The organism is Spiroplasma endosymbiont of Labia minor (genome assembly GCF_964019845.1).
Classification (GTDB): domain Bacteria; phylum Bacillota_I; class Bacilli_A; order Mycoplasmatales; family Mycoplasmataceae.
In genome coordinates this window covers 865073-922743 of record NZ_OZ026465.1, presented here as the reverse complement: position 1 = coordinate 922743, position 57671 = coordinate 865073, and the positions used below count along the sequence as shown (strand labels likewise).

General features: G+C 25.7%; 56 protein-coding genes and 3 tRNA genes (2 of these 59 running past the window's edge). 55 read left to right on the top strand and 4 right to left on the bottom strand.

Annotation, left to right across the window (positions count from 1 at the left end; translation table 4 throughout):
- Nucleotides 1-147, top strand: the end of a protein-coding gene (locus AACK85_RS04695) for a hypothetical protein (protein WP_338969698.1). 1842 nt of this gene lie to the left of the window's left edge; the window shows 147 of its 1989 coding nt (coding positions 1843-1989); the start codon falls outside the window, past its left edge; its stop codon occupies nucleotides 145-147.
- Between the two features lie 109 nt (nucleotides 148-256).
- On the top strand, nucleotides 257-616 hold the full coding sequence (locus AACK85_RS04690; RefSeq protein WP_338969696.1) for a lipoprotein: 360 nt from the start codon (nucleotides 257-259) through the stop codon (nucleotides 614-616).
- A gap of 207 nt (nucleotides 617-823) precedes the next feature.
- Here AACK85_RS04690 and AACK85_RS04685 read toward each other — a convergent pair.
- A tRNA-His gene (locus AACK85_RS04685) sits at nucleotides 824-899 on the bottom strand.
- 185 nt (nucleotides 900-1084) lie between these two features.
- On the opposite strand from AACK85_RS04685, the gene rplK reads away from it, so the two are divergent.
- The 40 genes from rplK to AACK85_RS04485 all read left to right on the top strand — a co-directional run bounded on the left by rplK (nucleotide 1085) and on the right by AACK85_RS04485 (nucleotide 42491).
- Entirely contained in the window at nucleotides 1085-1510 is a 426-nt protein-coding gene (rplK, locus tag AACK85_RS04680; protein ID WP_338969694.1) for a 50S ribosomal protein L11, read from the top strand.
- Entirely contained in the window at nucleotides 1510-2196 is a 687-nt protein-coding gene (gene rplA, locus AACK85_RS04675; protein WP_338969692.1) for a 50S ribosomal protein L1, read from the top strand. Before rplK ends, rplA begins: the two co-directional genes overlap by 1 nt.
- Nucleotides 2197-2365: 169 nt before the next feature.
- The gene (locus AACK85_RS04670; RefSeq protein ID WP_338969690.1) at nucleotides 2366-3727 is read left to right on the top strand and encodes a formate/nitrite transporter family protein; all 1362 of its coding nucleotides are present in this window, start codon (nucleotides 2366-2368) and stop codon (nucleotides 3725-3727) included.
- A 165-nt stretch (nucleotides 3728-3892) separates the two neighbouring features.
- Entirely contained in the window at nucleotides 3893-5128 is a 1236-nt protein-coding gene (locus tag AACK85_RS04665) for an ATP-binding cassette domain-containing protein (RefSeq protein ID WP_338969688.1), read from the top strand.
- A complete protein-coding gene (locus AACK85_RS04660; protein ID WP_338969686.1) occupies nucleotides 5115-6140 on the top strand; it encodes a hypothetical protein in 1026 nt (341 codons plus the stop codon). The genes AACK85_RS04665 and AACK85_RS04660 overlap by 14 nt, the downstream gene beginning before the upstream one ends.
- 1 nt (nucleotide 6141) lies before the next feature.
- Nucleotides 6142-7149, top strand: a complete 1008-nt coding sequence (locus AACK85_RS04655; RefSeq protein ID WP_338969684.1) for a hypothetical protein — start codon at nucleotides 6142-6144, stop codon at nucleotides 7147-7149.
- Nucleotides 7150-7181: 32 nt separating this feature from the next.
- Complete coding sequence (locus AACK85_RS04650) at nucleotides 7182-7976, top strand: Cof-type HAD-IIB family hydrolase (RefSeq protein ID WP_338969682.1); 795 nt, start codon at nucleotides 7182-7184, stop codon at nucleotides 7974-7976.
- Between the two features lie 91 nt (nucleotides 7977-8067).
- Nucleotides 8068-8343 (top strand): 50S ribosomal protein L31, encoded by a 276-nt coding sequence (gene rpmE, locus AACK85_RS04645; RefSeq protein ID WP_422397527.1) that lies wholly within the window; start codon nucleotides 8068-8070, stop codon nucleotides 8341-8343.
- 122 nt (nucleotides 8344-8465) lie between these two features.
- Nucleotides 8466-10343 carry a hypothetical protein gene (locus tag AACK85_RS04640; RefSeq protein WP_338969680.1) on the top strand — a complete coding sequence of 626 codons (1878 nt, stop codon included), beginning with the start codon at nucleotides 8466-8468 and terminating at the stop codon, nucleotides 10341-10343.
- A 19-nt stretch (nucleotides 10344-10362) separates the two neighbouring features.
- The gene (locus tag AACK85_RS04635; RefSeq protein ID WP_338969678.1) at nucleotides 10363-11316 is read left to right on the top strand and encodes a bifunctional oligoribonuclease/PAP phosphatase NrnA; all 954 of its coding nucleotides are present in this window, start codon (nucleotides 10363-10365) and stop codon (nucleotides 11314-11316) included.
- Nucleotides 11316-11918 carry a thymidine kinase gene (locus AACK85_RS04630; protein WP_338969676.1) on the top strand — a complete coding sequence of 201 codons (603 nt, stop codon included), beginning with the start codon at nucleotides 11316-11318 and terminating at the stop codon, nucleotides 11916-11918. Before AACK85_RS04635 ends, AACK85_RS04630 begins: the two co-directional genes overlap by 1 nt.
- A 101-nt stretch (nucleotides 11919-12019) precedes the next feature.
- Nucleotides 12020-13102 (top strand): peptide chain release factor 1, encoded by a 1083-nt coding sequence (gene prfA / locus AACK85_RS04625; RefSeq protein WP_338969674.1) that lies wholly within the window; start codon nucleotides 12020-12022, stop codon nucleotides 13100-13102.
- A 28-nt stretch (nucleotides 13103-13130) separates the two neighbouring features.
- On the top strand, nucleotides 13131-14006 hold the full coding sequence (gene prmC, locus AACK85_RS04620; RefSeq protein WP_338969672.1) for a peptide chain release factor N(5)-glutamine methyltransferase: 876 nt from the start codon (nucleotides 13131-13133) through the stop codon (nucleotides 14004-14006).
- A gap of 111 nt (nucleotides 14007-14117) precedes the next feature.
- Nucleotides 14118-14633 (top strand): L-threonylcarbamoyladenylate synthase, encoded by a 516-nt coding sequence (locus tag AACK85_RS04615; protein WP_338969670.1) that lies wholly within the window; start codon nucleotides 14118-14120, stop codon nucleotides 14631-14633.
- 111 nt (nucleotides 14634-14744) lie between these two features.
- Nucleotides 14745-16133 carry a hypothetical protein gene (locus tag AACK85_RS04610; RefSeq protein WP_338969668.1) on the top strand — a complete coding sequence of 463 codons (1389 nt, stop codon included), beginning with the start codon at nucleotides 14745-14747 and terminating at the stop codon, nucleotides 16131-16133.
- A 41-nt stretch (nucleotides 16134-16174) separates the two neighbouring features.
- Nucleotides 16175-16777, top strand: coding sequence for a hypothetical protein (locus tag AACK85_RS04605; RefSeq protein ID WP_338969667.1), 603 nt, complete (start codon nucleotides 16175-16177; stop codon nucleotides 16775-16777).
- Entirely contained in the window at nucleotides 16740-18542 is a 1803-nt protein-coding gene (locus AACK85_RS04600; RefSeq protein WP_338969665.1) for a hypothetical protein, read from the top strand. The genes AACK85_RS04605 and AACK85_RS04600 overlap by 38 nt, the downstream gene beginning before the upstream one ends.
- Nucleotides 18543-18626: 84 nt before the next feature.
- Complete coding sequence (locus tag AACK85_RS04595; protein WP_338969664.1) at nucleotides 18627-18815, top strand: hypothetical protein; 189 nt, start codon at nucleotides 18627-18629, stop codon at nucleotides 18813-18815.
- A 96-nt stretch (nucleotides 18816-18911) separates the two neighbouring features.
- Nucleotides 18912-19325, top strand: coding sequence for a 30S ribosomal protein S12 (rpsL, locus tag AACK85_RS04590; protein ID WP_338969663.1), 414 nt, complete (start codon nucleotides 18912-18914; stop codon nucleotides 19323-19325).
- Nucleotides 19326-19395: 70 nt separating this feature from the next.
- Nucleotides 19396-19863, top strand: coding sequence for a 30S ribosomal protein S7 (gene rpsG / locus AACK85_RS04585; RefSeq protein WP_338969661.1), 468 nt, complete (start codon nucleotides 19396-19398; stop codon nucleotides 19861-19863).
- Between the two features lie 51 nt (nucleotides 19864-19914).
- Nucleotides 19915-21990, top strand: a complete 2076-nt coding sequence (fusA, locus tag AACK85_RS04580; RefSeq protein WP_338969659.1) for an elongation factor G — start codon at nucleotides 19915-19917, stop codon at nucleotides 21988-21990.
- A gap of 424 nt (nucleotides 21991-22414) precedes the next feature.
- On the top strand, nucleotides 22415-24727 hold the full coding sequence (locus AACK85_RS04575) for a M60 family metallopeptidase (RefSeq protein ID WP_338969657.1): 2313 nt from the start codon (nucleotides 22415-22417) through the stop codon (nucleotides 24725-24727).
- 505 nt (nucleotides 24728-25232) lie between these two features.
- Nucleotides 25233-25454, top strand: coding sequence for a hypothetical protein (locus tag AACK85_RS04570; protein ID WP_338969655.1), 222 nt, complete (start codon nucleotides 25233-25235; stop codon nucleotides 25452-25454).
- A 239-nt stretch (nucleotides 25455-25693) separates the two neighbouring features.
- On the top strand, nucleotides 25694-26881 hold the full coding sequence (gene tuf / locus AACK85_RS04565) for an elongation factor Tu (protein ID WP_338969653.1): 1188 nt from the start codon (nucleotides 25694-25696) through the stop codon (nucleotides 26879-26881).
- A gap of 82 nt (nucleotides 26882-26963) precedes the next feature.
- Entirely contained in the window at nucleotides 26964-30215 is a 3252-nt protein-coding gene (locus AACK85_RS04560; protein WP_338969652.1) for a hypothetical protein, read from the top strand.
- Nucleotides 30216-30437: 222 nt separating this feature from the next.
- Complete coding sequence (locus tag AACK85_RS04555; protein ID WP_338969650.1) at nucleotides 30438-30623, top strand: hypothetical protein; 186 nt, start codon at nucleotides 30438-30440, stop codon at nucleotides 30621-30623.
- A gap of 271 nt (nucleotides 30624-30894) precedes the next feature.
- On the top strand, nucleotides 30895-31116 hold the full coding sequence (locus tag AACK85_RS04550; protein WP_338969648.1) for a hypothetical protein: 222 nt from the start codon (nucleotides 30895-30897) through the stop codon (nucleotides 31114-31116).
- Between the two features lie 23 nt (nucleotides 31117-31139).
- A complete protein-coding gene (locus tag AACK85_RS04545) occupies nucleotides 31140-31406 on the top strand; it encodes a hypothetical protein (protein ID WP_338969646.1) in 267 nt (88 codons plus the stop codon).
- A gap of 147 nt (nucleotides 31407-31553) precedes the next feature.
- Nucleotides 31554-31706 carry a hypothetical protein gene (locus AACK85_RS04540; protein ID WP_338969644.1) on the top strand — a complete coding sequence of 51 codons (153 nt, stop codon included), beginning with the start codon at nucleotides 31554-31556 and terminating at the stop codon, nucleotides 31704-31706.
- A 208-nt stretch (nucleotides 31707-31914) separates the two neighbouring features.
- A complete protein-coding gene (locus AACK85_RS04535; protein ID WP_338969641.1) occupies nucleotides 31915-32196 on the top strand; it encodes a hypothetical protein in 282 nt (93 codons plus the stop codon).
- Nucleotides 32197-32634: 438 nt separating this feature from the next.
- Nucleotides 32635-32880, top strand: a complete 246-nt coding sequence (locus AACK85_RS04530; RefSeq protein ID WP_338969639.1) for a hypothetical protein — start codon at nucleotides 32635-32637, stop codon at nucleotides 32878-32880.
- A gap of 455 nt (nucleotides 32881-33335) precedes the next feature.
- Complete coding sequence (locus AACK85_RS04525; protein WP_338969637.1) at nucleotides 33336-33503, top strand: hypothetical protein; 168 nt, start codon at nucleotides 33336-33338, stop codon at nucleotides 33501-33503.
- Nucleotides 33504-33590: 87 nt separating this feature from the next.
- Nucleotides 33591-34292 (top strand): ATP-binding cassette domain-containing protein, encoded by a 702-nt coding sequence (locus AACK85_RS04520; RefSeq protein ID WP_338969635.1) that lies wholly within the window; start codon nucleotides 33591-33593, stop codon nucleotides 34290-34292.
- 166 nt (nucleotides 34293-34458) lie between these two features.
- On the top strand, nucleotides 34459-35325 hold the full coding sequence (locus AACK85_RS04515; RefSeq protein WP_338969633.1) for a hypothetical protein: 867 nt from the start codon (nucleotides 34459-34461) through the stop codon (nucleotides 35323-35325).
- 15 nt (nucleotides 35326-35340) lie between these two features.
- Nucleotides 35341-35931, top strand: a complete 591-nt coding sequence (locus AACK85_RS04510) for a lipoprotein (protein WP_338969631.1) — start codon at nucleotides 35341-35343, stop codon at nucleotides 35929-35931.
- 62 nt (nucleotides 35932-35993) lie between these two features.
- Complete coding sequence (gene pfkA / locus AACK85_RS04505; protein WP_338969629.1) at nucleotides 35994-36968, top strand: 6-phosphofructokinase; 975 nt, start codon at nucleotides 35994-35996, stop codon at nucleotides 36966-36968.
- Between the two features lie 108 nt (nucleotides 36969-37076).
- Nucleotides 37077-38513, top strand: coding sequence for a pyruvate kinase (gene pyk / locus AACK85_RS04500; protein WP_338969627.1), 1437 nt, complete (start codon nucleotides 37077-37079; stop codon nucleotides 38511-38513).
- Between the two features lie 396 nt (nucleotides 38514-38909).
- Nucleotides 38910-40802 (top strand): threonine--tRNA ligase, encoded by a 1893-nt coding sequence (thrS, locus tag AACK85_RS04495; RefSeq protein WP_338969625.1) that lies wholly within the window; start codon nucleotides 38910-38912, stop codon nucleotides 40800-40802.
- Between the two features lie 110 nt (nucleotides 40803-40912).
- Nucleotides 40913-42184, top strand: coding sequence for a formate/nitrite transporter family protein (locus AACK85_RS04490; protein ID WP_338969623.1), 1272 nt, complete (start codon nucleotides 40913-40915; stop codon nucleotides 42182-42184).
- 58 nt (nucleotides 42185-42242) lie between these two features.
- Nucleotides 42243-42491 (top strand): hypothetical protein, encoded by a 249-nt coding sequence (locus tag AACK85_RS04485; protein ID WP_338969621.1) that lies wholly within the window; start codon nucleotides 42243-42245, stop codon nucleotides 42489-42491.
- Here AACK85_RS04485 and AACK85_RS04480 read toward each other — a convergent pair.
- Entirely contained in the window at nucleotides 42488-43618 is a 1131-nt protein-coding gene (locus AACK85_RS04480; RefSeq protein WP_338969620.1) for a hypothetical protein, read from the bottom strand. The two genes, AACK85_RS04485 and AACK85_RS04480, sit on opposite strands and share 4 nt — an antisense overlap.
- Before the next feature lie 246 nt (nucleotides 43619-43864).
- Here AACK85_RS04480 and AACK85_RS04475 point away from each other — a divergent pair, with 246 nt between their 5' ends.
- The 7 genes from AACK85_RS04475 (at nucleotide 43865) to pepT (ending at nucleotide 50482) form a co-directional block, all read left to right on the top strand.
- Complete coding sequence (locus AACK85_RS04475) at nucleotides 43865-46681, top strand: 2-oxo acid dehydrogenase subunit E2 (RefSeq protein WP_338969618.1); 2817 nt, start codon at nucleotides 43865-43867, stop codon at nucleotides 46679-46681.
- A 131-nt stretch (nucleotides 46682-46812) separates the two neighbouring features.
- Nucleotides 46813-48159, top strand: a complete 1347-nt coding sequence (locus AACK85_RS04470; RefSeq protein ID WP_338969617.1) for a hypothetical protein — start codon at nucleotides 46813-46815, stop codon at nucleotides 48157-48159.
- Complete coding sequence (locus tag AACK85_RS04465; protein ID WP_338969615.1) at nucleotides 48146-48559, top strand: hypothetical protein; 414 nt, start codon at nucleotides 48146-48148, stop codon at nucleotides 48557-48559. The genes AACK85_RS04470 and AACK85_RS04465 overlap by 14 nt, the downstream gene beginning before the upstream one ends.
- Before the next feature lie 59 nt (nucleotides 48560-48618).
- Nucleotides 48619-48840, top strand: a complete 222-nt coding sequence (locus AACK85_RS04460) for an acyl carrier protein (RefSeq protein ID WP_338969613.1) — start codon at nucleotides 48619-48621, stop codon at nucleotides 48838-48840.
- A 124-nt stretch (nucleotides 48841-48964) separates the two neighbouring features.
- Nucleotides 48965-49040 (top strand) — tRNA-Trp (locus AACK85_RS04455).
- 36 nt (nucleotides 49041-49076) lie between these two features.
- Nucleotides 49077-49152 (top strand) — tRNA-Trp (locus AACK85_RS04450).
- A gap of 91 nt (nucleotides 49153-49243) precedes the next feature.
- Nucleotides 49244-50482: a peptidase T gene (pepT, locus tag AACK85_RS04445; RefSeq protein WP_338969611.1), complete on the top strand. Its 1239-nt coding sequence runs from the start codon at nucleotides 49244-49246 to the stop codon at nucleotides 50480-50482.
- An 86-nt stretch (nucleotides 50483-50568) separates the two neighbouring features.
- Here the strand turns inward: pepT and AACK85_RS04440 are convergent, their stop codons facing one another.
- Together AACK85_RS04440 and AACK85_RS04435 are read right to left on the bottom strand one after the other, a co-directional pair.
- Nucleotides 50569-51426, bottom strand: a complete 858-nt coding sequence (locus AACK85_RS04440) for a DegV family protein (RefSeq protein ID WP_338969610.1) — start codon at nucleotides 51424-51426, stop codon at nucleotides 50569-50571.
- Nucleotides 51427-51432: 6 nt separating this feature from the next.
- The gene (locus AACK85_RS04435; protein WP_338969609.1) at nucleotides 51433-52266 is read right to left on the bottom strand and encodes a DegV family protein; all 834 of its coding nucleotides are present in this window, start codon (nucleotides 52264-52266) and stop codon (nucleotides 51433-51435) included.
- 135 nt (nucleotides 52267-52401) lie between these two features.
- Between AACK85_RS04435 and ytpR the strand changes: the two genes are divergently transcribed.
- The 6 genes from ytpR to tyrS form a co-directional block, all read left to right on the top strand.
- Nucleotides 52402-53016, top strand: coding sequence for a YtpR family tRNA-binding protein (ytpR, locus tag AACK85_RS04430; RefSeq protein WP_338969608.1), 615 nt, complete (start codon nucleotides 52402-52404; stop codon nucleotides 53014-53016).
- On the top strand, nucleotides 53000-54058 hold the full coding sequence (locus tag AACK85_RS04425; RefSeq protein ID WP_338969606.1) for a nicotinate phosphoribosyltransferase: 1059 nt from the start codon (nucleotides 53000-53002) through the stop codon (nucleotides 54056-54058). Before ytpR ends, AACK85_RS04425 begins: the two co-directional genes overlap by 17 nt.
- Nucleotides 54059-54088: 30 nt before the next feature.
- Complete coding sequence (locus AACK85_RS04420) at nucleotides 54089-56101, top strand: hypothetical protein (RefSeq protein ID WP_338969604.1); 2013 nt, start codon at nucleotides 54089-54091, stop codon at nucleotides 56099-56101.
- Between the two features lie 77 nt (nucleotides 56102-56178).
- Entirely contained in the window at nucleotides 56179-56532 is a 354-nt protein-coding gene (locus AACK85_RS04415; RefSeq protein WP_338969603.1) for a hypothetical protein, read from the top strand.
- Nucleotides 56533-56537: 5 nt separating this feature from the next.
- Nucleotides 56538-57134, top strand: a complete 597-nt coding sequence (locus AACK85_RS04410; RefSeq protein ID WP_338969601.1) for a YtxH domain-containing protein — start codon at nucleotides 56538-56540, stop codon at nucleotides 57132-57134.
- Between the two features lie 5 nt (nucleotides 57135-57139).
- Nucleotides 57140-57671 carry the beginning of a tyrosine--tRNA ligase gene (tyrS, locus tag AACK85_RS04405; RefSeq protein ID WP_338969599.1) on the top strand. The gene runs 719 nt beyond the window's last position, so the window shows 532 of its 1251 coding nt (coding positions 1-532); its start codon is at nucleotides 57140-57142; its stop codon lies beyond the right edge, outside the window.

Genomic DNA, 57671 nt, shown 5'->3' with positions numbered 1-57671 from the left:
GATCCAATTAGACATGCGGGTGTTCAAATTCAAAATGTTGAAGGCCAATTTAGTGATGACTCAGAAAAAAAATCAGATATGAAAAATAGATTAAAAGAAATTAAAAATAGAATGAAACAAAACAAAAAACAAAATAATGAAGAATAATTTTTGTAAATTTATTTTTAATGTTTTTTATAGTAAGACAATTATCTAAATAATTTCAATAATGTTATAATTCACCTATGCATTTTTAAAAAATAAGGAGAGTGATATTATGAAAAAATTATTAAGTTTATTTGGGGTTATTGGTTTTATTATTCCATCAGGAATTACATTAGTTTCTTGTAGTGATAATAACACAGGTGAATCAAATGATATAAACTTGTATGCTGGAGATATTATGGAAGTTAATATAAAAATTGATGAACAAGATAGCGTTTTATATAAAATTCTTAATTTTGATAGAATTAAAGATTTTTTGCCATTCAGATTTACTAGTGAAAGTGAAAATGTCAATATAAGTTTTAATGAAAAAGCAGAAACAATTCAATTGTCAGTTGTTGATGACACTGTGAAGCTAGAACCTACAAAAATTTTTATTGCAGAAATGTGGATATTTGCTTACATGAAATAGACATACATATTTTTTGATGAATATTTTTATTTTTTTGTTCAATTAATCTTTTACTGTTTATTTTTACTGATAAAAATGGTATTATATTAGTGAGTGTGTACCTTTTGGTTTAATTTGCATTTTTGCAAGCAACTCAGCAAAGCGTCGTTGGGCGCTTTTTTTGTCGAAAATAAAAGGTGTTCAAATGAACACCGTTTGTTTTTAAAATGGGGCGTATAATGGGAATCGAACCCACGCATGCTAGGACCACAACCTAGAGTGTTAACCACTTCACCATATACGCCATATTTTTGCACTTATTAAAATAATAAGACATAATTTATTATAACAAAACATAAATAAAAATTGTTTTATTTTTATTTTTTTTGATATACTCATAGAGGCTGATTTTTATTGTGGCAGATAAGTATTTATATAATTACTTATCGTTTGAACCACAGCGAGAACAATTACTAGGAGGTGTTGCCCGTGGCTAAAAGAATCACACGTATTGCAAAGTTAGAATTTATGGCTATGCAAGCTAAACCGGGAGCTGAATTGGCGTCGTTAGGAATTAACATGCCTCAGTTTACACAACAATTTAATGATGCCACCAAAGATCGTGCTGGAACTGTAGTTCCTGTTGTGATCACAGCATACGATGATAAATCGTTTGATTTTGTATTAAAAACTACACCAGCAGCTTTTTTATTGAAAAAAGCTGCCGGAATTGAAAAGGGTGCTAAAAAAACTGGGTCTGAAACAGTTGCAACCATTTCTGAAGATAAAATAAGAGAAATTGCAGAATATAAAATGGAAGATTTAAATGCAAATACTATAGAAGCTGCAATGCGTATAATTGAAGGAACTGCAAAAAATATGGGAATCAAAGTAACAAATGGAGGCAAAGAGTAATGCCAAAATTTGGGAAGAAATATAAAACTGCTGCTTCTAAAATTGATCGCAAAACTGCTCATCCAGCATTAAATGCATTAAATCTTGCAAAAGAATCATCAGTAACTAAATTTGATTCTACAGTTGAAATTGCGTTTAATTTAAATGTTGATCCAAGACATGCAGATCAACAAATTCGCGGGGCGCTTGTTTTACCTGCCGGAACAGGCAAAAAACAAAAAGTTCTGGTTTTAACTAAAATTAAAGCCGCAGATGCTAAAACTGCTGGTGCAGACTTTGTTGGAGATACAGATATTATTAATAAAATTCAAAAAGAAAATTGATTTGATTTTGATGTCATCGTAGCTACACCAGAAATGATGGCTGAACTAGGTAAAATTGGTAAAATTTTGGGACCTAAAGGATTAATGCCAAACCCTAAAACAGGAACAGTGACAACAGATGTTGTAAAAGCATTAGAAGAAATCAAAAAAGGTAAAATTGAATACAAAACTGATAAAGAAGGAAATGTACATGCAATTTTAGGTAAAGCTTCATTTGCGGTTGAAAAATTACATGAAAATTATTTGGCTATTTTAGATGCAATTAAAAAAGCTAAACCTCAAGCTGTTAAAGGAGCGTATATTAAAAATATTGCTATTTCAACAACAATGGGGCCAGGAATTAAAGTATTAATAGAAAACTAAAATTTAAAAAAACACCATTATTGGTGTTTTTATTAATTCATAATTGAAAATATGTTTATTTTGTTTTATAATTTATTTGCTGAAAAAAAATTGTATAAAATTATTAGTTTTTTAATAAATACTAATTATTGCTTAAAATTTTTAGAAATGAAAAATGGAGATATTGGTTATGTCAAATAAAGATCATGTTGAAATAAATGAACAGAGAGATAAGTTCAAAAAAAATCATAGGGATATTATTTCTTGAAATTCAAAGCAAAAAATCAAAATTTTAGATAAACGTATAGAAGATTTAAAACAATATGACTATTCATCGTTGAACGAAAAATCTCATTCATTTGGTGAAGAAGCTTTTACTAATGTTTTTATTGTAGCTTCTGAAAAAGCATTATCTAGACCGATGAAAGCACTAATAGGTGGTTTTTTGGGTGGGTTCTTTGTTGCGATTGGTTATATTGCTTGTATATATGCGCTAAGAGGAATAACAAATTCCGGAATAAAATCCATAATTTTTGGGGCTGTTTTCCCAATAGCAATTTTATTAATAACTTTTATTGGTGGAGGTTTATTTACTTCAAATGCGATAGGTTTTTTGCCTGTTTCATTAGGTAATGTTCCAGCTGGAAGTTATATGCGTTCATTATTTTTAGTTTTGATAGGTAATTTTTTAGGAACGTTTGTAGGAGCTTCAATTATTTTTATAGCTGAATTATTGCCATCTTATGAAACATATTTTTCAAGTGTTGGAAGTTACACAGATACATATGGTGGAGTTGTTATAAATTTATTTGCTCATAAAGCAGCTGAATTTGGAATGATGGTCGATGGCAATATGGTTAATGCGACGCCAATGGTATTTTTTAAAATTTTTATGTCTAATCTTGCATCCGGGATATTTTGTAATATTTTAGTTGCAGCAACATTATGATTTACATTTGCAACAAAAAATGCTGCTGCTGTTATTCTGCTATTGTGTATAGACATTTTTGCATTTGCTATTTCAGGATTTGCACATGTTGTCGCAAATGGATTTATATTTTTTATGGGTATGTTAATGAGTGGCATGACAGTTAATACGGGAACTGGTACGTTAGAAATAACATCTTTAGCAGTATTTTATTTCTTAATTGCTAATTTATTACCTGCTATGATTGGAAATTTATTTGGTGGCGGAGTTATGCTTCCATTTATGGCTTATGGAATGTATGGTAGACGTGTTCGTTTAACATCTAAAAAAATGAAATTAGAATTTTATGTTTCAATACGTGAAGAAATAATAAAACACGAGGAATATTACAAAGAACTTACAGATAGTAGCAAAGAAAAAGATCCAGTAAAATTGGCAAAAATGCAAATTGAAAAAGCAAAAACAGATTTCAAAGAATCAAAGGATCTTTCAAAATCATGAAAAACATCAGCCGTTCAACATTTACGTGCTTCTAGAGCTGAATATAAATTAGTAATTAAACAGTCTAGACAAGATAAAAAATACATAAAAATTGAAAAAAAATCTAAATCAAATAAAAAATAAAACCTGCAAAATATATTTGTAGGTTTTATTTTTTATTTTTTAAAATTATTTTAATTTTTTAAATAGGGAGTATAATAAAAAATGAATTTTTGTTGAAATAATATCTTTATTATAAACAAGATATTTTTTTAGAATTTTTAAATAAATAGTAGGAGAAAATATCATATGGTTCAAAGTAATTATCTTGTGAGATTGAAGGATATAAGCAAAATTTTTAGTGCGTCAAATTTTGTTATGTTAAATCTAAATTTAAATATAAAAGAACATGAAATTATTGCACTTATAGGGCCAAATGGTGGTGGGAAAACATTATTATCTAATATAATTGCCGGAAGAGTTGAAAAATCATCCGGAACTTTGACATATAATTTTAATGTTGATGATCCAAGAATGGCAATTGGTGTTTCATCATCTGATCAAACATGACCTAATGGATTCTATGTAAAAGATGTTGTTAAATTATATGTATCTATGTATGACGTTCAAGATAAATTATGACTATCAAAAATAGAGACAATTTTTCAGGTTCGACAAATTGTAGATTTACCTTGTTCTAAATTATCGCTTATTCAAAGACAACTTTTTAGTTTATTTTTATCTTTAATTCATAAACCTCAAGTTTTGATTGTATCAGAGATATCTTCAAATTGAGGTTATGAGCTTAGAAATATGGTAGCTGACTTTATAAAAAATTATTCAAATTCAGGATCTCGATGTGTAATTATTGTAAATCCGGAAATGACTATAATGAGAAATATTGCTACTAGAGTTATTTATTTAAAGTCTGGAAAAATTATGGAAGATGATTTACATGAAGATATTTCTAAAAATTATGAAAATTATGAATATTATATAAATGCTTTGGCTACCAAATACGAAAAGAAAATAAAGTCAAAATTAGATATAAAAATTGAAAAAATTATTAATGATTTTTCTAATAATTTTAATTCCTTTAAAAAAGAAGTTTTTTCTTATGAAAATGTAAAACAATTATCAAAACATGCCATAAAAAGATTAAAACAAATAATGTATTGTTCATTAGTTTTAAAAGAACAATTGATTTTATTTGGTTATAATCCAACAGATAAAAGTACATTACAAACTGTTGTAAAATTTACAAAAGAATTAATTCATAATTTAAATAATTTACATTTAAGTGTTTCAAGAAAGAATCTAATTTTAGTTAATATAGATAAAAATCTAAATAAATATAAAAAATATGTAATTAATAATTTTTATGAGGGAATTGTTTCTAAAAAGCAAAATAAGCAATCAATAATTTCAATTAAATCTTATTTGAGAGAAAAAAGATTATTATCAAAGTGAAAAAAAATTTTAATAAAAGAACAAATATCATTGTATCATTCTATTTCTGAGGCTGAAAAAAATGAAATTGCGTAATCGAAATATAACAGCCATATTAAGAATGTATGTTTTATTGTTTAAAAATTATTTTTCATCTGCGATGAATATTACTGTAGGAATTATTTTGACTTCAATAATTTTAGTCACATGATTATTTTTTAAAACTTCAGAATATGCAGTGATTGATCCGTATATTTTAGCATCTTGTTTAGCCATTAATGTATTGAGAAATTCGCAACATATTTTATCTGTAACAATTACTGGTTGAAAAACAAAAAAATTGTTTCACAATCTTTCAAATGCACCGATCTCAAGAGGAGTTATTTTCTTTTCGATTTTATCGTTTAATTATGTTTTAACTTTTTTAATTTCATTACAATTATTTGGATTGGGAATGTTATTTTCTTCACAAAGAGAAATTTTATCAGGTGTAAATTGAGGTTATTTTATCTTGGGTTATGTTATGTTAACTATTATGGCAACAACTTTATGTATGGCAATAATTTTTACATGCTCTGCAGAATTATCAAACACAATTAATTGTGCATCATATTTTATTTGTATGTATTTATTGGGACTTGGAATTCCTTGAAATCAAATTGCACAAATTCATTTTCTAAATTTTATTTTATATTTAATACCACATCGATACTTCATAAATATAATGCAAGCAGCCTGAATAAATGACACGAAATTTACAAACTTTCAAGGTGATGGCATAATTTTCAAATCTATTTCATATAATGGAAATATAATTATCCCTATTGTTGTGGGGATAATATTTATTGTTATTTTTGCAATTTATTCTATTATAAAAATAAGAATCTTTACACAACTTTCACATACTGTTGTTTCAAATAATTATCAATTAACAATGAGAAATAATATTTATATGATTAAAAATGCACAATCATATGGTGAGTTAAAAAAAATAGTTGATAATCTTAAGCTACTTAATAATGAAAATGATAATAATTATCAACTCATTGAAAAACATAAGAAATTTAGAAATAAAAGAGAAAAACATGAAAGGAAATTAAGAAAATAATATGCAAAAGACATTATCTCAAAGAATAAAACTTAATTTTAGAGTTATTGGTATTTTATACAAAATATATTTGAAAAATTTTTTTACAGATTCAATGAATGTGTTTTTAGGTATTATTGTAGCTGCATATACCATTATATGTTGAGCGTTATTTAAAACTGGTGATCCATATATAATAGTTTCTGGACTTGCAATTACAATCATTCGAGATGGAATGTATACTTTTATTCGTTCTATTATTGTTTTTAAAAATACTCAATATCTACAAAACATGAGAAATATACAAAAAAATAATAGTATATTGATTTTTTCATTGACCTCTTTTAATTTTCTCTTTTGTCTTTTGCTTGTCATTGTTTTTTGAGGAATAGGTTTAATTATTTTACCAGAAGGTATTTTATATTTTACAATAATAAATTGACCAGCATTATTATCAGGTTTCTTTTTGTGTTGGGTTTTATCTTTTTTAATTGCAATTACATTATATTTGTATATTAAGAATAATTTTTTAATGCAAACAATTGGATTATTTATTTATTTTTTATCTATGTATTTTTTAGGTCTTGCATTTCCATATCATGTCATATTAACTTTTGAATGGGCAGATATTTTTACCTATTTTTTGCCTCATAGAGCGATTATTAATTTTATACAAGCTGCATATGTAAATGCAATGAGTTTCCATTATGTTTTCACAGCAATAGATAATTCCGGTTGAACTATTGATTTTGGGTGAGGCAATCACTGGTGACTTGCAATAATTGCCACTTTAGCTTGAATTTTATTTTTTAGTATCTTAATTTTTATTAAGCAACATAAACAATTTTCTGCATTTTTTATCTATTATAAAGGTTACTCTTCATTAAATTCTGAACAAAAGGAGCAAATCATGCGTTTATCAATGTCGACTTCAATGGATAACTTAAAAAATAATTGTAGTAAAGAAATTAAAAATAAGTATATGAGAAATAAAAATTTTAAAAAAGATTCTATTAATAATGAAGAATAAATATATTATTATAGTGTAAAGGAAATAAATATATGAAGTGATGATTTTCAGATTATGATGGTACGATTAACATTAACCATGACGAAAATATTGATATCAAAGATTTGAATTTTATAAATAAATGAATAAAAGATGAGAATGAATTTATAATAGCATCAGGACGAATGTTTAATGAAACAAAAAAAAATTTACAAAGATCAAAATTATCATATAAATACATAATTTCCGCAAACGGGGCTTCTATATATGACTCAAACGATCAATTGATTTACGAAAAGTCAATTGAAATGAAAGACCGACAAAGAATTTTAGATGTGGTTTCAAAGTATAAAAATAAATTTGCTTTGGCAATTTGTGTTGGAGATAAAAGAATTTCTTGACACAATGCAAAAATACCAACATTAGATGCAATTCCAATGTTTAAAGAATATATACCAAGATTAAATCAAGATGAAATAATCAAAAAATTAATGCTTAATGAACCACGAGTTAATTTAGTTTATTTATATGGTGAAGAACAAATATTACTGAATTTTTTATCAGAAATTAGAAAATTATTACCAGAATTAACTATTTTAAGAACTCATAATAATGTCGTTGAAATAATGCATAATGATGTTTCTAAAGGTAAAGCAGTTAAATGATTTGTTAATAATTACGATATAACACCAGATGATGTTTTTGTGTCTGGCGATGGCGAAAATGATATAGAAATGCTCGCAACTTTTTCTAATTCCTTTGCAATGAAAGTTTCACAACCGGGTGTTCATGAAGCTGCAAATTCAATTATTAATCACGTATATGAAATAGAGAACTATTTAAAATAGTATTAAATACAATAGATTTTTTAATACTTTTTGTGTTAATATAAATGACGGACAATATAAATAGCTATTGTTAGGAAAGGGAGGTTTTAAAATGCCAAGACAAGAAATACATCCACAATATTTTGACGCAAAATTTGTTTGCACAACTTGCAATAATGAATTTATATGCGGTACAACAAAAGGTGAAGAAGTTAGAATTGATACTTGTTCTAATTGTCATCCATTTTATACTGGAACACAAACATTTGCAAACGCAGCTGGTCGTGTTGAAAGATTTAATTCAAAATTCAATAAAAAAGATCAAACTAATGCTAAAGCAAAAGCTGATTCTGACAAACAAAAAGCTTTGAATGATAAATCAAAATAATTTTAGCTATAAATTAAAATATTTAATTCTGGAAAATCGTTAGAATGATTTTCCATTTTTTATTTACATTAAAAAATCTAAGTTATAATAAATTTAAATGTCATAGAAAAAGGAGTTTTAAAATGAGTATAAAATTAAACAAAGCAACCTTTTTGAACAAAAAATTAAAATTGCAGGAAGTGACATTTAAAGTAGATAAATCAGAAATTTCAAATGTAGTAATAAATGATAAGATAAAATTTAAACAATTCAAAAATATTTTGCTAGGTAAATATCCATTAGAGCAATCCAATTTCTATTTAAATAATTATGAAGTGGCAAGTAAGCGAATGATAAATCAAACTTTGGCAGTTATAGGTAAATCCAATTTTTTAAGCTCTCTATTTCCGATTAGAATTTCGTTATTTTTCAATTTATTATTTAATTTAGATTTTATAAAACAAGCTAAAACGGCAATTTATTCTGCAAAATATGATTATTTATCGTACAAAACAACTAATAATAACAAAACAGATATTGAAATGCGAAATGCTGTGTATGGAAAAGTACAAAGTTTTATTGATTCATCTGTTAATATTGAAAGAAAATGATTAGATGAATTTTCGTTTCTTATGAATAAATTTATTGATGATCAAACAAATAAACATTATAAAAATTTTAAACCATATTTAAGCAAACTTATTAATGAATATTCAAAATTAAAAGAAGATACTAGAAATTCATCGCTTATGGTTACATATTTGCAATCATTAAGGGATAAAGTTTTTTCTTTTATTGAATTAAGATTTACCTGTACATGTGAATATAATGCAAAGCATTCAAATGATCAAGAAATTAAAAAATTAGCAAAATTTTTGAATTTTAATCAACACATTTTTTTAATTAGAAAACATTTAAAATTGATAGATATAGAAGTAAATCAATTAAAAAGAAAAATTGCTCAAAAAAGAATTATTTTGAAATTAATGAAAAGAGCTGTTTATTCAAAAGTCACTTCATTATATGATGTTAATGATAATAAAAATAGAAAAGAAATTTGGAAAGAATTTTTAAAAGAGGATGAATGAAAAAAACTCAAAGATGATCAATATTTTGAATTTAGAAAAAAACAAGAAAATATGTTTTTCAGAATTTTGCCAGATGAAGCTAATATAATTAGAGGAAAAATTATAGAAATAATGCATGCGTATCATAATAAAGTTTTTTCAAATCAACTTGAAAATAAAGATTTAAATGAATATAAAAAAACCAAATTAGAATTAAAAAAAAGAAAAACTTCATTATTTAAATATGCAAATACATACATTCAAAATATTTTTGAATCTTTAGATATTCATGTTAATTGATTTACTACAAAAACTAAATTTTCCGGAATAGATCATATTTATTTGAAATTAATTAATTCATTGAACAAAAATAAAAATAACATAGTTTTTGAAAATATAATATCTAACCTGTCATTATCAGATTATGATAATTTTTTAAACTCCCTGAATTTAGTTTTTAGTTTTTTCCCAAATACATCAATAGTTTTTCTATCAAAAAAAATATCAAATGCTACTAATTTAAAAAACAATTTATATCTAGATAATCAAGATAAAATTGAGTCAACAGATTTCGAAAAATTAATTGAAATAAATTATGAAAAATATTTAAAAGATTATTTTATGACATTTAATAGACTTTCATATAAACAAATAGATGATAATAATATTTTGACTGCATTTGGTAAAATGAATGTGAAATTACAAAAAATTAATAATGAGGGAACATATTTTCTAAATCCATTTAAAATTTTTTTAGATAAAAAAAATTTAGGTAAAAATTTTGTAGAAGTTAATGTTCAAATTAAAAAAGATAAAGTTTTCAAAGATAATAATATGCGTTTTGGATTAGCAAAAAATGGCTCTAAATTTATTTTTTATTCGTCAGATAATTTAAAATTGGAAAGTAAACAGTTATTATATATACAAGAAGAATCAATTATTGATAATATTTAATAGAGAGAGATTAAAAGATATGATATTAAATGAACAAGTTGAATTAGAAATTAAAGATGCAAAGTATATTATAATTGCAAAACATCAATCACCGGATTGAGATGCATTTGGCTCTTCATTGGGGTTGTATCATTTAATTAAAGATAATTTTCCAAATAAAGAAATTTTTTTAGTAGGTGAACCAGATGAATATAATCTAGATTTATGAAGCAAAAATTTGGATATAAATATTGTGAAAGAATCACTTCTTATTACAGTTGATACAGCAAATATTGAAAGAGTTGACTTTGACCAAAAAAAATATGTAAGTAAAATTATCAAAATAGATCATCACATTGTTTACGAAAATAATTTTGGTAATTATAATTTGGTTTTGGAAAATACGATTGCATGTTGTGAAGTAATAACACTTTTTGCTTTAGATAGGAAATGAAAAATATCTCAAATTGCTGCAAGGAATTTGTATAAAGGTTTAATAACTGATTCAAATAGATTTATGTATGAAGGAACTTCATCATCTACTTTTTTTGTAGCAGCAACTCTAAAAGAAACGGGAATTAATATTCAAGAGATATATTCTGAATTGTATATGAGAAGTTTCCAATGCGCAAAATGAAATGCTCATGTTTTACTGAATTCTATTTTGAGTAATGGAATTATATATTATGTTGCAACAAATGATGAACATCTTGAATGAGTTAATGATGATTTAAAATTTGAACAATGAAAGTCTGTTGTGGATGTTTTTAATAATATAAAAGAAGTTAAAATATGAATGCTTATTTATCCAAAAGATGATGGTACATTTGGTGTTTCTTTAAGATCAAATAAATATTCAATTGTCGAAGTTGCCAATAAATTTAATGGCGGCGGTCATAGATTAGCATCGGGTGCAAAAATAAAAAACTTAGATGAAATACCTGCCATATTAAATGAATTGCATAAAATAATTAATGAAGGAGAAAGAAAATAATGATTCCAAAAGTTAATTATCAACAATTTGGTTGAATTGAATTAATTACAGGATGTATGTTTGCAGGAAAAACTGAAGAATTTATTAAGCGTTTGAAAAGACATCATTTTGCAAAACGTCAAATTGTTGTATTTAAAACCATAATTGATAATAGATATTCGGATGAAGAAATATTTTCGCATTCTGGAATGAGTATTAAAGCTCATGTAGTTCAAACATCAGATGATGTAAAAAGAGTAATTGAAGAATATCAACAAAAATCTATTGAGATAGATGTTGTGGGAATAGATGAAGTTCAATTTTTTGATAAAGGTCTTGTTTCTATTTGTCAAAATTTGGCAGATCAAGGCATGATTGTAATTACAACTGGTTTAGATAAAGATTATCGCAATGAGCCATTTCAAAATGTGGATGAATTATTAATTTATGCCGAAAAAGTGGATAAATTGCAAGCGGTATGTCGTGTTTGTGGGCAAGATGCAAATAGGACACAAAGAATTGTTAATGGGAAGCCAGCCAAAAAAGATGAACCATTAATTATTGTTTCTGGAGAAGAACAATATGAAGCAAGGTGTCGTTTTCACTATCAAAAACCTATGTAATAATTATTAAGTATTTTAAAATTCAATGTTAATTATGTTAAAATTTCTCATATATTAGCTATTTAAAATTTAGTATAAATTTGTGAAAGAGAATTGATAATATGAATATAAAAACAAGAGAAGCGTTAGAGGCGATGCAAACTAGATTTGAACAAATCAACACTGAATTGCAAAAAGAAACTGTAATTAAAGATATCAAACAATTAATGGAATTAAGTAAAGAACATTCAAATTTAGAAGATGCAGTAAATAAATATAATGAATATAAAATTTTTGAACAACAAGTAAGTGATGCAAAAGAGATATTGGAAACTGAAAAAGCAAAAGATATGTTAGATTTAGCAAAAGCAGAATTAGACGAAGCTACAAATCAATTATTAATTTTAGAAGAACAAATTAATTTTATTTTAATGCCAAAAGATCCAAATGATGACAAAAACGTAATTGTTGAAATTCGTGGTGCAGCCGGTGGTGATGAAGCAAATATTTTTGCTGGTGATTTGTTTAGAATGTATATGCGTTATGCAGAAAGACAAAAGTGGAAAATAGAAATATTAGAAGCGACTCCAGCAGAATTTGGAGGATACACAAACTTATCATTTACAATTAGAGGTGATAAGGTTTATTCAAAATTGAAATTTGAATCTGGATCACATCGAGTACAACGTGTACCTAAAACTGAATCAAAAGGACGTATACAAACTTCAACAGCTACTGTTGCTGTACTTCCGGAGGTATCCGATGTTGAAGTAGATATTAAACAATCTGATTTGAGAATAGATACATATAGATCATCTGGAGCTGGTGGTCAGCATGTAAATACAACAGATTCTGCAGTGAGAATTACACATTTGCCAACAGGTATAGTTGCAGCATCACAAGATGGAAGATCTCAACATGATAATAAAGATTTAGCAATGACAATGTTAAGAGCAAAAATATATGAATCAGAATTAGAAAAACAACAATCAGAAACAACTTCAATGAGAAAAAATGCAGTTGGTACTGGTGCACGATCTGAAAAAATTAGAACATATAATTATCCACAAAACAGAGTCACAGATCATCGTGTTAATTTAACTTTAAATAAATTGGATCAAGTTATGGATGGAGCGATTGATGAAATAATAATAGCATTAATAAATGAAGAACAAAGAGAATTAGTTTCACAACATTTAGAATAAAGTTAATTGGAAAGAATGTTTATAGCCTATGAATATTTCAGAAGCATTAGATAATGCTAGAAAAACAATAATCAAAAAAAAGAAAAAATTAATATGAAGAGATATTTTTGAAATTTTATCAGAAGTAACTAAATTAGAAATAAATAAAATTCATTTATATTCCGATGAATTTTTATTATCAATTGATGAAGTAAAAAAATTTAATGAAATGATTAAAAGTTATTGTAACAATGTACCGCTATCGTATATTATTAAACGTCGCTCTTTTTTTGGTATAAATTTTTATGTAGATGAAAGAGTTTTAATTCCACGTTTTGAGACTGAAATACTTGTTTCAAATGTACTTGAATTTATAAATTTATTTAAGAATAAATATCCAAATGATAGAATAAAACTTTTTGATATATGTACAGGTTCTGGCGTTATTGGTCTTTCAATTAAAAAAAATATTTCTGATATCGATCTATATCTTTCTGACATATCTGTCGATGCTTTAGAGGTTGCAAAAATAAATTCGAATCTTTTATCTATTTATGGTTTATTTATTTATCAAGGAAATTTCATTGATCCTTTTTTAAAAAATAATTTAAGAGCAAATATAATTACAATAAATCCGCCATATATTTCTCATGCAGATAAAAATTTATCTAACGATGTTTTTTTAAATGAGCCGCGCGTATCTTTATTTGCAGAAGATGATGGGTTATTTTTCTACAAAAATTTATTACAAAATTATACAAGAATTGTTGATATTGATAAATATTTTTATATTATTATTGAATTTGGTTTTCAACAAAAAAAAGAAATTGAAAAATTATGTTCTCAATATATCAAAAATAATAGCTACAAATTTATAAAAGATTATTCAAATAATTGAAGATTCTTAATTTTGACAAATTTTTAATTTAAAACTACTTCATTTATAAATCAAGTAGTTTTATTTTTAATTAAGCAATAATTTAAATTCAGATTTGAATGTGATAAACTAATTTCGAAATATTGCGAGGTGTTTTGTATGAAAATGATGACACAAGAACAAATAAATATTGCAATAAAACAGTTAAAAAATAATGAATTAATAATATTACCGACAGATACTATATATGGTATATCTGCAATTTTTACAGATAAAAATAAAATAAAAATAAACAATTTAAAAAAAAGTGATTTAAATAAGCCATTAATAATTTTAGTTTCTTCTTTAATAGATGCAAAAAAAATAATAGATTTGAACGATTTGATTATTGATAAATTAACTTCATCAAAACCAACCACTGTTATTGCAAAAGCAAAACATACATCTGAAAATATTGGTATAAGAATTGTAAATAGAAATGATATAAAAAAAATCATAAAAGAGGTTGGACCAATTTTTTCAACATCTGTAAATGTTTCTGGAAATCATTTTTTATTTGAAGAAATTGATTTAAATAATTTTTCAAGTGAAATAAAAAATGTATTTTGAGTAGGAAATTTAGACAGAAACCCATCGCAAATTTATGAAATAATTACTAATTCTAAAAAAAGATAAATATATTATAATACACAATTGAAAATAGCATTGCAATAGTAAATTGAAAAAAACTGATATTTTATGATATAATTATAGTGTTAAATTGGTATAAAAAGGGGCGATTAGATTATGAATTTAAATCCTTATGAGCGTATAAAAAAAGAACGTGAAGATAAAAATCGAGCTAAACGTCAAGAAGAATTATCAAAACAAATTTTTAATAATTTTGATTATTCAAATAACAACATAAATAGTAATGTTAATTTAACGAGAAATCCACAAATTAATCAAACATCAACATCAATACCAATAAATCAAGTTTCAAATATTTCTCAATCACCAAATTTTATTAAAAATATTAAAAGCGGTGAATCTGTATTGCAATTTTTTGGTATTTTTGGAGATTATAAAGTTGTTAAAAATATGATTGCAACTATATTAAATCAAATGAGGGATGTTAATACTATTGTAATTAAGATAAAAAGAGTATTTTTATATTCAACGCCGTATTTATTTTTTTTAAAACAAATAATAAATTCTTTACCAATTGTTTCTTTAGAAGACAAAAGAGTTTTATGAGCAAGGGTTTCAATATTCTTATCTGTAACAGAATATGGTAAATCAGAGAGCGACTACATGTACAAATTATCTGAGTCATTAAATTTCGATGATCCAATAATTATGATAAGAAATGAATTTAAAGATATCTTTAATGCGTATTCAATAAAAGCACCAATTTGCATAATTCTGGATGATTTTAGAGGAATAAACTACGAAGAAACAACTAAAATAATAAATTTAACAACGTCCTTATTTTCAACGATAACAAATATGAAATTTATTATAGATATGAATATTCCAACAATACAATCTTATTTTAATATAAATGGTGGTTCATATGATAATTGACTGTCTTTGTTTGATGAAGTGTTGAATGATTCGAATATTTTAAAAAAAATGGAAAATACTCAAGTAACAACATCAAAAATACCTGATTTTTTGGAACCTAATAAATTCAATTCTGCTAATTTATCGAGCAATTTGACTGATAAATTAAATACCAATTTAGATAATTTACAAACTTACAAATCAACTGCTACAGATTATAATTCAGATAACTTTGATTTTTCACATTTCGATCCCGAGGGTATGAAAAATTGAAATGAGGCAACTGATGATAATACTGTAAGAATTACGTGAGCAAAACCAACGAATCAAAATTCACAAATACAATCACAGCAATTTAATAATAATTATGAAAATGGTACTGAAAATTCGAATTATACAGACAGTATTTATAGACAAACTAATAGTTTTTCTGGCTCGAAACCTTCCCAAATGTCAAATTTTGAAGATAAAATTTCAACGGATAATTTCAATAATAATTATCAAATGAATGATGGTTTTTTACCAGAACAACTCAAAGGAAGAAAAATTTTAATAAACCAACAAAGACAAAATAATAACATTAATGATAATTATTTGTCTGTACCAAATAGTTGGTCAAATATGAAATAAGTTTTATATACAAAATAATAAAATGATTAGGAGGATTTATTATGTTTATGACTTTAGCAATTATTTCTTGAATTTTAATTTTAATAGGTGGTTTAATTCAAGCGTTTTTTGGAGTATGTGGTCTGTTACCTGAAATAGCCCAATACGTGCCAAAACAAATTACCGATTTTATGAATACTCAATATTTAGGATCTGCCGATTTAAATAATAGTGTAGTCAATGGTGATCCTATTATAGCATCGTATATTGTGCCTATTTTATTACTTGTGTTTAGTGTAATAGTTATAATATTAGCTATTATTGAATTTTCAAGACTAAGAAAACGTCAAAAAATTTCGAAACCATTAGTAAAATTAATTCTAGTTGCAATAATTGTAGCTTCATTGATTTATGGTTTAGGAGAAGTTTTAATTTTAGCAATATTCTGTTTGATTGCATTGGTATTGTTAGAAGTAATTTTGTTTGATACAGAAGCATTAAACAATTATGCAGAAGAAAGAAATTTAATTACCATTTATCGAGAAGAACGCAAATTTGAACGTGAAATTTCTAAAGAAGGAAAAGTACGTTGAGGACGTGGAACAGGGTTTACAAATAGTAAAAAATATGCCGGACCAAAATGGGAAAGCAAACACAAATGATAGTTTAACTTCATTTCCTGTTGAAAATGAAGTAATAGATTTACATAACGAGAGAAAATACCCATTTAATGATGTTGTAGGTATCGAAAAGGGTAGAGGTGTAGATTTCTTAGAAAATTTAGATATATCTAGTGATATGACAGACATAAATCAAGTTGAAACTAGAGGTATCAAAGCAGACAATATTTCATATAATCAATTGGAACAGGAAATTGAAAACTATCAGAATAAATTAAAAGAGGAAGAAGCCCTTTCCGCACAAAATTCATCATTAAATGAAAATATTAACGATTTTAATGAAAATACAGAAGAATCAATTAATTTTATTGATAATCCAGCAAATGTTCACAATAAACATTTTGCAAAAATTTATAAAGAATATTTGAAAAAATCAAATAAATTGAAAATTATGTATTCCAATTTAGCAGCTAAGTTAAGAAATGGAGAGTTATCAGAATATAACGCTCTAAAACAGCAAAATCAATATAACGATTTAGCTAGTAAGATAAATTCTTTAGCTGTTGTTTTGAGATTGTCTAGAAAATTTTTATGGAGTTATATTGATGTAACATCAGCATTAGAAGATCCATCTGCAAACATTTTATTAAAAACATTTGCTAGAAAACAAAATAAATTTAAAGAAGTAGGTAATTTACTTTCTAGTAATTTTGTAAATGAAGATTTCGAAGATTTAGAAACAAATCATTTTAATGTGTCGGAACCGTTAATTTTAAATGAAGATGATGAAAATAATACAGAAACAATCAATCCGGTTGAAGCTTTATTAATACAACCAACTAACGGTGAAGTATTGCCAAAACAATCAATAGAAATTGATGATAGCAATATAACTAATCAAAATGAAATTAATATAGAAAAAGTCCCTCCTAAAAATCAAAACGAAAATAAAACAATTAGTTCAGTAACTTCAAATCAAAATTTTGATCGAATGAATTCTTTTTTGAATGCAGCAAATAAAAATACTGCAGATTTAAATAATAATTTAAATCAAAATGAAGTAAATTTAAATCAAATTAAAACAGACGTTAATCAAAACGTACAACCAAGTGTCGCTTCAAATTTATCTGCAAATCATCAATTTACACAAAAAATAGATGAACCAATAAATTTAAATGAGAATAAAATTAATTTAGACTTAGATAATTATGCATCAGAAGATACTGTAGATTATCAAACAAATACAATAGATATTTCAAACCAAAATGTAGATGAAATAGATGGTGATGATGTTGATAATCAATTTATAACTCAAGATAATAGTGAAATACCAGAAAATTATATTAATAAACAATCGTTGAATAAAAATAATGTTCAACAACAAAACACACTTAACAATAGTAATTTAGAAGATAAATTTAAAACTAGTGAATCAAAAGTGTTTTTTGATAATGTAGAAAATAGAATAAAAAACTTAGAAAATACATTGACAAAATTAACTGTGGCCTCTAATCAAATTAATACTAATCGTCTAACATTATTGCAAGATGACATATATTCTATTTACAATCAATTAAATAACATAACTACAAATATTAATGAAAATGAATTTATGTCAGCAACGGCAAACTATAATCTTGCAAGTGGTCATGCAGCAGCTTTATCATCTAGATATGCTTATAATATTGGAGATAGAAAACTAAATTCCATATTAGCAAAAACACAAAAAAGAAGTCTAAAACATATTCATGGTAAACAATTATTGTCAGATGGAACAGTTATCTGTCCATATTGTGGTGCCAAAGTCTAGAATTTTATTCAATTTAAACCTATCTAATTACTAGAAAAATCACAATAAAAATGTTATGCTAGTAGAAATGTTAGGAGTTTTAAAATGACAAAAGAAGAATATAAAGTAAAAGTTACTGAACTTAAAAATGATGTTAAAAAAGCAGAACAAAAAGTTAAAAAAATCAAAGATGATATTTCAACAAAATATACTGAATTAGGTCTTGCAAAAACAAGACTAAAAGAGCAAAAACAAGAAATGAAACTTTTTTTAAAAACAACTAAACCCGAATAAGGGTTTTTTATTTTAAAATATTATTTTAATAAAAAATGTGTATAATTATATTTGTGTAATTGCGATACACACGGAAAAGTGGAAAGGAGAAATTTTATGCCAACAATAAATCAATTAGTGAGAAAACCAAGAAAAGCAAAAACTTGAAAAACTAAAGCTCCCGCTTTAAACAGGGGAGTAAACAGTTTATTAAAAAAGGTTATTAAAGTTACAGCACCTCAAAAACGTGGAGTATGTACTCGTGTTGCCACTATGACACCTAAAAAACCAAACTCGGCTTTACGTAAATATGCTCGTGTACGTTTAACAAATGGTATGGAAGTTACAGCATACATTCCGGGAGAAGGACACAACTTACAAGAACATAGTGTTGTTCTAATTCGTGGTGGACGTGTTAAAGATTTACCTGGAGTTCGTTATCATATTATTAGAGGAACTCTAGATACTACCGGAGTTAATAAACGTGCACAAGGACGTTCACGTTACGGAACAAAAAGACCTAAAAATTAGTTAATAATTTCGTGATATCGCATTTTACAACATTTAATAAAAATTTTGAATTGAAAGGAGTTGAATTACTATGCGTAAACACCAAGCTGAAAAAAGAGATGTTTTACCAGATCCAGTATATTCATCTAAATTAGTAACTCGCGCAGTTAATAAAATTATGTTAGATGGAAAAAGAGGGACTGCGCAATCTATCTTATATGGTGCTTTTAAGAAAATAGAAGCAAAAACAAATACATCACCAATTGAAATATTTGATAAAGCAATTGAAAACATTAAACCTTATTTAGAATTAAAAGTTCGTCGTATTGGAGGAGCAAATTATCAAGTTCCAATTGAAGTATCTCAAGATAGAAAAGTTACTTTAGCATTACGTTGATTAATTAATTATGCAAGATTAAGAAATGAAAAAGAAATGGTAGATCGTTTAGCTAATGAAATTATAGATGCTTCAAATAATACTGGAGGATCTATTAAAAAACGTGAGGATACTCATAAAATGGCTGAAGCAAACAAAGCATTTGCACATTATCGTTTTTAATTAATAAAAATAAGTATATTAAATTACTTAAAATGTTTATAGGAGAAAATTATGCCAAGAGAATATAGTCTTGAAAAAACAAGAAACTTTGGTATCATGGCGCATATAGATGCTGGTAAAACTACTACTACAGAACGCATTTTGTTTCATACAGGAAAAATACATAAAATAGGTGAAACTCACGAAGGTGAATCACAAATGGATTGAATGGCACAAGAGCAAGAACGTGGTATTACTATTACATCTGCTGCAACGACTGCGTTTTGAAAAGATCATCGTTTTAATATTATTGATACTCCAGGTCACGTAGATTTTACAATTGAAGTTGAACGTTCATTAAGAGTTTTAGATGGTGCTGTTGCGGTACTTGATGGACAATCTGGTGTTGAACCACAAACAGAAACTGTTTGAAGACAAGCAACAACATATAGAGTTCCTCGCGTTGTTTTTGTAAATAAAATGGATAAAACAGGGGCCGATTTTATTTATTCTGTTAAATCAATTGGAGATAGATTGGGCGCAAATGCAGCACCAATACAATTACCAATTGGTGCAGAGGACCAATTTGATGGAATTATTGATTTAGTTGAAATGAAAGCCTACCATTTTGATGGTAAAGCAGAAGAAATTGCAACAGAAATTGAAATCCCTTCAGATTTAAAAGAACAAGCTGAAAAACTTCGTCTTGAATTGATAGAAAAAGCTGTCGAATATGATGAAGAATTATTATTAAAATTTTTGGATGGAGGAGAAATTACAATTCCTGAATTGAAAAAAGCAATTCGAGAAGGTGTGCTTTCAGCTGAATTTTTTCCAGTGTTAGCTGGTTCAGCGTTTAAAAACAAAGGGGTAAAATTATTATTAGATGCCGTTATTGATTATTTACCAAATCCATTGGATATTCCATCAATTAAAGGTATTTTACCAAATGGTAGTGAATCAGAGAGACATGCATCAGATTCAGAACCATTTTCTGCACTTGCTTTTAAAATAATGACAGATCCATTTGTAGGAAAATTGACATTTTTCCGTGTTTATTCAGGTGCTTTAAGTAAAGGCAGTTATATATATAACGCTACAAAAGACAAGAAAGAACGAATTGGTCGTATTTTAAGAATGCATGCTAATAATCGTGAAGAAATTGAAGATGTTTATGCAGGAGATATTGCTGCTGGAATTGGATTAAAAGATACAACTACTGGTGATACTTTATGTGATGAAAAATCACCAATAATTTTAGAATCAATTCATGTTCCAGAACCAGTTATTCATTTAGCTTTAGAACCTAAAACAAAAGCGGATCAAGAAAAAATGTCTTTAGCTTTAAATAAATTGGCAGAAGAAGATCCAACATTTAGAACTTATACAGATGAAGAAACTGGTCAAACCATTATTGCGGGTATGGGAGAATTACATTTAGATATTTTAGTTGATCGTATGAAACGTGAATTTAAAGTTGAAACAAATGTTGGAGCACCACAGGTCTCTTATCGTGAAACAATTCGTGAAGCTACTAAAGCTGAAGGAAAATATGTTAAACAATCTGGTGGACGTGGACAATATGGACACGTTGTTATTGAATTCCAACCAAATACAGATAAAGGGTTTGAATGAGTTGATAAAATCGTCGGTGGTAAAATTTCTAAAGAATACATTAATGCAGCACGTGTTGGTTTAGAAAATGCGTTGCAAAATGGTGTATTAGCTGGATATCAAATGATAGATGTTAAAGCAACTATTGTTGATGGTTCATATCATGAAGTTGATTCCAATGAAATGGCATATAAAATTGCTGCGTCACTTGCTCTAAAAGAAGGTGCAAAACGAATGAAACCAGTGATTTTAGAACCGATTATGTCAGTTGAAGTAACTGTCCCAGATGAATATTATGGAGATGTTATGGGAAACATTTCATCAAAACGTGGTTTAATAGAAGGCTCTGAACAACGCGGCAATGCACAAACTGTTAAATCAAAAGTTCCATTATCTGAAATGTTTGGTTATGCAACAGAGTTACGTTCATTTACTCAAGGACGTGGAAACTATACAATGATTTTTAGTCATTATGCAGAAGCACCAAAATCAATTGCAGAAGAAATTATTAAAAAATCAGGCAAAGGTCAATAATGTAAAAAAGTAAGTATCAATCTTAAATATCTTTTTACAAGTATACAAAATGTTTTATTTTAAATTAAACAGTATTTTCAATGAAAATACTGTTTTTTACTTTTAATTTAAAATATATAAACGAAAGTGAGTATTTGTTTTTAGAACTATTTGATTGTAATTATAATGACTAATATAATCATCAACCAAGATTTTAAGTTTATTAAAATTATTTTGTTTTAAAATCGCTGAACTCTAACTTTGTTTTTAAAAGGAAGTTCTTGCAAACTGCATAATCTATTGAATTGCAGCTTCTCCTAATAAATAATATATGTAATTTTTAATGATAATTATTATATAATTATAATGTATTTGTGATTAGTTTTCAAATATATAGTTAATTATTTTAATTTAATAATATTAAAAAAGGATGATATTTATGAATATGAAAAAATTACTAATCTTGTTTACAACAATCAATGTATCAACTGTAAGTTATATGAATTTAATTTCTTGTGCAGTAATAGATTTTGATAAAAATGATAATTTTAACAATTTATTTAAAGATACCAAAAAAAATTTAACAACTGAAGAAGCAAGTTATTATGCACAAACTCGATTTAAATTTTCTGGTTTTAAACCTACCAAATATTTTGTACCAAGTAATACAAAAATAACAATTAAATTTAAGATAAAAAATATCTCAACGTATGATCAATTAATTGAGAAATATCCAGATTTAAAAACTTTTAGTTTGAAAGTGTATTTTACAGGTGCATACAGTGCATACAATCTATACAGTTCAGACGGCACCGATTTTATTTTATCAAAAAATGGTGATTTTCAATATGATAAAGAATCAAGTTTCACAACTAATACTGGTGGTTTTTTATCATTTACAAATTATCCATGATTTAGTGAAGAACTTATCGAAACATTAAGAGATAGCATTGAAATTATTAATAAAGATGATGTAAAAGAAAATATTTATTTTAGTACTGTTGAAAAAAACATGACAGACAAAGAAGTGTGAACAAAATTATATGCATTAGCAGATAAATACAAATATTCACGTAATGATGTTTTGGATATTACAAAAATTCCAGATGTGCCTTTCTTAATTTTGGAAGGTGAAAACATCATTTATCAAATTCAGACTAAGCGTTTAATTGCTTATTTAGCATTTAGAACTGAAAAAAATTATCGTAATTACTCAATTACTGCATTAATTCAATTACTAGATAATGCCAAAAAAACAGCTGATGAAAATTATGGCTTAAGTAATGAAAATTATGGCGCAGATTATAAACCAAATTATAAGTTGCAATTTGCAGATAATGATTCAGGTCATGATATGTATTATGCAAGTAATGGCTATATATCAATACATGATTTTTTATTTGGTAAAGATGAAAATGGTGATTATACAGTTGCAGATCAAAATTGAGGCTTAAATAAATCAACAGTTTATGATGACTTTATTTTCAACCCTGATTTAGACTTATCTATAAATAAAACAAATGAAAAAATAATTATTGCACTAAAAAGTAAAATCAATTGAGGTTTAGTACATGAAATTGGACATGTTTATCAGAATCCAGAATATTATCTAAGTTGATGATCAGAAGTTTCTGTAAATATTAATAGTTTCATGAGTTCTAGAAAATTTTTTAAAGAATCATTATCAACGAGTGAATATGCAAATGCTGGTGGAGATTGAATTAAAAAATGATCAAAAGAGCCAGATAATTATTTGAAACAAATAAAATTCATGAAAGATAATAATATTTCTTTTGCTAATATAAAAGATAGTACTGAAATATCCTATACGGATATGGGAGCTTTATTTTGATTTCAATTAATTTCGGCTTTTGGTGATGATTTTATGCCTACATTAAATCATTATTATCGTGTAAATGGCAATAAAAATAATACAAACAATACAACTAAATTAGATAAATTAGTGCGAACAATGTCTATAATTACAAAAACAAATCTAACTAAATTTTGTCAGTGATGGAATATTGAGTTATCATCTGAAACGCTTGATGTAATGAAAAATTTTGGTGCCGATAATAGTGATACAATTAAAGACAATATGTTGTATAAGAAATGATATGAACCAATTGTATTAAAATCTGGTATTGAAACATTAGGAAATTACTATGACAACATTAAATCACTTGCAAATGATAAAGATACTGTTTTTTCAAGATTACAAATTTCATTTGGGTATGGACAAAATACAGATTCAAAAATAGAACCTTCAACATTATGATATATGAAAAAAATGTATAACGAGAAATTAGAAATGGGTAATTCTATAAATTATGAATATTCAAAACAACTAAAACAAGAATATATAGAAGATAAAAATATTCCTAAATTTTCATTTAGATTGTATTCAAATAATTATTGTGGTTTTTATATATCTGCAGCTTTAGGCAAAATTAATGTTGAAGCAGATAATTATACAAAACCAATTCACTATAATAATGATCCTGAATGAAAATATTTTGGTTTTAAACTAATTGATGAAAATGGGAAAATTATAAAAGATTTTTCAATGGCTAGTTCAGATAATATAAATAAATTATATGAAGAAATAAATGATTTGTCAATTTCAAAAGGAAGTAAAATAGAACTATTTATTTCAGAACCACAGCGTGCGCATATATTTATAGAAAATGATTTTACCTTTGAATCACTTAACTATTTAGGTGTAAAAAATGATGATGTATATACAATTAATTTATAATTGTTCAATTATTATAAATTAGACAAAATGTTGCTAAAAATACACTTTGAAAATTTTACATAGAGAGTAGGATTTATTTCATGTTAAATATTTTTTTCAAAGTTGAAGATATTAATTTTTCTTATAAAAAAAGCAACAATGGAGTAAAAAATATCAATTTTCAACTTGATTAGGGCAAAATTATTTTACTTTTATGGCCAAATGGTGCTGACAAGACTACTTTAATTAAGACAATTTTTGGACAGTTAATAAAGGAATCAAGTAGATATGCATTATTGGATAAAGAACTATCAGGTGTTAACTAGAAAATATTGCCTTTTTCCCTGATTTAAGTAATATACCAAAAAATTTAAAATTTAAAATTTAAAGATTATTTAAATTTCATTGCCAGTTTAAACAAATTGAATAAAGAATAATTTCTAAAAAATTTAAATTCATTAAATGTGATTTTTGCAACTCAATATTTAATGAATAAGAAATTTGAAAAAATATCTTCTGGTCAAAAATGGACCTTATTGATAAGTGTGTTAATAACAAAACCACAAATTATTTTTTTGACAAACCAATAGCTAATTTAGATATAGATGCAGAACAAGAATTTACAAAAATATTTGAAATTTTAAAAGAACGTAATATAACACTCTTTATCACAACTCATCTTGCTAATAAAATGAGTAAAATTGCAGATTATTTAATTATTCTAAAAAGGCGAAATAATATGCAATAAAAAATTTTATCCGAATAAAGAAAAATTAATTAAAATTTATAGTCAGTATAGCAAAGATTATTAATTCAAAAATAAACGAAATAAGTAAAATAATTTAATATTAGTTATTTTTAACAAGTTAATTTTTTATATGCTTCATTTATAAAATATTTGTATTAATTATTGATTTTTGTAGAAAAACTTATATAATAAAATGGTAATTTGTCAAATATGACACAATATGAAGGAGAAATTAGCAAATGGCAAAAGAAGCATTTGATCGTAGTTTACCTCACGTTAACATTGGAACAATTGGACACGTTGACCACGGTAAAACTACTTTAACAGCTGCAATTACTAAAGTATTAGCAGCACAAGGTGGGGCAGAATTTAAAGATTACGCAAATATTGATAACGCTCCAGAAGAAAGAGAACGTGGTATTACAATCAATACTTCACACGTTGAATACAAAACAAAACAAAGACACTATGCTCATGTGGACTGTCCAGGGCATGCTGATTATGTTAAAAACATGATTACTGGTGCAGCGCAAATGGATGGGGCAATTTTAGTTGTTGCTGCAACTGATGGGCCAATGCCACAAACACGTGAACATATTTTACTATCACGTCAAGTTGGAGTTCCAAAAATCGTTGTCTTCTTAAACAAATGTGACATGGTTGATGATGAAGAATTAATTGACCTTGTTGAAATGGAAGTTCGTGACTTGTTATCACAATATGACTTTGATGGAGATAACGTACCAGTTATTCGTGGATCTGCTCTAAAAGCATTAGAAGGCGATGCAAAATGAGAAGGTAAAATTATGGAATTAATGGATGCAGTTGATTCATATATTCCAACACCAGTACGTGATACAGAAAAAGACTTATTAATGCCAGTTGAAGATGTATTTACAATTACTGGACGTGGTACTGTTGCAACAGGGCGTGTAGAACGTGGTATTGTAAAAGTTAACGAAGAAGTTGAAATAGTAGGATTGCATCCAATGCCTAAAAAAACAGTAGTTACTGGATTAGAAATGTTCCGTAAATTATTGGATTTTGCAGAAGCTGGAGATAATGTTGGTGCATTATTGCGCGGAGTTAATCGTGAAGATATTGAACGTGGTCAAGTTATTGCAAAACCAGGTTCAATCAAACCTCATACTAAATTAAAAGCACAAATTTATGCGCTTACTCAAGAAGAAGGTGGACGTCACAAACCATTCTTTAATAAATATCGTCCTCAATTTTACTTCCGTACAACAGATGTTACAGGGGAAGTTCAATTACCAGATGGAACTGATATGGTTATGCCTGGCGATAACATTGAATTTATAATCACTTTAATTAAACCTATTGCTGTTGAAAATGGAACTAAATTCTCAATTCGTGAGGGTGGACGCACTATTGGTGCAGGTACAGTTGTTGAAATTTTAGCCTAAATTAATTTTTATAAATAGTCTATACGTTTGTATAGACTTTTATTTTTATATATAATCATAAAAATAAAAAAGGTAGATGAATATGAGCTTTAAACAATTAATAAAACAAGCATTTGGAAATACCAAACGATATAAAATGTTTTATATTGTTATTTTTATTTTTGCTTTTTTGTGCACCGCATTAATTAACTCAGTTTTAACGTTTTATATTTCTTTTAATAGTTTGATAAATAATTTTAGTTTAATAGATAACTCAATTGGAATTACCTGGGGCAATAAAATTTATGAACAAAATGATGCAGTTGATAGTAGTGTTGAAAATTATTATAAAATGTCTTTTGAACAACTTGAAGATTTTAAAACAAATTTTATAGAAGATTTTGGTTTGAGTGAAAATGACAAATTAAGTAAACATAAGGAGTTTAAGTCTTTTATACTTAATTGGTCTAAAAGTAATTTTGATTTAAATTATGTAGATTTTTATGATCGAGTGATTAAAAAAAATAATTTAGATAAAACTTTACATAATTTAGAAAAATATAATTACAATTATCTTTTATATTATTTATATAAAGATAATGATAATAATGATAATATTTTTGATAATTTAAATATTTCAAATTATTGAGTTTCTAAAAATATTTCTTTTAAAAGTGCAGGTTTATATCTATTTTTAAATCCAAATAATGAATATGAACATATAAAGATGGATAAAAATATAGAACAACCAAAAATTTATAAACAAATTAAGGATAATGAAAGAAACACAAATCCAGGTGTTTGGGTTACACCTGCGTTCGCAAGTAGATTTAATGTAAAATTTGGTGACAATATTCCGTTAATAATTCCTGGAAACCCATCAAGGGAGTTTCAAATTATAGGTTATTTAACTACTCTTTTTTCAATTAATGAGGATAAAAATAATTCTAGAACTATATATGTAGATGATGAAAATTATTTTTTAAATAAAATTAAAAATTATCAAACTAAAAATGGCCAATATTTTTCGTTTGCAAATTTTAATACTTCATTTTCTAATGATAATATGAATCAACAGGAAATACATGATAAATTAATGAATGTAATGAATGATCACTTTTCATATATTAATGAAGTTCCAAATTTATCAGAAGGTATAATTGATAACTCTGATGGTGTTTTCGACAATTTGGGTTATTTTTCTTTAAGATATGATTGAATTAAGAATTCAAGCGGAGCTTTGGATTTATTATTAAATGTAATTATTTGATTAACTTTTACTCTCTTTGTTGTTGTTTTATGGTTTGCAATTTTAGAATTAATTAAAAAATCAAAAAAGGATTTGATTTTTTTAAGATCAATAGGAATAAGCAGATTTCAATTATCTTCATTATCTGCATTAACAGCTTTAATTCCAATAACATTTGGTTCGCTACTTTCAATATTATTGGTAGCTCCAATAGGAAGCCAATTTTCAAATATATGAATTAAAATAATTAACACTTATATGGAATTTTGAGATAATTTAACTATTTGATCTTTATTTATTGCAATTATAATGATTACGATAATAGGACTTATTTTTTTGTTAATAACTTTTACTTTTTTAAGGCCAAAAAATTTACATATATCCTCAGTTACAAAACCAGGTATTGTCGAATTAGGATTAAATAAAGTTAGTTCAAAAATCTTTGCAAGAAATTCTAAAATACGAATTTCATTTGCATACATGAACCATAATTTTTTTAAGGTAATAGCTGCATTTTTAATTATTTCTTTAGGTTTAACAGTTGTTTTATTTACAACTCAATTTAAAATTTCAACAAATGAAATTGCAAAGAATCCACAAAAAATTAATTATTATAATTACCAATTTCAATTAAAAGAGCCTTCAATTGTAGATGATAAAAATTTAATAAATAATAATACCGTTAATACAACCTATAGTGATAAATTAGAATCTGATTTTGAAAAAGATAATCTTACTTTATTATTTGATAATAGTTTTTTCTTACAGAATATGGCAAATGATGAAGCTTTTATCGCATCTTTAAATTCAAAATTTGCAGATAATTTATTAAATATCACAAAATTCTATATTAATGGTGAACAAATAAAGTTATTTGCTTTGTTACATCAAAAAATATTGAATAATGTTTCTGATAATTCAAGTGCAAATAGCTTAACTAAAAATTTTATATTGATATCTAGAAATATGATTATAACGTATTCAAAATTTTCAGGTTTAGATAGTCTAACTAAAGATGTACATTTAACATTTAAAAATTATTATTTTTTACCTGATGCAAATGATCAAACAAGTATTTCTTTTTTTGGCACAAAAGCTTATATCGGTTATAGTGATTCATATAATACTCCAATGATTTATGCAATTGATAGTGATTCTAATCCATTTAATATTAAAAATTTGAAATCAATTTCATATGAAAATGCTAAATTTTCATATATGGAAAATGGTGTAAAAAAATGAGGTTTGAACATTGATGTAGGGTATGAGCAAATTAAGTCAAATAATAATTTAAAAGTTGGTGATGTATATGATATGTCTCGTTTTTGAATGTTAAAAGGAAGGCCATCTGATAAAGCTGTTAAGATAAGAATAAATTCAATAAATAAGGAAAATTTAACAGATGATGTGGCTTATGTTAACAAGAGAGCATTTTTTCAGGTGTTATTTCAAAATCATTTTATAGATTATAATTTATATAATTCAATAAGAAATTCAAATTGGAAATTAATAGATAATTTTTCCCAAACAAATGATGTATTGAATTCTTTTATGGTTAAAAATTTTGTTATGACAGTTTCAAATGGTGGATATGGTTCAGAACTTGATAATTGAGACGATACAGATGATGTACAAGGTAATATTGAGCTTGAAGGGTTCGCAGAAAAAGGGACAAAAATTATTGAAAGTTTAAGTAATTTTATTGAGTTAACACAAAAAATAAATTTTGGTTTATTCATTATTTTAGCTGTAATTATTCTAGTTGTTGTGCAACTTGTCTTGATGCAAAATATTAGTATTATTTTAATGTTAAAAACTATGGGATACAAATTGCGTGAAGTTATTTTTAAAATTTTGATAGGTTATATTATTGGTCTTTTTGCTTCAATTGCTGTTTCTGCGTTTTTATGTATTATTTTAATAACAACAATGACTACGTATTTTTTAATAAATTATGGAGTTATTTTAGTATTTATAAATTCGTGACAATTTTATACAATTTTGACTGGATTTGCTATCGGTGTAATTTCAATAATTTTTGTTTCTGCTCAATTTACTTGAATAAATATTAAACCAAATGAAGCTTTTGATACATTAACTGTTTAAACTAAAATAAAAATTACAAAATTATTGACTTTTCATTTCTTTTTGACAAAATCAAAAAAATGAGGGGTATGATATTTTCTTGTAATTTAAATATTTATTAAAACAAGCATTTGGTAATGTAAAAAAAGCAAAAGGTTTTTATATTTTAATTTTTTTTGTTTTAATTTGTAATTCAGTCGCATCTTCAATGATAGCTTTAATATAAGAGTTAATAATGAAATTATGTCATTTAATAACGAAACTGACAATTCTATTTCTGCTCACTCATTTGGAAGTGTATACAAAGAATCTGCAACATTTGGAATTTCGCGAGTAATTTCTTCTTGCCCTTATTTTGAATGAAAAGAAAATCGTAAATGAAGTTCAAAAAATTTTCATTGCAATGATTATCAAGATAAAATAATTTAAATATAGATATATAAAAAATAATTGATGTTTCAAAGAATATAGAAAAATATAAATAATTATATTTATGGTATTTTTTCAAAATATCAAGAATTTTGAAAGTGTATTTTAGCACTTTGCAGCGACATCAAATTATGATTTTCTAAATGATATTTATAATAGTAATGTAATTTTAAATAATATAATCGTGTCATCTATAGTTGAAAATCAAGATTCTTTATTTTATAAATCAAAATCAATTTATAAACAAAAGTATTTGAATAAATTTCATCAGATGCCAAAAATCAAATATATGTGGCTCATCTTTTTAAGTCGATATAAATTAAAATTAGGTAATAAAATAAAGCCATCCATAAACAACAGTGAACAAGAAACTGAATTTACAATTACAGGTATTATGGTTGACTTGAATTCTATATTTGAACGTAAATTTAATGACGGAACAATTTATTTAAAAAATCCAGATAGTTTCTTTTTGATGATAATGGCTTTTTAATTTATTCGATTTATTATGTATTCATGAATAAAAATTTTGATAATGAATTTAATAGTCAAATTTTGCGTGATTATTTTAATAACTTTTTTATAAATAAAAATTATGATTCGGTAATTGATAATTTCTCTACAATTAAAGGAATTCATAATTCATTGGCTAAGCAAAAATTTATGTATGATTTTTTAGCGATTTGTTTATGAATTTTATGCGCCATCTTATTAATAGTAGTAATGCCAGGTGTGACAATAGTTGAATTAGTAAAAAACAATAAAAAAATGTTATTTTCTTAAGATTAATGGGGGGATCAAAATTCAAATAATCTATTTAACTATGTAGACTGCAATGATACCAACATCATTAGCAATAATATTATCTAATTTATTAGTTCCCTTTTTAGTGAAGTACTTTTACAGATATATTTAAGATAAATTAATACTGTGTTTAAATTTTGAGAAAATTTATCAATTATTTCTGTTTTTGCAGCTTTAGAATTATTTGCAATTTTAATTTCTACATATTCAATTGCAAATTTAATAATTCTAAATAATGATCATTTAAAAGTAACTAGTGTGCAAAACCAGGTAATTTAGAACTTAAATTAAACAGTATTACATCAAAAATTTATCAAAAAAATTCAAAAGCAAGAATATCTGCTGTTTTTGTAAATCACAATTTTATAAAATTAGCTGTATCTTTTATAATACTTACAATAAACTTAACTATTATACTATTCACTGTGCAGTTTAAATTTGCGGATGAAAATGTTCAGATTTTGTTATTGCAAATAATGGTCCATATGTGAATTATGCAATGATGAACAATAAATTAACTAATATTAATGGTAATTTAGATGTTATTACGGCTACAAAAGATAAAAATGAAAAACTAATCGGAAGTAATAATAAATTATTTAGTGATTTTTATTTCGTTAATTCTTTAAAAGGTCAAAATTTTATTGATGATATGGAATCTAAAGTAGAGTTGCATAAAAATGATATAAATAAACTTTTTAAATGTGAACAACTTTTGTTGTTATTAATTTTTTATAGAGATATTTTTGAAGCTAATATAGATAATTAGTTTAAATTTAAATATGATCTTACAAGACACATTATTAATATAACAAAAATCTATATACCGTTTTTATATACTAAATTAGGAATAGATAATATAAAAAATGCTACCATTACTTTTGGTGATAGATATATAAATATTTTTATAATAAAGCAGATTCAATTAACTCAAGTAATTTTGCAATTGTTTTTCTTCAACCAATTATGATAATGCTTTTTATGATTTAAAACAGAATATTGGTAGTTATAAAAAAATTTTAAATGTAAATGTTTCTTATTCTGTTAAATTTCATGATTCTAACTTAAAAGCGGAATCAATTATTTCACTAAGTGATTGATCTTGTTTTAATACACAAAAAATGAATCCTCAATTTAGGTTAGAATTAATTCAATTGTAAAAAAAGATTTTTATGATGTTTCTTTCTATGTAAATAAAAGAGCTTTGATGGAAGTCATTTACAATAGTGGATTATTAAATTTATCAGAAAGTCAATTTGAATTAATGAAGGAAAATGACTTTGCTGATTTGAATAATTATTATAGATCAATAGAAAAAAATACCATTTGTATTATTGAACTCTACTGTACTGTATCCTTTGGGAATGGAAATAATTTAATAGATTATGGTGATGGTGCTGATAGAAATTTATTAAATTTATATACACCTAAAATAATGGATTATAACAATTAAAAAGTGAAATTAATGAATACTTTGGCGGTTTTTTACAAACAGAATTAAAAATTACATGTGTATTAATGGTTATTTTAATTATAGTTACTTGCATTGTAAGCTTAATTATTTTAATAGAAAATGCATCAATTATTTTAATGCTAAAAACTATGGTTATAAATTAAACGAAGTAATATTTAAGTTATTATTTGGCTGTATTGCATCTTTTTGATGATTTCTTTTATACTGATTTATTCATAATTAATTTAGGCATTGCTTTTGTATTTGTTAATAATGCTTTATTTTACGCAATATCGGTAATTGTGAATTTTTATAATAATTTGAGTAGCTGTTGTTACTTGAAGTTCAATCAAATCTAATATGGTTTTTGATTCTTTGAGTATGTAATTGATTAATATTTTTTAAATTTACAAATAATCACTTATAATATTTATATTGAAAGGAAAATAGATAATATGTCAGAAAAAGTATATGATCCAAAATGTTTTAAATGCGTTGAGGAAATGAACAAATCAAATTTAAGTAAGGGAGTAGGAGGAAATATCTTATTACAAAAAATGCAACAAGGATTGACTTCTATGGATCCAGATTCAATATATGTTTGTGCACGTCACTCTAAATAAATTTTTATATAAAAACTTTTTATGGCTTTTTTTATTTATAATGTAAAATATTTATGCACCAAGAAATTTATATAGATGAGGTAATTAATGATAGAAATAAATAATGTTACAAAATCATATGGACATAATATTGGTAATTTTAATTTAAATATAAAAATTAACGATGGAGAAGTTTATGGTATATTGGGTCCAAACGGTGCTGGCAAGACTACTTTAATTCAACAAGTTATGGGATTTATAAAAACAGATGAGGGAGAAATTCTTATAGATGGTGTAAATCCATGAAAAAATTCTAGAAAAGTAATGGAATCAGTAGGTTATGTTGCTGGTGAAATTTCATTATATGAAAATTTAAAAGGAATAGAGTATTTAAAATTAGTTGCAAAAATTAAAAGAAATGTTGATGAAGATTTTTTAAATAAATTAATAGAACATTTCGATATAGATACAACAAGAAAAATAAAAAAAATGTCTAAAGGTATGAAACAAAAAATTGCATTAATTTCAGCTGCAATGTTAAAACCTAAATTCTTGGTTTTAGACGAACCAACTTCTGGATTGGATCCTGTTATGCAAGAACAATTTAATAAATTAGTTGAGCGACTTAAAAAAGAGGGTACAACAATACTTATGTGTTCTCATATTTTTGGAGAAGTGGTAAAACTTTGTGATCGTGTTGGTTTTATAAAAGATGGTAGGTTAATTAAAGAAATAGCTATTCAAAGTAATGACATTTTAAAATTAGAAAATGAATTTAAATCGCTATTTGGTGGAAAGGAAATTTTATAATGAAGCAGCAAAATATTGAAATAAAAGAAAATACTACTTCTAAAAAAATGATGTGATTGATTTTTTTTCTAGAAATCAAACTATAATTTTTAGTCATTTAAAAGTTTATAAGAATATAATTATATTTTTTGGTATTTTTTGGGGAATTATTTGTGCGTTATGTTTTTTGATAACAGTATTGAATCCAAATTTAAGTAATTATGGTATTGGTAAATTAATCATTGGTAAAATTGGTGTATTGGAAATTAAAAGATATGATTCTTCAACTTCAACTTCTGGACGTTTTTTCACAAATTTAACATCGATTTTTAATTATGTAATAATGGGTGTTCCCACAATGATATATTTTTCAATTGTAATTTTATTTTTTATAAATAAAACACTTTTTAAAGAAATTAATAATGGGCAATTTACAATTTGGGCTACTTCACCTGTATCCAGAACACAAATTTTACTTTCAAAATTTTCTTTTATTATTCTTTCTAATGCATTAATATTTGCACCAACATTTATTATTTCACTTGTTTGCTCTGGATTTGCACTAGATGCAAATGAAAATTTTAAATATGTTTTATTAAATGGCTTTCTATTTTTTATTTTTCTTTGTTTTTTAACTAGCTTATATTTCTTTTTAGCAATAATATTGGTTAATAAACCAGTTATAGTAAATCTTATATTATCTATACTTTTATTTTATATAACTACTACATGAATTTTGACTCTTATGAAAGATTTACTTTATTGAACAAATTTTGCAAAAGAATCATGATTTATAAAATATATATCGATTCAGTCATTATTTGCAAATATTTTGATAACAGATAATAGTAATTTAATGATTTGAGGATATTTTGATAAATATTTAGATGCACAGGGAAAATACGTATATGATTATTTACAAGTTAATTTGTTGTCTATCAAGAAGATTGATTCATTGTATGAATCATTAATGAACATAATTGTAGTAATTTCATCAGTTATTTTATTTAGTTTAGGATGTTTAGTTTTTTCAAGAAAAAACTTAAATATTTAAGAAGGGAATATTCAAATGAAAAAATTTTTAGGTATTTTTGGGTTAGTTGGATTACTAGGTGCAAGTTCAACCTCTGTTATTTCTTGCGCAAAACAAGAAATTGATAATTTTGTTGCTGCTTATTATAATGGCAATAATCCCTTTTACAATGATTTTGAAAGTGATAATAAATATACTACAACTTTAACAGAACAAATTTTATATAATTTTACTTGAAATTTTAGTTATTCACTTTTTGTTTTAAAAAACAATGTAGATACAGATTCGATAATTAATGAATTTAATAATACTGAAAAAACATATCAAGATTTGTTAAATATAACATATAGTGAGCAAAATCCTTATAAATATTTTCTAAATGGTGGTCAATTAGGCTCTACAATTGATATTACATCTCCAGATAGCGAGGTTGTTGGCCTAGTTACAGATAAAAATAATAATAATTATTATTTTGCAAATGCTAAATTGTTTATTTTTACATATGAATCGGTTGATTCTGTTAATACTAAATTAGCATTAGATACAAAATTAGAAAAATTTATTGTCTATAGAACTCAATTTCGATGCTACGATTTTGATAAAACTACAACTTTAATAAACAAATAATTTAAGATAACCATTTTATTTTGTATTATAATATTTGTGTTCTATTTTAGGAGGAATATTATATGCTTAAAAAAATAGGTGTACTAACATCTGGCGGAGATGCACCAGGTATGAATGCTGCAATTGCAGCTGTTATTAAGGCTGCAATTGCAAAAGGTATTGAACCCTATATAGTTAGAGATGGCTATAAAGGATTAATTAATGGATGATTTGAAAAAGTGGATTTATCATTTGCTGGAAATATAATCTCACGTGGTGGAACAGTCATTGGTTCTGCAAGGTTACCAGAATTTAAAGATGTAGCTGTCAGAGAAAAAGCAATTGTAAAATTGAAAGAAGCACAATTAGAAGCTTTGGTTGTTATTGGCGGAGATGGTTCTTATCAGGGAGCACAAAAATTAACTGATATGGGTGTAAACTGTATTGGATTGCCAGGTACTATTGATAATGACATAGCTTCTTCAGATTATACAATTGGTTTTGACACAGCATTAAATACAGTGGTTAGATCAATTGATGCAATCCGAGATACAATGGAATCACATAACAGATGTGCTGTTGTGGAAATTATGGGTAATAGTTGTGGCGATTTAGCTTTATATGCTGCAACAGCAACAGGAGTTGATGTTTTTTCAACATCAGAATCAAAACTAACAGAAGAAGAAATAATCAAACAGGTAAAAGATTTGGCTGCAAATAATAAACGTAGCGTTATTGTTGCAGTATCTGAGAATATGTATGATGTTCATCAGTTAGCAAAAGATGTAGAAAAAGAAAGTGGTTATGTAACTAGAGCAACAGTTTTAGGACATGTTCAACGTGGTGGAGTTCCATCTGCAATGGATAGGTTTTTAGCTACAACAGCAGGAATTTATGCAGTTGAACAATTATCCATAGGTAAAGGTGGTTTATATATCGGACAAGATGGTCAAAAACTTATTGCCAGGGATATAAATTCAACACTTAATATGCCAAGAGTTAATCGTGAAGAACTTACAAATGAAATTAGAAAGATAAATGATCCTTTTAAAAGATAGAAATTTATTAGATAAAACACTGAAATTATAATAATTTCAGTGTTTTATCTTGTAAAACATAGTCAAAATGCTAAAATACATATGTAAATAAAATATAGGAGAAAGAATATGAACTTAATTGATTTAAGCAAAAAAATTAAACGTACAAAAATTATTACTACTATTGGACCTTCTACACATAAAAAAGAAGATATTCAAAAATTATACGAAGCTGGAATGACAGCAATTCGTTTAAATTTTTCACACGGTGATTTTGAAGAACATGGTGCAAGAATTGAAGCTACAAAAGCTATTAGAGATGAATTTAAAAAACCGATTTCAATTTTATTGGATACAAAAGGTCCAGAAATTAGAGTTGGTAAAATGAAAGATGGTAAACAAAAAATAGTTGCTGGTTCAGTAATTACTATTTATACTTTGCCACAAGAATTCGATTCAAGAGAATGTGATGCTAATGAAATGACAGTTTCTTATGATATGTCAAAAGACCTAAAAATTGGGGATGTTATTTTAGTTGATGATGGTAAATTAAATATGACTGTTGAATCAGTGGAACCAGGAAAAGTAATTGCTAAAGCTTTTAATCATCATATTGTAAAAACAAATAAAAGAATAAACTTACCTGGTGTAGATTTTTCAATGCCATTTTTAGCAGAAAAAGATATCAGCGATATTAAATATGGATGTAAACAGGGAATTGATTATATTGCTGCTTCATTTGTTAATTCAGCTGACAATGTAAATCAAATTCGTGATATTTTAAGAGAACAAAAATGTGAAAAAATTCAAATTATTTCAAAAATTGAATCTCAATTAGGTATAGATAATATAGATGAAATTATTAATGCTTCGGATGGAATCATGGTTGCCCGTGGTGATCTTGGTTTGGAAATTCCTTATTATGAAGTTCCATATTGAGAAAAAGTAATTATTAGAAAATGTCGTGAAAAAGGTAAAATTGTTGTTGTTGCAACACAAATGTTAGAATCAATGACAGATAATCCAGCTCCAACACGTGCTGAAGTTACTGATGTATATTATGCTACAGAATTAGGATCAGATGCTACTATGCTATCTGGTGAATCAGCAGCAGGATCGTATCCATTTATAACAACAGCAACAATGGCTACAATTAATAAACGTGCTGAAATTGAATTTTATGGTAAATTATATTACGAACAAAATTTAGAGCAAGCAAGAAGAACTACTTCTGGACAGCGTTCAGAAATTGCAAATGAATTAGCCGAAATTTCAAGAACAGGTAAATATGAATATGCAATTGTGCTATCAAGAACGGGAGAATTATTGAAAACCATTTCAAAATTTAGACCAAATGTTACAATACTTGGTGTTTCTGAAGATGAATCATTATACAATGCTTTTGGAATATGACATTCTATTTTTATGAATAAAACTAAAGATTTAGATGATTTAAATAATTCTATTGAAGAATTATCTTCAATAGCTAAAAAATGAGGAGCAAAAAATGGAGAAAAAATCCTTGTTGTAAGAAATGAAAACATACGCGAAATAGAAGTTAAGTAAATATTTTTTTAAACTTTAATATAAAAGATAATTTATCTATATTAAAGTTTTTTATTTTAATAAAATTCAATTATAAAATTAATTTGATGTTTATTGACAAAAATACAAAATGTGATAAACTAAACACGTATTTTAATTCTATATATTTAAAGACACAATATTTTAAAAGGCAAATTTAGAGAGTTAATTGCTTGGTGAAAAATTAATCAATTTTAAAATTATTACTACTTTAATTTACAATATATGGCGTAAGCTTTACGTTACAAAGTGAAAGATGGAATAATTATTTTTTATTCTAATTAGGATGGTACCGCGTCAATAATAATTTGTCGCTCCTAAATATTATTTTGGGAGTTTTATTTTGAATTCTTAAAATAAAAGAAAGGATTTAAAATTATGCACATAACATTAACAAACGGACAGGTAAAAGAATATATTTCTCCTATGTCTATTAAAGAAATAGCTTCAGATATTTCAATTTCATTGGGAAAATCAGCAATAGCTGGTTTTATTGATAATGAAATTTTTGATGTTAATTTTAAAATTAATTTTGATTGTAAATTAGACATAATTTCAAAAGATTCACCAGCAGGAATAAAAGTACTTAATTATACAGGTGCCCTAATTGCTGCAAAGGCAATTAAAGAAACAAGAGTCGATTTCAAATTTATTAATATTGAATTAGATGATGAAATGTTTTTTGTAGACTTTGATTGTGAAGAAACAATTAAGGAACAGGAATTAGAACTTATATCAAAAAAAATTAATAATTTGATAGAAAAAAATATTACCATTACATTTGATAATGAAAAAAACACTTCTAAATTTAAACAAAATGAATTCTTGACTGGTCAAAATTATAAAGGAATTTATTTAATAGATGATTTAGAAATACCAGCAACTTATATTTCAACTATGTTGTCCAAAGATATCAAAAACTTTAAATTAAATTCTATTACAGGAGCCTATTTGAACAACGATTCATCTCAAAAAATGATTCAAAGACTTTCTGGATTTGTTCGTTCTTCTAAACAAGAACTTGATAAATATATTGATGTGTTGCAAGTGAGAAAAGATAGTGATCACAGAAAAATAGGAAAAGAAATGGATATTTTTACGTTTTCAAATTTAATAGGCCAAGGATTGCCGATTTGGTTACCGAACGGAGCAATTATTAAAAATGAAATAAAAAAATATTTAAAACAAAAAGAATGAGAATTCGATTTTATTCCAATAGAAACGCCAGTTATTGGAACGATAGATTTATATAAAATTTCAGGTCATTTTGATCATTACAAAGAAAATATGTTTGCATCAATGAAAATGAGTGATAATGAAGAATTTGTTTTAAAACCAATGTCATGTCCTCATCACATACAAGTATATAAAAATAAAAAACATTCTTACAGAGAACTGCCTATTAGATATTGTGAACATGCTTTACAACACAGATATGAATCTTCAGGTTCTTTGACGGGATTAGAACGTGTTAGGTCTATGGAATTAACAGATTCACATATTTTTGCAAGGCAAGATCAAATCGGTCAAGAATTTGAAATTTGTTATAAATTAATCAGTGAGGTTTTAAAAACTTTTAATATTGAAATAGATTATTTTTCTTTATCATTGAGAGATAAAAATAACAAAGAAAAATATTTTAATGATGATTTAATGTGAGATTCTGCAGAACAACAACTAGAACAGACATTAATAAATTTAAAAATACCATATAAAAAAATGATTGGAGAAGCAGCATTTTATGGGCCAAAATTAGATATTCAATGTAAAACTGCAATTGGTCATGAAATTACTGTATCTACAATACAATTAGATTTTTTATTACCAAATAAATTTAACGTAAATTATATAGATTCAAATAATGTAGAAAAAAAAGTTATTATGATACATAGAGGTTTAATTGGAACATATGAGAGATTTATTTCAGTATTGTTAGAACAAACTAGAGGTAAATTGCCATTCTGATTATCTCCAATTCAAGTAGCAATTATTCCGGTTAATTTTAATATGAACAATGAATATGCAAATAAAGTTAAAAATTATTTGAAAAAATATAATATTAGATGTGAAATAAATGTAAAAGAAGAACGCTTGAGTTATAAAATCAGGGAATCACAAATTAGAAAAATACCATATCAATTAGTTTTGGGAGATAAGGAAACGGAATCTGAAACCATTACTTATAGAAAATATGGATCAAATAATCAGTACACAATGAGTATTTCTGAATTTGGAGAGAAGTTAAAAAGAAAAATATTAGATTATAAATAAAAATTTATGTAAATATTACATTTTGAATAATTTTATTATAGCTTTGGTTTGGACCAAAGCATTTTTATGTCAAATATGATAAAATATTAACATGTGTACGAGGTGATGTTATGTCAGCAAAACAAAAAACTCGTCGTCAAATTATATCAAGAAATAAATATGAAAAATTAATGAGAAACAAAATCGATTTAGAATCAGAAAATTACTCAATTTTAAATAATAATCATGCTTATATAGTAGACGGAATTATAGGAGCTTGAAAAACTATAGTATATAGAGTGCACAAACATTCAATGTATCAATTATTTTTTGGTTTTATTTGTGGTTTAATAATTACAAGTACATTTATATTTTCAATCTATATAATGTCTAATTTAGATAATGATTCTCTTTTTGGAATAAAATTATTACTTTTTAGTTTGATAATGCCTATTTCATTTGTGATGGTGTCTTTTATTGGAATGACTTTGTTTACAAATTTTTTTGTAGCTTCTTTAGTACAGATAAAAGGAAGTGTATCTTTTTATGATTATATTAAATCAATTGTATGATCATTTTTCGGAAATATTTTAGGCATAATAGCAATAATAGCTATTGAATTTTTTAGTGGTGTATTTAAGAATCAAGAAATAGCAACTATCATTAATGAACTTTTATTTAAAAGTTTTTCTTCAATTGGTAGTTATATTTTAGAATATGTTAATAATCTTATGGCCAATAAAATGAACTCATCTATTGCACCGCCAATTGCATTTGCAATTTCATTTTCAAATATTTTAATAACCATAATAACTATTTTAGCGATAAGTATAGTTACAGGAATTTTGATTTTTCTATCTCATGTTTTTGAAAAAATGTCTAAAAATAAAGTGACAATAAGGGTAACTTTAATTTTTTTTACAATGTCATTAATTTGTGGTGCTTTACTAAATCACGCAATATTGTCTATAATTTATTTATTATCTGAAATTTGTATTTATATGTCGGAAACCCAAATTCATGTGTATGCAATAAAAAATTATATGGATAGTGGAAATACTATAATAATAGAAAAAAATTCATTCTTAGGTGAAATAACTATAGAATTTTCATTCTTATATTTATATGCATTATTTGTTATTATTCCTACAATTGTTGGAAATTTTTTAGGTGCCGGTTTATTTGCACCATTAATTTTTTGATTTTCATTTAAAAAATATCTGTCTTTGCTTGCAAAATTATTTTCACTTTATAACATTAATGAAAAGCTAAAAAAATATATTAAACCAATCCCTTACAAAGAAATTAACTACAGACCAAATATTTATAATCCATTAGAAGATAAAAAAAATTATGTACAAAAACAAGTAGCTAAACCACCTAAATTTCCATGGCAAGTTTAATTAAATCTTTTTTGTTTGATATAATCAACAAGATTAGAAATTAAAGAGGTAAATTATTATGTCAACAGTTCAAATTATAACTTTAGTGCTTTCAATTATAAGCGCACTTGGCATTATTTTTATGTCTTGATTTATAGTTTATTTTAAAAAGAGAACAAAAGAAAATCAAGAATCTTTTCAGCATTTTGGTACTAGCAAAAAAAGAACATTTGCATTTTGAAATTGATGATTAATTATATTTTCAACAACTGCTTTTTCTTTGGTTCTTCTAATTTGTTTTGGAATTTTTATTGGTTCTTGATTTTAATAATTATTTTTACTATCTATATTTTTATTAATATATTCAACATCATGATTTATTTTTCATTTACCAGGTTCAATTTCAATTAAGTATGACAATTCAATTAATTTAGAAATATTTTGCATTAATTTATCAATTGTCATATTGAATTCTATATTATCTAAAAAATTACTAAAATCATCTATGATAAATTCTCATTTTTTATCCAATTTCATAAATATTAAAATTCTAATTTGTTGTTGCGTTAATCTTGGTCCAGATGAAGATGCAATTTCATATCTAATGTAAGATCATTTTATAATATATGTATATCTTTCAAAACCTAGTTTAATAAAATAGGATAAATCGAATTGATTTTCAAATACTTGCGAAAAATGATTTCTGTAGAATTCTTTAAAAGTATCTACATAAAAAGCAAAAAAACCATTTCTTTTTCAGTTTGTAAATCTCTGAGATCAATTTCAAGCAGTTTCTCTTGCCAAAAATTCAGAGTATTTTTCATAGGGATGAATTCATAATAAAAATAATTCAATCATAAAAGATTTAACTAATGGATGAATGCCATCATTTTTATTATTAATAAATAAAATTAGCTGTTCTAAAGCTTCTGGAATTAACTCTGGATCTAGTGTTGCAATATTATTTTTTAGGATAATTTTATTTTGCCTATATTGCTTATGATTTTCATTTAAGTCAGGTAATTTGCTAGCCAAAATAGCTCAATTATCTTCTATATCTTTTAAAGAAAATTGTTCTGTATTAAATTGATTATCAATTATGGATATTACAATTTTTAAGAAATTTTGAATTACAATTTCATTTTGATTAATCGGTACTGCATTATTGTATATTGCACCAATTTGTTTTCTGTCAACATCAACATTTTCAATATGCATGGCGCACCTTACTTCTGTAAATGCAAAATTTAAATAATCAATTCAATCTCCTGAATTTTCGTATTCTTTATTAATTATTTCAACATCTTTTAAACAAGCATTAATATAATCTAAATTGTAAGCAAAAGTTATAGATGGTGCATTCTTAAAATTAAAAGTGAATTTTATCTTTTCATCATCACTTGAATTTATTGGCGTTTTGTAATTATAATTGGTTGCAATTAATTCTTTGTACATAAGTATAATTACCTAGCCCTTCTTTTATTAATTTTAGTCAAATAATTTATAGCTTCTTTGTAATTAACATAAACTTTGTGTTTTTGTTACCTATACAGATTATAAACTAAATCTTATTTTTTTATAAAATAACGTAAAAAAAACACTATTAATCAATGTTTCGAAAAACATCAAAAAACTAGAATTTTTCTTGTGTTATAATTAAATTGTTTTTTGTATAAATAATCAAAAGGGGATTGAGCAATTATGGTTCATTTGCGAGCAAGAAATTTATCATCAAAAGGCAGACTAAAAAAATGATTATTTAATGGCAATAATATTCATTTTGGTGATGATTTTGCTTTGGTTGAAATGGATTTTGGGGAAGTTGTAATTAAAGCAAATGCTGATGGGATAATTTCAAGAACAATAAAATTAGGCTCACCAGTAAAAAACGGTACCATATTAGCTTCAATTTATACAGATGATAAAAAAGAATTTAGACCTAAAAAAATCAAAAATAATAATATAAAAGATGAAGAAATTGTACACAATTTTGATGAATCCAATCTAACTTCAGCAGAAGATGAACGAGATAACTATTCGGGAGCTGTAGTATATGATAGAAATATGATGGCAAGAACTCCATATTCTCAAACAGCATCTGATATAATGACCGAACCTAATTATAACAAAATTATGGGTGCGTTAGGTGAAGGTGTTCAAGATTCCAAACCATTAGACAGATTTGCACAGATGAGAGCAAATATAGCAAATTCTATTTCAAATTCACCAAATGCTCCAAAACCACAATCAAAAGAAGATATTGAAAAATTGTCAAATATGTCTATCCAAGATGCAGTAAATAATAATAATGATGCTGCAGCTTTATTAAATACTTCAAATTTAGAAGGTGCTTCAAAATTTAGACAAATGGTTGCAGCTAGAAAGGCGAAATTATTAGAAGAAAACAATTTTAAAGAAAATGATAATTCAGAAAAAGTTGTTTCTGCAATGGATAATTTAGATGAAAATGGAAGGCCATTAATTTTAAGAAATATTATTCAAAATAGATTAGAAAAATTTAATAATTCAGGCGGCGATCCAAATGCAGTTAAAAGTGATCTTGTTGCAACTTCTGTTAGAAACAAAGACAATCAAAATAATGCTAAAAAAGTGACTGATGATGATGAAAATTCTCAATGAAGAGCATATCCAGCGCAACAAAAAGATGAAGTACAAATGACTAATGCTTATTTAGATAAACAAAATGCCGATTCTGTTCGAAGTTCTTCTATATGAGGAGATTATTTAAATAATGATGAAGAAGAAATGGTGATTGATGCAAATAATAATTCAATTGGCGGATTTTCTAGAATGCCATCTGTTGCACCATCTACTTTATTAAATAAAATTTCTGAAAAAGAAGATTTAAACTATACAGATAAAAAAATTGCTGATTTGTATGATCAACAAAGAAGAGAAAAATTATTTAAAACTAGAAATCAAAGAGATGCCATTAGAAATAGAATGAATGAATTTATGGGTAAACCATCTGTGGAAACCAATTTTTCAAGTGCGATTGTTAATCAGGCAATTGCAAACAATAATTCTAAAATTAATTTTGATTCTACAAATAGCGATATACTTTCAAAACCTAAAGTAGAAACTGAAATTAATGGCGTACAAATACCAGAATATTTTTTACAAACTTTGCCTTTTCAAGATGCAAATACAGGTGCTGTTAATTTTTTAATGTATAAAGATACCCCAAATGGAACTGTTGAGTTTTCAAAATGATTGCAACAAATACAAAATAATCAAACAACATCTGTTAATTCAAATGAAATGAATAATCAACAAAATTCTAATTTACATTTGATGGATTATCCTATAAATGAAAAAAACAAACAAACTATAAATAATGATAATTCATTTAATAATTTTAATAGTATAAATACAAATAACAATCAGAATGGTGATTTTCAAATGAGTTCAGATAACGTGGAATATTTAAAAAAAGAAATTGAAAATTTGAAGGAATTACTAAAACAAAATAATAAATTAGATTATGCAAATGCATCGTTAGGTAATCCAAATTTATCAAATTCGAACCCAGATGATTTTTTTACAAAAATGATGCAATATATGATGATGCAATATATGATGCAGTCGTTTTCTTCTGGTGGCGTAGATAATCAAAATATGAAATTAATTATAAATAATTACCTTGATAATTTTGCAAGAAAAAATAATTTATTGTCACCATTAGAAAATAATGCCGATATGCAAACTGTGAATTTTTCAAATCCAGCAAATGATAATACTATTAATAGAAATAATTCATTACCACCAACTTCAGCATATTTAGATATTCATTCCAATACAAAAGATGAGCAACGAGAACAAATTAATGTAACAAGAATGCCTGCTGTAAAATCGATGATTTTATCTCAATCATACATTCCACCACTAACAATATCAACAGAAGTTGATATGACAGCACTTTTGAAATTGAAACATATTTTGAAAAAAAATTCTCAAGATGGAATTATTTATTCAACAATAGCTTTTATAATTAAAGGAATTTCAATATCTTTGATTGAATATCCAAAATTAAATTCACAGTATGATCCAGAAAATAATGAACAAATTATCAAAAATTATCACAATATAGGTTTAGCTACAGAAACTTCTGAAGGAATAATTGTTCCTGTAATGAAATTTGTTGAAAAATTAAATTTAAAACAAGTAGCAATTGATGTAAAAGAAATAACAGGAAGACTAAGACGTGGTGAATTATTTAATTATGAAACATCAGGCTCAACTATAACGCTTGCAAATTATGGAAATGTTGGAGCAATACAAGCAACGCCAACTATATTTTACCCAAATGCTGCAGTTATAGGAATAGGCAAAATAGTTAAAAAGCCTGTTGTAGTTGATAATGAAAAATTAGCAATCAAAGCTATGATGAACGTTTCATTAACAGTAGACCAAAGAATACTTGATGCTGCGGAAGCGGGAAGATTTCTATCAAGACTTAAAGAAGTTTTAGAAAATCCAGAATTAATTTCAATTTAAAGATAATAATGTCAAAATAAATTTTTATTTTTGCAATCTATTAAACACCCATTCAATCGGGTGTTTTTTAATATTTGCTAAAAATTTCATTTAAAAATTTTAAAAATACATATACGATTGGAGGTGAGTAAATGATTATTCAAAATGAACAAAATAATAATTATGGTATAACTATGGCAGAAAATTTCAAACAAATATTATTTGTAAATGCTTATGATGGTGATTGGACTTTATCTGTTGATGTCATGTTTGTAAATCAATCAATATCAGGCGATAAAGGAAATTATAAACTTTATTTCAGGCCAAATTTTGCCGCGACTAAAAAAATTTCTGATTTTGCATTATTAAAAAATATTTTAGAGATAAAAACCGGCTATTTAGAATTAATAAATTTTTCATTTTCGTTATCTGCAGAAACTGCAAACGGCAATATTCCAATTAAATTTGGAGAGAATGATCAATTTAATGCAGAAAGTATGAAATTAAAAATTTCAGATGATAAACATTTCAATTATGAAACAGATTGAATTTTTGCAACAGAAATTAGTTATGATTTAATCAATCAAGATAATGTAAATAATTTTATTTTTGATTTACATACAAAAGTAAAATCATATAAAGGAAATCTTAATAGACATACGAAAGGCGTTATTTCTATAAATTTAAAAGATGATGGTGGAGATTTTGTTTATGATAATTCAAATAAAATTACAAATATAAATACTAGAAATGAAATTTTTATTTATATGAATTATAATAGCGATACAAAAGAAATTAATTGATTCAATTCAGCAATAATTGAAAATTTTAAAATAAATTATGAAAATGAAATCAATTTTTTTAATAAACCAATAAGAAAATTATTTAAAATAACTAAATCTACATATTTATCATCGCAAGTAAATGAATTTGCAATGAGTAGTTTTAAAAATATATCTAGTGATGATTCGTTTAATTATTTAAAGGTTATTAATGAATTCATAAATAAAAAATATTCATTTGATCTACCTATGATAAATGTAAAATTAAATCTACCAGCAGATAATATGAAAAAATTATATGAAGAAAATGCACAGCCCACATTATTTGAATCAAAAGAAGATAATCAAGTAATTGATGTTTCAATTGATAATAATACAGTTTATAACCCAATAACTAAAAAAATTGAATTAGATAATAATCAAAAAAATGGCTTTGTATTAAATCCAAATACAATAGGCAAGACTAATTTAGATTTTGAAATTATGATAAATACTGAAAAAGTTTATTCAACTATTTCAGTAGATCAAATAGTTGATAGTGATGAAACAAATTTTCTTGATCAAAGCGAAAATTATAATCAAGATTTTTTTGATTTAACAAAAATTGGCTTTTTGAAATTAACATATGAAGAGATTTCGCAATATTTACAAGAGGATTTAAGTTATAGTATTTTTCAGCAAATAATTAAGGAGTATTGAGTAAATGAAATTAAATAAATCATGAAAAATTTTTATATGTGGTCTAACGTCAATTGCAGTTTTATTTACAGGTTCATATTTTATTGTTGACTATATTAATAAATACAATGCAAATTTTACACAGGGAAATAATATTAATCCCCCAATTGTGAATGAAAATCCTTCTAATGATAATTCTGGATTTGATAACGACAAGGACGATATACACTTTAACAAAGCGGAAATACTGCAATTTACAAAATATAATAGTAACGGACATTATTTTAATATAGACTATTTTAAATTTCTTATATTTAGTAAATTCATAAAATTAAATCCCAATTTGAACTTTTTAAAATTAGGTTTTAAAGTTGATGACAGATATACACCAAAAAAATATTGGTTTCTTATTCAGATGACAAAGAAAATAACTATATAAATTGAGTTTATATTTATAATAATTAGATGTATAATAATATTGGTGATAGTATGAACTATATGGAAGAAATAAAAAAGGTTTTAAAACAAAAAGGAGCCAAGGGCGAAATAACAAATTCTACTTTATTTGATTCATTAGGATTAGATTCTTTAGATATAATGGATATGGTTGTTACATTAGAAGAAAAAACTGGTGTTACATTTAGTGATGAAACATTATTAGAAATCAAATCAGTTGAAGATTTAATTCGCGAATTAACTATTTTAGTAGAAAAAAAATAGTGAATATTTTTAGTATATTGTATAAAAAATAATATTGACAAGTTGTGTTAACTAATAAATTGTTTTTTATTAATATTAGTTATTTACAAATTCATTTTTTGTTAGTATAATTGTGTTGATATTTAGGGGTGTAGTTCAGTTGGTAGAACATCGGACTTCAAATCCGAGTGTCGTGGGTTCAAGTCCTGCCACCCCTGCCATATTTAATTTTTGCGATCATATGATCGTTTTTTTATAGGGGTGTAGTTCAGTTGGTAGAACATCGGACTCCAAATCCGAGTGTCGTGGGTTCAAGTCCTGCCACCCCTGCCATTAACAATTAAAAAATGAAATTAGTTTAGTTTCATTTTTTAATTGTTAATTTTTTATTTATAGCATAAAATAATCATATTGGAGGATAAAAATGAAATATAAAAATTTACTAACAAGATTTGTTGACTATGTAAAATTTGAAACAAGGTCTGATGAAAATTCTAAAAGTATTCCAACAACAACTTCACAAATAAATTTTGGAAATAAATTAATTGAAGAATTAAAAAAATTTGGAATAAAAGATATTCAAATTATCAAAGGACATTATATAATTGCAACTATTCCAGCAAGTAAAAATTTTGAAAATGTTGTGCCAATTGGTTTTATTGCTCATATGGATACGGCTGATTTTAATGCTAAAAATGTCAATCCTAGAATAATTGAAAATTATGATTCAAAAGATATTGTTTTGAATGAAGAGAAAAACATAAAATTGGAAGCTAATTTATTCCCAAATTTAAAAAATTATGAGGGCAAAACATTAATTACTACAGATGGAACAACTTTATTGGGCGGAGACGATAAAGCCGGAATTGCAGAAATAATGTCAATGGTAGAGTTTATTTATGATAATCCAAATTATTTACACGGACAAATTAAAATAGCCTTTACACCAGATGAAGAAACAGGCAGAGGGGCCGATCTTTTTGATGTTAATCTATTTAATGTAAAATTTGCCTATACATTGGATGGTGGTCCATTAGGTTATTTAGAATACGAATCATTTAATGCGGCTCAAGCAATAATTAAATTGAATGGTGTTTCTGTTCATCCTGGATATGCAAAAAATAAAATGATAAATGCTTCAAAATTGGCAATTGAATTTGATAATCAATTACCTGTAAATGAAGTTCCTGAAAAAACTGAAGGTTATGAAGGATTTTATCTTATGACTAATTTAAATACTAACCTTGAAGAAGGCAAAATGACTTATATTGTAAGAGACCACGATAAACAAAAATTTAATTTTAGAAAACAATTTTTGATAGATACTGCGATTAAATTAAATAAGAAATATAATTTTGAAAGATTTTCTGTTGAAATTAAAGATCAATATTACAATATGAGAGAAGTATTAGAAAAAGATATGTTGGCAGTAGATGTGGCTGTATCTGCAATGAAAAGCGTTGGTGTAGAGCCACATATTAATCCAATTAGAGGAGGAACGGATGGTTCAAAAATCTCTTTCATGGGATTGCCAACACCAAATTTATTTTCAGGTCAAGAAAATATGCATGGCAAATATGAATTCATATGTTTAGAAACTATGGGAAAAGCTGTAGATGTAATTATTGAAATTATTTCGCAAGTTGTAAAATTTAAAAAATAGATTGCTTATTTTTAATAGTATTCAGTGATTATATAAAATATCTAAAAAAATTTTGATAATAAAATTACTTTTATTATCAAAATTTTTTAATCTATAAAGTATTTATTTGGTAAAACAATGAAACCAATTGTTTCAACACCCGCGTGTGCAGCATAAATATTTGGTAACTCTTCTGTTATGTAAGATATTTTTGCATCATCTAATACTTTTTGCGCTGAGCTTACATATCTAGGATTTGTCTCTGCTGTATGTACAAAAGTAATTGTGTAATGTGTAGAACCATATTTTTTCTTTAGTATTTTCAGCAATTTTTCTGTAACTTGAGTAATTGTTCTTCCAGAAGCTTCATTTTTAGGTTTTTCTAATCAGTGAATCAGCAATTTTGTTTTCATAATATTTAATAATTTAATGATGATTGCTTTAGCTCTGCCGCCTCTAGCTAACTTAGCCAAATCTCCTGGCACTATACCAAGATAAGATTCTTTTTCAATAATAGCTGCTTCTTTAATGATTTTGTCTAATTCTAACCCATCTTTAATCATTTTATCAAGATATAAAGCCATTCTTTTTAATCCATTCGCCGCCATATTATGTTCTAAAATGGTAATTTTATTTTTGTATTTTTCATCATTCGCCACCATTTGAGCTGTAGCGTTCATTGAAGAAATATTTTTTGTAATTGTAATATGAATAATGTGGTCATATTTTCCTAACATTTCATCGTATTTTTGTTCCAACTCTCCAGGAGAAGCTTGTGATGTTTTTATATCCTCTTTATTTTTAAGTCTATCCAAAAAATTAAATTCTTTTGCAAGTTCTGGTGTATCTAAAAAATCATTACCATCAGGTAATATTATATGTAATGGAATTAATTCTATATTTACATCTTTCAATTCTTCTACTTTAAATCCAGATGCACTGTCAACTAAAATACCGATATTCATATTTATCTATTCTTCTTTCATTCAAGCTATAAAAGCAAATGTTTCAGTTCCGGTGTGAGCTGCAATTACATTTGATAGGTCTCTCTCTAAATTGATAATTAAGCCACTATCATTAATAATGCCATGAACAAGATCAATTGTTTCTTTTGGTGATCTTGAATAAGTTAAATCAATTTGAGTAATTCCTGGTATTTCTTTTTGTATTTGCGCCAATACAAGCCTTACTGCTTTTTTAAAAGTTCTTTCTTTTGAAAATTTATCAATTTGACCATTATATCTTAGAATTGGATTGATTTTTAGAAGTTTCGCAAATCCTGCAGCTGCTTTAGAAATCCTTCCTCCTCTAACTAGTGTTTTTAAATTTTTAGGAATAATAAAACCTACAAATTTATTATTCAAACTTTCTATTTTTTCTTTAATTTGTGTGCCATTCAAACCTTGTTCAATAAAATCATACACTCTATCAATTAAGTGTTCCATTACAATCGAAACACCATTAGTATCAACTACGAAAATTTTATTTTTATATTTTTCTTCATTTGCAAGCATAAGTGCAGTTTGATATTGTCCGGATAAACCTTTTGATAATAACATGACTACAACTTGATCATATTTTTCTAACATTTTATCATAAGCATTAATTACGTCGCCTGTAATTGTTTGACTCGTTTTTAATGCTTCTTTCTCTAACAAATTATAAAAGTCATCTTTGTTAAAATTTTCATCATCGTAAATTTGTGTACCATCTTCTTTTGTAATCATTAATGGTATTATTGTCATGTTAGAGTATTTATGTGGGTCTCCACCTAGACATGAGTCTGTTAATATAGCTATTTTCATTTTTCCTCCACATTTATACAAAGTATATTTAACTTCTTTTATAATAACTCTTTTCGTATGATATTTCAAAACAATGTATAAAAATTTTACAATATTTTTTTTAATGGTGTATTATTGTGTTAATGAGGTATTGTTATGTGAGGAATCAATTATTTGGCTAGTTTTGATACTTTAATTGTTCAATTTTTACCAATTGAAAATAATTTAATTAAAAAAAATGATGATTTTATTTTATTTTATAAAGATGAAAAATTAGTTGGTGCAAATTTTTTTAATGTTTCAAAAGAAATTAATTTTGAAATTCCTTGATTAGGAGAAACAAGTAGTGCCATTAAATTTATAATAAAAAAATTGAATAGTTTGAAATTAGCTTATCCAATAGGGGAAAAATTTGTGATAGGAAGAATTTTAACATGCGAAAAAATAGAATCAACACATTTGCATAAGACCACTGTAGATTTTGGAAATAATGAATTAGCGCAAATTATTTGTGGAGCGAATAATGTAGAGGCAAATAAATTAGTGGTTGCCGCAAAAGATGGAGCTGTAATGTTTGATTGAAAAACGATTGTATATACTAAACTTAAAGGAATTGACTCTAACGGAATGTTAGTCTCAAAAAAAGAATTAAATATTGAACGAGCAAATTTTAATGATGACGGAATAATAATTTTGGAAGAAGAAGCTTATAAAAATTGCATAGGAAAATCGTTTTGACAGGTGATAGAAAATAATGAAACAAAAATTTAATATAAGTCGTGAGTTAATTTCAAATTATTATTTAGCAGATTATTTTATTAAAACAAGAAATATTTTAAAACACGAACATCCAAATCAACAAGTCACAATGCAATGATTTCAAAGAACTGATAATGTAATTTTGTGTGGTATTTCAGAAGTTTTACAGGTTTTATCAATGATTACAGATAACGATAAATTAATCGTCTATGCTTTAAATGATGGCGATTTAGTAAATAACATGGAACCAGTTTTAAAAATAACAGGGCCCTATTATATATTTGGATGATTAGAAGGACTTATTGACGGAATTTTATCAAGGTCAACTTCAGTTGCTACATCATCTTTTGAAATAACAGAAGCAGCAAATAAAAAAATTGTTTTAAATATGAATGATAGATCAGATCACCCATTATTACAATCAATAGATGGTTATGCATCATATGTTGGTGGAATCAGAAATTTTGTCTCTCTTGCTGCTATAAAATATATAAATGATGAAAATGTCAAAAAGCCGCAAGGAACAATGCCGCACGCACTAATACAATCTTATGATGGTGATTTAATAAAAGCGGCAGAGGCATTTTGCAAATATTATCCAGATAATGATTTAACAGTTTTGGTTGATTTTGCAAACGATTGTGTGAACGATTCATTAAAAGCTGCCAAACATTTTGGGGAAAAATTAAAATATATTCGACTGGATACATCAAAAACGTTAATAGATAAATTCTTGCAAGAACATGCAAATGAATATGATAAAAATAAAGACCTGCATGGTGTTTGCCCAGAATTAGTTTTTGCAGTAAGACAAAATTTAGATAACAACGGATTTGAATTTGTCAAAATAATTGTTTCTTCTGGATTTAATGCAGAAAAAATAAACTATTTTGAAAATTGCAAAACTCCAGTAGATATTTATGGTATTGGAGAGGCCATTACACAGAAAAAAATCACTTTTACGGGTGATGCAGTTAATATTGACGGAAAAGATATTGCAAAAGTTGGGCGTAAAAATATACTATCTGACAGACTAAGTAAAATTGAGTTATAATATTATTGTATGACTGGAGTGTGATTTATTATGACAAAAAAGCGTAATAATGAAATCTTGGATAGCGAAGTAGAAGAAAGACAGCCAAATCATTGAACATATTCAGATGATCCATTTTTGAATATGGAACCTGTGTTTTCAGATGATCCACAAGCTTCAACCGATATACTTTCTCAATTTAATACAGTAGAAAATCTAGTTAATGATGAAGATTCAATTGAAACAACAGATGAAGTAAAAAATAAAATAGCAGATATTAGAAAAAATTTAGAAACTCAAGAAGTAATTAAAAGAGAACCATCTGCTTTAGATTCAATTTTAAACAGAGCTAAAATGAATTCTGCAAGAATTCAAGAAGATGTTGAAAAAAATGACCCAACTATAGCAAGATTAAAAAAAATAGATAATGCTTTAAGGGGAAGAGGAGAAGTTGATGACGATTTATATACTGATGTAACAAAATCTCAAACTTCAACATCCTATTATGCACAACGCGCAAAAGATTTTTATGATGAGCATAATGCCAACATGAAACCGGAAGAATCAATCTTAGATAGAGCAAGACGTTTACAAGAGGAAGCTCAAATAAAAAGAGATAGAAATCAATTTGAATCAAATTTAAATATTCAACCAATTGAAAGTGAATTTGAAAGAAAAATGCGCCTTCAAAAAGAAGCTACAGAAAAAAGAAGTGCAATAATAGAAGCAAATAGAGAGGCTTTAGGAGTAACTAATACAAAATATACAGAAAGAGCAGTTGGTTTTAAAGATCGTTTTGATGATGAATCAAATTTACCACTAGTACCACCAAAAAATAACGAAATAGAGACATCGCCAATTTATAAAGCACAACATAATGATTCATCTGGAATACAAAATATTGAATCAACATTAGATGAAATAGATTATGAATTAATGAATAATACAAATAATAATTCTCCAGAATCATTAGAACAACACATTAAAAATGAACTTGAAAATATGAATTTTAAAAAGAAAATATTGGAAAATGAGTCAGAAAAAGTAGATTTTTTAAAAGAACAAGCAAGAAAGGTTCATCAACTAATTTCTGAGGCATCAAAAATTAAATCTGAATCAAAAAATATAGATTTAAAAATTAATAAATTAAATAAGGAATCTGAAAAAATAAAAGCTGACGTTGAAAAAACACTAGAAATATATTCAGATCCGATTAAATTAAAAGAATATAATCAAATTCAATCAAGAAGACATATTAATGAAAATGAACATAAAAATGATGAGAAATTATTACCAAGAAAAGTTAATTCAGAAAAAGTGCCTTTTGATTTTGATTATTATTCTAATGGACAAAAAATAGATAAAAAAACTAAAAAGACATTGATAAAACCAAGAAAAGAAGAGAGAAAAGAATTTAAAATTACTCATCAAGAAACTGCAAAAACATTAGCTAATTTGCAAAAACAAGCCAAAAAGCAAAATAAAATTAATGCTAAAACATTGTCTTATGATGAAATGAGTAATTTAAATAAAGAGCATAAATATTCATTAAATGCAAAAAAAGTAGTTTCAAATGTTAAAAAAGATAATCCAAAACTAGATGGTGAAATTATGAATATTGATACTACATTTGAAGGTTTATCATTTTCCGATAGACGAGCTCGTATATTTAGAAATGCAAATATTGCGGCCGCAGACAGAGTTAATAGAATTATTAATATGCGAAATCAACAACAAAAAACAGAGAAAAATAAAAAAAATACTAAGCTTGCATGGGATAGTAATTATTTTAGACAATTAAAAAATTTCCGAGATAATTCCAATTTTAAAGCAGGGCAAAATGTTTTTTTTCAAAGATTAAAAGAAATAAATGACAATGGTGGTATCACAGAAGTTCTTGATAAAACATTAGAATTAGATAAAAAAAATCAATGAGATATAAATAAGGCATATGAAAGAATTGCAAAAATGTCAGAACAAGAAGCAATAGAACTTGAAGCCGAATTAGAACAAACTATGCATGATCCAAATAGAGAACAATGATTAAAATTTTTCAATAAATAAAAGCACAAATTAGAACAACAATTTGTGCTTTTATTTTTATTATGTATAATAATAACGATTGAATTGAGGTAAAAATTATGTATTTGTATATTATGTTACTAGCAAATAATGCAGCACAAATAGCTACAACTATTTTAATTATTATTTTACTGGTATTGGCAATTATTTTTGTTTTATATGCTATTTTGGTTTTGCGCCGTATTAGAGCTGCTGCAAAAAAAGTAGATTATTTTTTCGAAGATATGACTTATAAATCAGAAATGTTAAATGCAACTGTAAGCACAGTTGCCCATATTTCAAATTATATTGATATTTTTGATGCATTTGCTAAAAGAAATATTAAATCATGAGTAAAAGTAGCTGCTAGAAATCGAGATTTAGCTTATCGATTAATAGATAAACTTCGTGATTTTGCAAATAGCGAGGATTAATGAGTATGTTTAAATGACTAAAATTTGGAGCGGCTGTAACACTTGGACTGCTGATGGCGCCAAAAAAAGGTTCTGAATTAAGAAAAGATTTTGTGAATTCACTTAAAAAATATCGTCCACAATTAAAACGTTTGATTATTAGTTTAGAGGAAGCGTGAGAAAAATCACAAAGTGTACAATCTGATGAAATTACCGCTCAAATAGAAATGAAAATTGCTGATGTAAAAGATGCATCTGAAATTTTAGATGCAGCAAAAACAAAAGAATTAGCTTATAAAGCTATTTCAAAAATAGGTAATTCTGCTGCAAAATTAATTAAAAATGCAGCTAAATCTCCAAATGTTATTGCAGTTGCAAAAGATATTGCAAAAATTACAGTTAATGTAATAGATACTTCAACTAAAATATATGACAAAGTAAAAGAAACTTCAGAGTCATTAACAGAAAATACCTACCAACCAACGGATGAAGAAAATATTGCAAGCAATATGACTGGAACTTCAGAAACAGAAAGCGATCACTATATTGAGGAAGTATTTGAAGTTGAAATAAAATCTGATGAACAAAATGATGATATTAAAAATAAAGACGAGGAAAAATAAAAATTATGAATAATGCTTTAATAGATGAATTAACTTGAAGAGGTTTATTAAAACAAGTTACAAATGAATCAAAATTGAAAAAGGCAATGAGTGAAAAGGCTGGTGTTTATATAGGATTTGATCCTACTGCTGATTCACTACACGTGGGACATTTAATTCCAATTATAAATTTAAGAAGAATAACATTATTTGATTTACAACCTATAGCTGTTATGGGCGGAGCAACTGGAAAAATCGGAGATCCGTCATTTAAAAAAGATGAAAGAAAATTACTTTCAGATGAAATTGTTGAACATAATATTCAAGCAATAAAAAAACAGTTAAGTTTTATGTTACCTAACATAAAAATTATTAATAATTCAGACTGATTATCATCAATGCTGATGATAGATTTTTTGCGAGATGTTGGTAAAGAATTTAATTTAACTTATTTATTGGCAAAAGAATCTATTGCGTCACGTATAAGTTCTGGATTATCAATAACAGAATTTTTTTATACAATGCTGCAAGCATATGATTTTTATATGCTTTATGAAA